The organism is Planomonospora corallina (assembly GCF_042650625.1).
GTDB classification, from domain to species: domain Bacteria; phylum Actinomycetota; class Actinomycetes; order Streptosporangiales; family Streptosporangiaceae; genus Planomonospora_B; species Planomonospora_B corallina.
The window spans coordinates 2,498-45,312 of record NZ_JBHSBM010000054.1 but is presented as its reverse complement, the minus strand read 5'-3'; the positions used below and the strand labels follow the sequence as shown (position 1 = coordinate 45,312).

Below are 42,815 nucleotides of genomic sequence, written 5' to 3'. Positions count from 1 at the left end.
GCCGCAGGCGGCGGCGCCCAGACCGCACAGGACGAGGACCGCCGCGAGTGCTCTGCTGGTCACGATCTTCCCTTCGCGTGAACCGTCGGCCACCCAACTTACGCGGCCCGGCACCGTGATCGGTGCCGCTGTCACCCGATGGGCCGCCGGAGCGTCACCGGCGTGTGCCCGGGCGTGCGCCCGGGCGGTGTCACCAGACGGGGTCGCCGCTCCGGTGCCGCTGCAGGAGCGCGGCGAGCTCCTGCGCCTCCTCGGCGTCGACGCCCAGCACCACGCGCGGACGTCCCCAGGGATGGTCGATCGAATGGGCGACATAGCTGGCCACGGAGCCCGTGCCGGTCTCGGCCCTGGCGACGTCCGCGCCATGGCCATGGCCACGGCCGCGGGCGGTCCGCCACTGCGTCCAGGCCCGCTCCAGCTCGGAGGCGGCGCGCTGGGCGCATGACACCAGTTCTGGATCACGCATAGTTACCCCCCTTGTCACCGCCGAGTCAACACAGTGACTCTCCGTGACATCCGGGGCTTTGCCCAGCCTTGGCGCCCGCCTGGATGTGGAGTGACCTCCAGGCGGGCGGCTCACCCCTGCGCGGGGCCGGTGCTGCGCCGTACGACGAGTTCGGGTGTGACCTGGCGCAGGCGGGACGCCTTGCGGGGGTTGCCGATCCGGTCGCTGAGCAGCGCCGCGGCGGAGCGGCCCATGGCCCGGCGGGGCTGGTCGACGGTGGTCAGCGAGATGGCGGGCACGCCCGCCAGGTGGGTGTTGTCGTAGCCGACCACGGACAGGTCCTCGGGGACCCGGAGGCCGAGTTCGGCCGCGGCGGCGAGCACGCCCATGGCGACCATGTCGTTGGAGGCGAAGATCGCGGTGGGCCGGGGGTCGCGGGTCAGCAGACTCCGCGCCGCCTGCGCGCCGCCCTCCTCGGTCGGCTCGCCCTGCTCCACCATGATGTACGGCGCCAGCGCGTGCCTGCGCATCGCCACCAGGTAGCCCTCGCACCGGAAACGGCCGGAGGAGCGGTTGCCCTCGATGTGGGCGATGCGGCGGTGGCCGAGCTCCACCAGGTGGTCGACGGCCAGGCGGGCGCCGAGCTGGTCGTCGTCCACGACGGCGTCCACGCCGTCGAGTTCGATGTCGCGCTCGCCCACGACGACCATGGGCGTGTAGCCGGTGGCCTCGATGAGCGTCTCGCTGGTGGGCGGGATGCCGAGGAGGACGAGGCCGTCCACCCTCAGCTCCAGGAAGGCCTCGACGGCCTCGCCCTCGAAGGCGGGGTCCCACTGGCTGTTGCCGATGAGCAGCCGGAGCCCGTCGCCGTGCAGGCTCTCCTGTAGGCCGTCGAGGAACTCGGCGTAGAAGGGGTTGTGCAGGTCGGCGACGAGCGCCCCGACCAGGTGGGTGCGGCCCTCGACCAGACTGCGGGCGACCGCGTTGGGCCGGTAGCCGAGCTCCCTGGCGGCCTGCAGAACGGCCTGCCGCCGGTGCTCGCTGACGTGCGGTGATCCACGCAGCACGAGCGAGACCAGCGATTTGGAGACACCGGCTCGTTCGGCCACGTTGCGGATCGTGGGTCGTGGGCGCGGTCCGTCGCCGTCGGGCGTGACGGCCGCGGCGGGTTCGCGGGTGCGGGTGACGGTGGTGTTGACCGGTGGTCCTGACATGGCTCTCCCCCGGAATGGTGGATGGGCACCTGATGGAGGGTGTCCGGATGCCCTCTCCCACCCAAACGATCGAGTTCCGGATGGGGTACGGCTTCTCGGGCGGCAGAACTCCGAACTTGACGCGCGGCCTCGGCCCGCACCGACTCCGATAGTGTGCGCATGTGGGTGCGAGATCCGGAGCCGCCAGGCAGGAGAAGACCGGCGACGCGCCGCGACCGGCGCGGCGCAGGCTCAGCGTGGACCGGCGCCGCGAGGAACTCATGGCCGCGGCGCTGGAGCTGTTCAGCAGGCGTGACGCCGAGGACGTCTCCATCGACGACGTCGCCTCGGCCGCCGGCGCGTCCCGCGCGCTGGTCTACCACTACTTCGGCGGTAAGCAGGAGCTCTACGTCGCCGCGCTGAAGAGCGCCGCCGCGCAGCTGGAGGCGCGGCTGAAGCCCCAGGGGAACGGCCGTCCGCTGGACGAGCTGGCCTCGGGGCTGGAGCGGTACTTCGACTTCGTCGAGGAGCACGCGGCGGGGTTCGCCGCGCTGCTCAAGGGCGGCCCGGCCAATCGCAGCGGTGAGATCGGCGAGATCGTGGACAGCGTCCGGCACCGGCTGCTCCGCCTCATCATGAGGCAGATGCGGGTCGAGGAGCCGGGACCCGCCCTGCGCATCACGCTGCGCTCATGGATCGCGTCCGTCGAGACGGCCGGCCTCGACTGGCTGGAGCACCGGGACATCGAGCGGCCCACGCTGGAGCGCATGCTGGTCGACCACATGGTGGCGCTGCTCGGGGTGGCGGCGAACCACGACCCCCAGGTCGAGGAGCTCCTCGAGGAGCTCGTCCGCGACCAGCTGCTCTAACGGGACCGGGTCCCGCTTCCGGGCCGGGCGGCCCGCCGGAACCCGTCGTGGAGTGCTCCCAGGCTGGTGGGGAGGCGCCGGACGGGCGGCGCCGTTCCCCACAGAACCTGCACGGTCCACGCGCCCACACGCCCGGTGAGCGCGCGTCTTGTCCCCCCACGGGTCCGGATGACGGCCCCGTCTACTCGGAGCGCTGCTGTGGGATCCCCGCGAGCAGTGCGCGGACCTCGGTCTCCCGGTAGCGGCGGTGCCCTCCCAGGGTGCGGATGGACGTCAACTTGCCCGCCTTCGCCCACCGCGTAACGGTCTTGGGGTCGACGCGGAACATGGTTGCGACCTCCGCCGGGGTGAGCAGCGGCTCGGCCTCGGGTGTACGAGCTGACATTTGTGCGGCCTCTCCTCCGTGTGGACCGACGACAGCGATCCTGCGACTTGACGCTTGTCACGGATGTCCCCCTATGGCCCCTTGCGTGCGGCTCTTCGGGCCATATGCGGCATCACCCGATGTGACCATACAGCCACACAGAGCGATTGGCGAGTCTTTAGTGCGACTCATCTCTCTTGTGTATGCGGTGTTGTCACGCTCGGTGATTCTAGCGACACGGTTCGTGGTATCGCAGTGAAAACGGCAAATTACTCAGTTCGCAGATGCGTCCCCGGACGTTGACAGCCCCACTTATGCAGGTCAGAGGGGTGATATGCGACTCAGTTTGCTGATTCGAGGATGCGTATTGACCGCCAACGGGCAATCACCCGCTGGTACATGGCGTAGGCCAGCTCCTCCTGTCCGGTTTCCAGACCCGTCAGCGCGGTGGCGAGCTCGGCCACCGACTGGTCGGCGCGGAGCTCCTCGTCGTCCATGAGGTGGACGATCCCGCCGTAGTCCAGTTCCACCAGCGAGTGCGGGTGGAACTCCTCCAGCCAGCGGGCCACGTCCTCCACCTCCTCGGTGATGTCGACGCCGCCCACCTGCCTGCGGATGATCTGCAGCGCGCGGGCGACGCGCCGCCGGGCGTGCGCCATGGAGGTGACGTAGATCAGGTTGCGGGTGGTGGTCGTGCCGGAGGACCCGGAGGGCGCGGCCTCGCCGTCGAGGGCCAGCCAGCGCTCCCCGCCGTCGAAGGGCAGGAACCACGGGGCCGGGACGTGCCAGGTGGAGGTGCGGATGTGGGTCCGCAGGGCGGCCGAGCCGGCGCGCCGTTTGAACCGGTCGAAGTCGTCGGCGGTCTGCTCGGCGATCGACGGGGGCACGAACCGCTCCATCAGGACCGCCGGAGTCGTCCCCCGCAGGCGCGAGAAGGCCAGCCAGGAGCGGAGCCTGCTCTGCCAGGGGCAGACGTAGAGCACGCCGTCCACGCGCCTCAGGTAGGCGTTGGGGCTCTCGTGGACGGGAGCGGGGGCGGGCGGGACGCCCAGCAGCCGCGCGACGGCCTCGCCGTGCTCGGCGTGGAGGGCGCTCGCCCGGCGTGGCCGGTCGGGGGCCTCGGCGTAGGTCTGCCACGAGACCTGTTCGGAAGGGCTGAACGCGGTCAGAGGTTCATAGACGCGGAGGTACGCGGCATAGGGCAGCACGTTCGCATCGTGCCATGAAGGACCTGCTGTTGTCCGGTACCGGCCTGCGGCGACCTCGGAAACCGGCCGCCGTGGCCCCCTTCCGAGAGGCCCTCGGGACCGGAGTGAGGGAAGTGATGGAAGTGACCGCGGAGGCGGAGCCGCGGGATCAGGTGCGGGAACGGGAGGCGGAAGACGCCGCGGATGCCGCGCGGGAGGCGGCGGCGGATCGCACGGAGCCTCCGGCCGGGCCGTCCACGCAGGTGAGGCGGGCGGTCTCCGGCTCGTCACGCCCGGCGGTTGTGGTTACGCTGAGGGTGATCTCCGCCGCAACGGAGCGGCGGACCGGACGACGGGAGTCACCACCGTGACGGACGTCTTCGGGCTCTCCCACAAGGACAGCAGCCCAGCAAGCGGCCAGGCCAGGCACGAGCAGGTCGTCTTCTGCTCCGACGAGCGCAGCGGCCTCCACGCGATCATCGCGATCTACAACACCGCGCTGGGCCCGGCCCTGGGCGGGACCCGGTTCTACCCCTACGGCAGCGAGCAGGACGCCCTGGCGGACGTGCTCAACCTCTCGCGGGCGATGGCCTACAAGAACGCCCTGGCGGGTCTCGACCTCGGCGGTGGCAAGGCCGTCATCATCGGCGACCCGGACACCGACAAGAACGAGGCGATGCTGCGGGCCTACGGCAGGTTCGTCCACTCCCTGGGCGGGCGCTACCTCACCGCGTGCGACGTCGGCACCTACAGCGAGGACATGGACCTCATCGCGCGCGAGACCCCCTATGTCACGGGCCGCACCCTCGCCCACGGCGGCGCCGGCGACTCGTCCATCCTGACCGCCTTCGGCGTGTTCCAGGGCATGCGGGCCGCCGCCGAGCACGCCTTCGGCACGCCGTCGCTGCGCGGCCGGAGGGTCGGGGTCGAGGGCGTGGGCAAGGTGGGCCACCGGCTGGTGGACCATCTCGTCGAGGACGGCGCGGAGGTGGTGATCTGCGACGTCAGCGAGCGGGCGGTCGAACTCGTGCGCGGGAGGCACCCCCGGGTCGAGGTCGTCGCCGACCAGGCCGCCCTCACCGCGGCCGACATCGACGTCTACGCGCCGTGCGCGCTGGGCGGGGCTCTGGACGACGCGACGGTCGCCCGGCTGCGGGCCTCGATCGTCTGCGGCGGCGCCAACAACCAGCTCGCCCACCCGGGGGTGGAGAAGCAGCTCGCCGACCGCGGGATCCTGTACGCGCCCGACTACGTCGTCAACTCCGGCGGGGTCATCCAGGTCGCCGACGAGATCGGCGGGTTCGACATGGACCGGGCACGGGCAAAGGCGGAGAAGATCTATGCCACGACCCTCAAGATTTTCACCACGGCGGCGGAGGACGGCGTTCCACCGGCGGTCGCAGCAGATAGGCTGGCCGAGCGCAGAATGTCGGAAGTCGGGCGGATTAGGGGTATTTGGCTAGGTCGCTAGCCCCTCATGCCTCTGCGGCGTACCGAGCCGCGCGCAAAACAGGTACGGTTGTAGTCGAACGAGAACTGACGCCTCAGTCAGGTGGTGTCAGTGCGTGGTGCGTTAGCGACGAGGGGTCGGGCACGACCCCACACGAGGGGGTCGAGCCAATGGGGCGCGGCCGAGCAAAGGCCAAGCAGGTCAAGGTTGCTCGCCAGCTGAAGTACAACAGCGGTGGCACCGATCTTGAGCGTCTTCGCAACGAGCTCGGAGTCAACGACTCCGTCCACAAGAACGACGCTGACGACTCCTACGATGATCTCGCGGATCGGTACGCCGATTACGCCGATGACTTCGATTCCGGAGACGACCGGGACAGCGGCACGTCCGGCCCCCGGTAGGCGGGACTCACACTGAACGAGGGCAGAACGCCCGGCGGTCGCGAGCCGCCGGGCGTTCTGGCCGCGGTGCCCCGTCTCCCGGGTCTCCCGGCCGTCCTCCGACGCCGTCATCACGAGGCGCTCCGGAACCCGGAGCGCCTTCAGGCATGCGCCGAGGCCGGACCCCGGGGCGTTCCGCGGACGCGTGCGCGCTCTTTCCGGACCCGTGTCCGGACCCGCGGCGACCTTTTCCCGGATCCGCGACCCGTGACCTGTGACCCGCGACGTGGGAACGGTCGCACCCGTCCTGGACCGGCCGGGCCCGGAAACGGCCGGCCCGCCCCGCCTCGGCCGGGTGAACGGGCGAGGCGGGGCGGGCCGGCACGCGGAGCCGCCGGGGACCGCCGGTGGAGATCCGCTCCGGGCCGCCGGACCTACGCGAAGGTCCGGGACCCGGGCTTACGTGGAGGCCTGGGACCCGGGCTTACGCGAAGGCCCGGGACCGCCGGGCCTAAGCGGAGGCCTGGCGGTAGCGGGCCCGGCCGGTGCCGGGCACGACCTCGCCGAGCACCCAGGCGGGGAGGTCCCGCTCCTTGAGCAGGGCCAGCGCCGCGTCGACCGCGTCGGCGGGGACGATCGCCGCCATGCCGACCCCCAGGTTGAAGGTGCGGTCCATGTCGGCCTGCGCGACCCCGCCGTGCCGGGCGAGCACCTCGAAGACGGCGGGAGGGGTCCACGACGACCGGTCCAGCAGCGCGTCCAGCCCCGGCGGGAGCGAGCGGGACAGGTTGCCCTCCAGGCCGCCGCCGGTGATGTGGGCGTAGGCGTGGACCTCGGCCGAGCGCGCCAGCGCCAGGCAGTCGAGCGCGTAGATCCGGGTCGGCTCCAACAGCTCCTCGCCCAGCGTCCGGCCGAACTCGGGGACCTCCTGCTCCAGGGAGAGCCCGGCGGTCTTGATGATGTGCCGGACCAGGGAGTAGCCGTTGGAGTGCACGCCGGACGAGGCCAGCGCCAGCACCACGTCGCCCTCACGGACCCGGTGCGCCCCCAGCATGTCGTCGGCCTCGACCACGCCGGTGGCCGCGCCCGCCAGGTCGTACTCGTCGGCGCCCATGGCCCCGGGGTGCTCGGCGGTCTCGCCGCCGACGAGCGCGGTGCCCGCCAGGCGGCAGCCCTCGGCGACCCCGCCGACGATCTCGGCGATCCGCTCCGGGACGACCTTGCCGCAGGCGATGTAGTCGGTCATGAACAGCGGCTCGGCGCCGCAGACCACCAGGTCGTCCACGACCATGCCGACCAGGTCGACGCCGATCGTGTCGTGCTTGCCCAGCGCCTGGGCGAGCATGACCTTCGTGCCGACCCCGTCGGTGGAGGTGGTCAGCAGCGGCCGCTTGTAACCCAGCAGCGCCGAGGCGTCGAACAGCCCGGCGAAGCCGCTGGCGTCGTCGACGACCTCCGGCCGCCGCGCCCGCGCGACCTTCGCCTTCATCAGCTCGACGGCGCGCTCGCCCGCGTCGATGTCCACCCCGGCGGCGGCGTAACTCGTCATGCCTTGGCCTCCAGGACGTACTTGCCGACGTTGTCGTGGTCGACGGCGATGGGGTACTCGCCGGTGAAGCAGGCGCGGCAGAGCCGCCCGGCGGGGATCGTGGTCGCCTCGGTCAGGCCCTCCAGCGAGATGTAGCCGAGGGAGTCGGCGCCGAGGGAGTCGCGGATCTCCTCCACGCTGAGCGAGCCGGCGATCAGCTCGGCCCTCGTCGCGAAGTCGATGCCGTAGAAGCACGGCCAGGCGACCGGGGGCGAGGAGATCCGGACGTGGACCTCGCGGGCGCCCGCCTCCCGCAGCATCTTGACGATGGCCCGCTGGGTATTGCCGCGCACGATCGAGTCGTCCACGACGACCAGGCGCTTGCCGGCGACGACCTCCTTCAGCGGGTTCAGCTTGAGCCGGATGCCGAGCTGGCGGATCGTCTGGGACGGCTGGATGAAGGTCCGGCCGACGTAGGAGTTCTTCACCAGGCCCTGGCCGTACGGGATCCCGCTCTCCTCGGCGTAGCCGACGGCGGCGGGGGTGCCGGACTCGGGCGTGGGGATGACCAGGTCCGCCTCGACCGGGTGCTCGCGGGCCAGCACGCGGCCGACCTCGACCCGGGTGCTCTGCACGCTGCGCCCGGCGATGGTGGTGTCGGGACGGGCCAGGTAGACGTACTCGAACAGGCAGCCCTTCGGCTCGGCCAGGGCGAACCTGCGCGAGCGCACGCCGCGCTCGTCGATGGTGATGAGCTCGCCCGGCTCGATCTCGCGGACGAAGGTGGCGCCCACGATGTCGAGGGCGGCGGTCTCGGAGGCGACCGCCCAGCCGCGCTCCAGGCGGCCGAGGACCAGCGGGCGGATGCCCTGCGGGTCCCGGGCGGCGTACAGCGTGCGCTCGTTCATGAAGACGAGGGAGTAGGCGCCCTTGACCTGCGGGAGGAGGTCGGCGGCGGCGTCCTCGACGTCCTGGCCGCGGTCCTGGGCCAGCAGCGCGGCCAGGACCTCGGTGTCGGTGGTCGCCCGGGTCGTGCCCGGAGCGAGCCGCTGGGCGAGCTCGCGGGTGTTGATCAGGTTGCCGTTGTGGGCGAGCGCGAGCCCGCCGCCGTCGGTCGAGCTCAGCGTCGGCTGGGCGTTCTCCCAGACGCTCGACCCGGTGGTCGAGTAGCGGCAGTGGCCGATCGCCAGGTGGCCGCGGAGGGTGCCCAGCACCGACTCGTCGAAGACCTGGGCCACCAGGCCCATGTCCTTGTAGACGAGGATGCGGCTGCCCTCGCTGACCGCGATGCCCGCGGACTCCTGGCCGCGGTGCTGCAACGCGTACAGCCCGTAGTAGGTGAGTTTGGAGACTTCCTCCCCGGGGGCCCATACGCCGAAGACGCCGCAGGCGTCCTTCGGGGGTCGGTCATGGGGGTCAAGGTCATGGCTCAGCTGGCCGTCGCCCTTCAGCACATGCCTCAGTGTAGGTCGGCCCCTCCGTTGCTCGTACCCCGGGTCCGGCTCTCCGCCTTGCCGCACCCTGACCGAACGATCGCTCCCGGTTTGCCGCGCCTGTCCGTGATATCGGCGACGACCGGGGGAAAGTGGGATCTCCGGCATGTCTACACGCCGGGAGAGCGTCGGGAGAGCGGACGTGGCAACACCTGTGGACCCAGACCAGCCTGAGCGGCGGCGGACCGAGCGGCGGGAGCCTGGCGTACCGGAAAGGCCGGAAGGCCCGGAGATCCGGCAGACGCCCGAGTCACCGGAGCCGCCGGAGTCGTCGACCGCGCCGATGCCGGGCGTTCCGGGTGATCCCGAGGAGCCCGGGACGCCGGGGGAGCGGAGGCGGAGCCACCCGGACGTGCCGGGCGCCCCCGAGGTGCCCGGGACGCCGGGGGAGCGGAGGCGGAGCCACCCGGACGTGCCGGGCGCCCCCGAGGTGCCCGGGACGCCGGTGGAACCCGTGCCGCCCGAGGAGCCCAGACCGCCGCGGGAGCCGATGCCGCCGCACCCGGACGTGCCGGGCGCGCCCGAGGTGCCCGAGCCGTTCCAGGCCGACCCGGAAGGAACCCGCGCCCCCTCCGCTCCGCCGTCCGGCGGATTCGCATATCAGGCACCGCCTCCGGGCGGCGCCCACTCCGCGCCGCCTCCGGGCGGCGCCCACCCCGCCCCGCAGGGCCCGCCGCAGGCGGCGCCGTGGCAGGGCGGTCCCACCTACCCCGGAGGCCCGGTGCCGTATCCGGGGCCTCCGGGCGCTCCCCCGGCGGCAGGGCGGCCCGGCGGTCTCGGCACCACCGCGCTCGTGCTCGGCGTCGTCAGTCTCTTCCTGCTCCTGGCCTGCGGGCTGGGAGTGCTGACGGCGATCGCGGGTCTGGTCGTCGGCTTCATCGCGGTGGCCAAGGACTCCAACCGCGGCCGCGCCTGGGTGGGCATCGCGCTGAGCGCCCTCGCGCTGCTCGTCGCCGCGGCGGCCGTCGTCTGGTTCTTCAACCGGGCGGCCGCCTGCATGGACCTGCCGCCGGGGGCCCAGGAGCGCTGCCTGGAGGAGAGGTTCGGCGTCAGGATCGACGTGCCCTGACGGGACCGGGGCGTCCTGTGCGGGGCCGACGTGCCTGACCGGCCGATAAGCCTGGCCCGCCGATGCCTCCCGGCCGGGTCGGGGCGTCCCGTGCGGGGCCGGAGGGCCGGTCGTCAGGTGACCGGCAGGTGCTCCGACAGGTCCGCGCGGGCCCCGCTCGCCGCCACCCGCCCGTCCGCCACGGCCTCGGCCCAGTCCAGCCGCCCGGTGGCCAGCTCCAGCCACGTCCGCGCGTCCGTCTCCACCACGTTCGGCGGCGTGCCCCGCGTGTGCCGGGGGCCCGCCACGCACTGCACCGCCGCGTACGGAGGCACCCGCACCTCCACGGTCCGCCCGGGGGCCGCCGTGGCCAGCCGGTCCAGCAGGTGCCGTACGGCCAGCCGCGCGGTGTCCCGCTCCGGCCGGAGCCCTCGCCCGTAGGCCCGCAGGACCACCGCGACGCACGCCCCCAGCAGGGCGTCGAGGTGGCCGGGCCCGTCGTAGGGCGGCTCGTCCAGGGCGGTCAGCTGCTCATCCAGCGCGGCGCGGACCTTGTCGGGGTCGGGTTTGTGAGGTGGCACGCCCCCCATCATGCCCGCCGGGGACGTTTCCGGCGGCGGCGCGGACCGGACCCGGCGCGGACCGGGCCCGGCGCGGACCGGACGCGGGGCGATCCGGCCCCGGCCGGGGGCACCGGCTCCCGGGCAGGTGCGGGACAGAACCCCTCATCGATGACGAACGGTTCATCACCCGGGCAAACGTCGTTCACCTCCGGTTCGGCCGGCCCCCCTAGCGTCCCGGCTCGGAAACATCTGTGCACCCTTTGGAGGCCACTGTGGCGAACCCCTCGCCGCGCCGAACGCTCCCGCTGCTCACGAGCCCGCACAAGAGCGGCCGTAGCGCGCTGACCTGCGAGTTCCGCTGCGGCAACGCGTGCGCGCACGACGTCCCCAACACCAGCGACAACGCGTACTTCGGCGACGTGGTCACCTCGGTCCTGTCCCGCCGGGGCATGCTCCGGGCGGGGGCGCTCGGCGCCGTCGCCGTCGGTGCGGGAATGGCCGGGGTGGCGGGCGCCGCGCCCGCCGCCGCCGACCCCGGCGTGGAGGCCTTCGGCCGCGGCAAGGGCGACCGCGGGAAGGGCGGGCTGCGCTTCGCGGCCGTCGCGCCGAACAGGGAGGACCGCCTCGTCGTCCCCGACGGCTACGAGTCGGCCGTCGTGGTGCGCTGGGGCGACCCGGTCCTGCCCGGCGCCCCGGAGTTCGACTACGAGAACCAGACCGCCGAGGCGCAGGCCGAGCAGTTCGGCTACAACTGCGACTACGTGCAGTTCTTCCCGCTGGGCGCCAACCGGGGCCTGCTCTGGGTGAACCACGAGTACAGCGACGAGGCGCTGATGTTCCGCGGCTACACCGACGGGAACGCCGCCACCGAGGAGCAGATCAGGATCGCGCTGGCCGCGCACGGCGGCTCGGTGGTCGAGATCGAGCGGGTGGACCGCACCGGGCGGTGGAAGCTGGTCACCCGGGGCCGCCGCCGCTACAACCGGCGCATCACCGCGCAGACCCCGATGCGGTTCACCGGCCCGGCCGCCGGCAGCGACCTGCTGAAGACCGCAGCCGACCCCAGGGGCGTCACCGTCCTCGGCATGCTGAACAACTGCGCGGGCGGCACCACCCCGTGGGGCACCGTGCTGACCGCCGAGGAGAACTTCAACCAGTACTTCGTCCTGGGCAGCGGTGCGCCGGAGGACCAGAAGGCCGCCCTCAAGCGGTACGGCATCGACACCGCCTCGACGACGCCGGGCGGGCGCCGCTTCGACCGGGTCGAGGAGCGCTTCGACCTGTCCAAGCACCCGCACGAGGCCAACCGCTTCGGCTGGATCGTGGAGATCGACCCGTTCGACCCCGACTCCATCCCGGTCAAGCGCACCGCCCTGGGCCGTTTCGCCCACGAGGCCGCCACCACCGCCGTGGCCAGGGACGGCCGGGTCGTGGCCTACATGGGCGACGACTCCCGCTTCGAGTACATCTACAAGTTCGTCTCGAAGAAGCACTACATCCCCGGCAACGACTGGCACAACCGCACCCTGCTGGACGAGGGCACGCTGTACGTGGCCAAGCTCACCGGCGACAGCCCGGCCGCGGAGGTCGACGGCTCCGGGAAGCTCCCGGCCGACGGCGCCTTCGACGGCTCCGGTGAGTGGATCCCGCTGGTCAGCGGGAACGTCTCCCACGTGCCGGGCATGACCGCCGCCGAGGTCCTGGTCTTCACCCGGCTGGCCGCCGACAAGGTCGGCGCGACCAAGATGGACCGGCCCGAGGACGTCGAGCGCAACCCCGTCACCGGCGCCGTCTACGTGGCGCTGACCAACAACTCCAACCGGGCCCCCGCCCAGGCGGACGAGGCCAACCCGCGCGCCTACAACAAGCACGGCCACGTGCTGGAGATCGTCGAGCACCGCAACGACGCCGCGGCCAAGACCTTCACCTGGTCGCTCCCGCTGGTCTGCGGCGACCCGGCCGACGCCTCGACCTACTTCGCCGGGTTCGACAAGACCAGGGTCTCGCCGATCTCCTGCCCGGACAACCTCGCCTTCGACCGCGACGGCAACCTGTGGATCTCCACGGACGGCAACGCGCTCGGCTCCAACGACGGCCTGTTCGTCATGCCGGTCACCGGTTCCGAGCGCGGCCACCTGCGCCAGTTCCTCACCGTGCCGCTCGGCGCGGAGGCCTGCGGTCCGATGATCACCGATGACCAGCGCAGCGTCTTCGTCGCGGTGCAGCACCCCGGTGAGATCGACGGCGCCTCGCCCGAGACGCCGAAGAGCCACTGGCCCGACGGGGGCACCAGCCAGCCCCGCCCGTCGGTCGCGGTGGCCTGGCACAGCCGGGGCCAGAAGATCGGCTCCTGACCCCGGTGCGCCCCGCCGTACCCGGACGCGCGGGTCCGGGTACGGCGGGGCGACGGGGCGACGGGCCCACCGTGCCCGGGGGTTCCCCCGGCCCGCGTCCGCGGCCCGGTTTCAGCCGGCGGTCCGCTCCACGGGGATCCAGAGCTCGGCCTCCGCCTCCGCGCCGTCCGGGGAGATCACCGTGCGGGAGATCTCCGGGCCCGGCCGGCTCCGGTACGGGTTGGAGGGGAACCACTGGGTGAACACGTCCCGCCACAGGTACTGCACCGCCTGCGGGAACGCGCCGGAGGCCTCGAAGACCGCCCAGGCGCCCGCCGGGACCTCCAGGACGTCCATGCCCTCGGGCACCGGCGCGCCGGCGCCCGTCACCGCGGCGCAGTAGTAGTCGAGCTCGCTGCCCTCCTCCCGCCGGCCGGCGAGGTCGTCGGCCGCGTTGACGAGACCCGCCGGCTCCTGGTCCGACAGGGCCGCGACGCGCCCCAGCTCCTCCTTGCCGAGGCTCTGGGTGAACTCGACGATCGCCGGGTTCATGCCCTCGTGGACGAGGGGGACGCGGGCCTTCCTGCCCACGAGCCGGAAGGCGTCCTTCTCCACGATCCTGTACCGCATGCCGCTGCTCCCTTCGACGACGAGGCGGAAGGACATCCGGGGCTGGGAGTACAGCGCGGCGCCGGTCCGCCTGGCCTCGCCGGGGCCGACACCGTGCAGGGCCCGGAAGGCGCGGGCGAACGCCTCGCCCGAGCCGTAGCCGTACCGCACCGCGATGTCGAGCAGCGTCTCCGTCCCCGCGAGCACCTCGGCGCCCGCCAGGGTGAGCCGCCTGCGGCGGACGTACTCCCCCAGCGGCAGGCCCGCCAGCGCGGAGAACATCCGCCGGAAGTGGTACTCCGACGTGGCGGCGATCCGCGCCGGCTCGGTCATGTCGATCTCGGTGTCGAGGTGGTCCTCGATGTACTCCATGGCCTGGTTCAGCCGCTCCAGCACCCCGGCCTCCTTCCCTTACGAGCACTCACGCTAGGCGGGACGGACCAGGCCGCACCCGACATCTCCGGGCCCGGTCCGGTCGGGTACGGCCCGCTCAGGAGGACGCGCCGGAGGAGGGCCCGTTTCCGGAGCCCTTCCCGGAACGGGCCAGGGCGGCCAGCACGACGCCGGCCAGGGCGACGGCGAACAGCACGCCGTACGTCGTGCGGAAACCGTCCATGAGCTGCCCCACCGCGACCGGGGACACCTGCGAGAGCGTGCCCGCGTAGACCTGGCCGCGCAGGTGCGGGTCTACCGCGCCGGTGAGCACGCTCAGCGTGACGGCGACGCTGAGCACGATCCCGACATTCATGATCATGAGGCGGAAGCCGTTCACCACGCCGAGGCCGCCGGGCGGCAGGGCCTGCATGACCTGGGTGGTGTTCCCGGTGAGGAAGGTCCCGCTCCCGCACCCGCACAGGAACAGCCCGATCCCGATGACCCAGTACGGCGTGGCGGGATCGGTGGTGAGCACCAGCACGCCCAGCCCGCAGGCGCTGAGCAGGCAGCCGCCGACGGAGAGCGCGTAGGAGGAGACCCGCCGGCCCAGGGCGCCGGCGACCGGGGAGGCCAGCGCCATGCCGACCGGGACCGGGAGCACGCCCAGCGCGGCGGTGACGGCGTCGACGCCCCGGGCCGCCTGGAAGTAGAGGGCGACCAGCAGGATCAGCGCCGAGCGGGCCAGCGCGTTGCAGAACGAGGCCAGGTTGGCGAAGGCCAGCACCCGCCGGCCGAACAGGCGCACGTCGAGCACCGGGTGGGAGGCGCGGCGCTCGACGAGGACGAGCACCGGGACCAGGAGCGCGGCGACCACCGCGCCGGTGAGCACGACAGGGCTGCCCGGGCCGCGCGAGCCCGCCTCGGAGAGCGCGATCAGCGCGGCCGACAGCAGCGCGAAGACGACCAGGTTGCCCGGCGCGTCCACCGGCTCGCGGGGGCCCCGCCCGACCCTGCGCAGGGTGAGCGCCCCCCAGGCGAGGGCGACCAGGCCGGCGGGCACGTTCACCCAGAAGATCCACTGCCAGCCGGCCGTCTCGGCGATCAGCCCGCCCACGGTGGGCCCGGCGAGCTGGGCGACCGAGAGCGTGCCGATGTAGACGCCCATGCCCTGGCTGAGCCGGTCGGGCGGGAAGGCGTCGGTGATGATCACTGTCCCGTTCGCGAGGATCATCGCGGCGCCGACCGCCTGGACCACCCGCATCGCGATCAGGAACCAGACGTCCGGGGAGAGCCCGGCCAGCAGTGAGGCCGCGGTGAACAGAGCGAAGCCGGTCAGGTAGACCTCGCGGCGGCCGAGCAGGTCGGCCACCCTGCCGAAGAACACCAGCGTCGCGGTGTTGACCAGCATGAAGGAGAGCAGGATCCAGCCGGAGGCGAAGGCGTCGGCGCGGAAGTGCCGGACCACCTCGGGCAGGGCGACGTTCAGGGTGCTGCCGGAGACGCCGATCAGCACCAGCCCGAGGCTGGTGACCGAGCAGACGCGCCAGGCGTAGCGGAGCTTGGAGGCGTACTCGGGGGAACCGGGCAGGTCCTGGGGGAGTGCGACCATGCCCCTCAGTCTGCCCGATACGGAGGTTTGTTCTGTTGCGGGACCGGTGACCGCCCGTCCGGGCGGTGCGCGGCCGCCGGTTCCGGCGGGACGCCGGGAGAATGTGATCGCCCGCCGGAAATGAGAAGGTGGACGGGCGAGGGAGATGTGGAAAAGAGCTGAGAGAAAGGGAGGTGAACCGTAAAGTGGCCACCGATTCGGAGGGGGACGAGATGACCGCTGAAGTGCTGCCTTCCTGGTTCTACCCGCCGCCCGAGGGCTGGGTCGCCGAGGACCTCGACAGGCTCCCCCCCGAAGCGCCGCGCCGCCTCGAACTCGTCGATGGAGCCCTCATCGTGATGTCCCCGCAGACCAAGTTCCATATGAGGGTCATCGACAATCTCGGCCGGGCGCTGAGAACCGCCGCTCCCGAGGGATTCGACGTCGTGCGCGAGATGACGGTCACGCTGGGGAGGCGGCAGCGGCCTGAGCCGGACATCATGGTCGTCCGGGAGCTTCCCGGGTCGGGGCTGGACCGTACGACCTACCTGCCGGAAGAGGTCGTCCTCGCGATCGAGGTGGTGTCGCCCGATTCGGAGGAACGGGATCGGAAGGTCAAGCCGGAGCGGTATGCGCAGGCGGGCATCCGCCACTTCTGGCGGATCGAGAACGAGGACGGTCGCCCGGTCGTGCACCTGTACGAGTTGGACGACACCACAGGCGCCTACGTGCCGACCAGCATCGAGCGGGAGAAGCTCCGGCTCACGGTGCCGTTCCCGATCACGATCACGATGGGAGAACTGCTCGCCTGAGGCGTCCAGGGTGTTCGGTGTCCTCCGGCCACGAGGCGGGGCACGCGTCCGGCACCACGGCGTGAGAGAGGGCGCGGCCCGTGCGGGTCGCGCCCTGCCGGTCTCCGGCGGTCCGGCCCGCGCGGCTCCGTGTCCGGATCGTGATGTCCGACGGTAATCGTTTGGAACGATCTAAACGTGCAACATGCGTCCCTCAGATCACACCGGGAACCCTGGTGTCGGAGAAAGGAAGCCCTGTGGCTTTCAGGTTGCCGGGCGGGCGCACGCTCAGTGTCGTCGCCCTCGGAGTGCTGGCCGGAACGATGCTCACCGCGGGCGGCAGCGCGGTCGCCTCGACGGCGGGCGAGGACGTCCACGCGTGTGTGAACAAGAAGACGCGGTACGCCCGGATCGTCAACGCCACGGCCAGGTGCCGGACCACGGAGATCCGCGTGACCTGGAGCGCGAAAGCCGGGCAGGCCCGCGTCTCGTCCGGTCCGCAGGGCCCGGCCGGTCCGCAGGGCCCGCAGGGGCCGAAGGGGGAGACCGGCCCGGCCGGTCCGCAGGGCCCGCGCGGTCAGAAGGGCCTGACCGGCGCGCAGGGGCCGAAGGGCGACACCGGCGCGCAGGGCCCCAAGGGCGAGACGGGCCCGGCCGGTCCGCAGGGCCCCAAGGGCGCGGACGGCAAGGACGGGCAGGACGGCAAGCCGGGTCCGCAGGGCCCGAAGGGCGACACCGGCCCCCGCGGTCCCAAGGGCGAGCCGGGCGCCGGCGCCCCGCTGAACATCTACACCAGGACCCAGGGCTTCTCCAACAACGGCAACGGCAGCGCCACGGCCCACTGCGGCTCCGGAGACGTGGCGACCGGCGGCGGCTACTCGCTCAGCAGCCACAAGTACGTCGAGGTCGTCGCGAGCTACCCGCAGAGCGCCGGCAGCTGGACGGTGGCCTTCGACGTGGACTACGGCGTCGTCGACCTCAAGGCCGCGGGCGGCGAGGACACCGGGAAGAGGGCCGGCGAGGGCGGCCCCTCGGCCCAGGGCCTCGGCCCCTCCGCCAGGGGCACCGTCTATGTGATCTGCGCCAAGAAGTGACGTCCCGGCGGGATCCGTGACGGGCGAGGCCCCGCGGCGCGATGCCGGGGGCCTCGCCCACCCGGGCAGGACGGCCCGGGAGCGGGCTCCTGCGGGCCGCCGCCGGATCCGCACGCCCGGCACACGACGAGGGGGTACGGCCCGTGCGGGCCGTACCCCCTCGTGTGCCCGCGGACCGGATCAGCCGAAGACGGCCGGGAGGGTCGCGCTGTGGGTCTCGTGGAGCTCGGCGACCGGGACCTCCAGGACGCCCTCGACGACCAGCGAGGAGCCCCCGGTGGAGCCCAGGCCGTAGCAGGGCACCTCGCGGGAGGCGCACAGCTCGGCGAAGGCGCCGAAGGACTCCGGCCGCACGGTCACCAGCGCCCGGGAGGGCGACTCGCTGAACAGGTCGGTGAACGCGTCGTCCCCGGTCAGGGAGACCGAGCAGCCGATCCCGCGGGCCAGGCAGGCCTCGGCCAGGGCGATGGCCAGCCCGCCGTCGGACAGGTCGTGGGAGCCGGTCAGCAGGCCGCGGGAGGCGGCCTCGGCGAGCACCTCCGCCAGGGCCTTCTCCGCCGCCAGGTCGAGCTCCGGCGGGAGGCCGCCCAGGTGCCCGTGGGCCACGTGGGCCCACTCCGAGCCGCCGAAGTGCTCACCGGTCTCGCCGAGCAGCACGACCTTGTCGCCCTCGCCGGTGAAGCCGCTGGGCACCCGCCGGGCCACGTCCTCGATCACGCCGAGCACGCCCACGACCGGGGTCGGGTGGATCGCGTCCGAGCCCGTCTGGTTGTAGAAGGAGACGTTCCCGCCGGTCACCGGGACGCCGAGGGCCTGGCAGGCGTCGGCCAGGCCGCGCACGGCCTCGGCGAACTGCCACATGACCTCCGGGTCCTCCGGGGAGCCGAAGTTGAGGCAGTTGGTGACGGCCAGCGGCACGGCGCCGGTCACGGCGACGTTCCGGTAGGCCTCGGCCAGGGCGAGCTGGGCCCCGGCGTACGGGTCGAGGCGGGCGTAGCGGCCGTTGCCGTCGGTGGCCAGCGCGATGCCCCGGGTGGTCTCCTGGGCGCCCGGCATGACCTCGCTGACCCGCAGCATGCCCGCGTCGGCGGGCTGGGCCAGCACGGTGTTGCCGCGGACGTACCGGTCGTACTGGGAGGTCACCCACTCCCTGGACGCCAGGTTCGGCGAGCCGAGGAGCGTCAGCAGCGTGGCGCGCAGGTCGTCCGGGCGGGGCAGCTCCGCGGGGGAGGCGGCGTTGAGCGCGGCCTGGCCGGCCGGCTCGTGGTACGGCCGCTCGTAGACCGGGCCCTCGTCGGCCGCGGTGCCCGGCGGGATGTCCACGATGGTCTCGCCGTGCCAGGTCATGACCAGGCGGCCGGAGTCGGTCACCTCGCCGATCACGGTCGCGGGGATGTCCCACTTGGCGCAGATCGCCATGAAGGCGTCGATGTCGTCGGGGGCGACGACCGCCATCATGCGCTCCTGCGACTCGCTCATCAGGATCTCCTCGGGCCGCAGCGAGGGGTCGCGCAGCGGGACGAGGTCGAGCTTGACGTCCATGCCGCCAGTGCCCTTGGCGGCCAGCTCGGTGGTCGCGCAGGAGACGCCCGCCGCGCCGAGGTCCTGGATGCCGACGACCACGTCCGCCTGGTACAGCTCCAGGCAGCACTCGATCAGCAGCTTCTCCATGAACGGGTCGCCGACCTGGACGCTGGGGCGCTTGGCCTGCGACTCGTCCTCGAAGGTCGCGCTCGCCAGCACCGAGGCGCCGCCGATGCCGTCGGGACCGGTCAGCGCGCCGAACAGCACGACCTTGTTGCCGGGGCCGGGGGCGGTGGCCAGCTTGATCTGGTCGGCGCGGAGCAGGCCGACGCAGAGCGCGTTGACCAGTGGGTTGCCGATGTAGCAGGGGTCGAAGACGACCTCGCCGCCGATGTTGGGCAGTCCCAGGCAGTTGCCGTAGTGGCTGATGCCTTCCACCACGCCGGGCAGCACCCGGCGGGTGTCGCTCTGGTCGGCGCCGCCGAAGCGCAGGGAGTCCATGACCGCGACCGGCCGGGCGCCCATCGACATGATGTCGCGGACGATGCCGCCGACACCGGTGGCCGCGCCCTGGTGCGGCTCGACGTAGGACGGGTGGTTGTGCGACTCGATCTTGAAGGTGGCGGCCCAGCCGTCGCCGATGTCCACGACGCCGGCGTTCTCGCCCATGCCGACCAGGAGCGCCTCGGACTTCGGCGCCTTGGTGCCGAACTGGCGCAGGTGCACCTTGGACGACTTGTAGGAGCAGTGCTCGCTCCACATGACGCTGTAGATGGCCAGTTCGGAGCTGGTCGGGCGGCGGCCGAGGATCTGCGCGACCCGCTCGTACTCGTCGGCCTTCATGCCCAGCTCGGCGTAGGGCATGCGCTCGCCGGGGGTCTGCGCGGCCCGCTCGACGGTGTCCAGGGCCGGCCGGTCGGTCTGACTCACGCGTTCACCAGCTTCTTCAGGATCGAGGTGAAGAACCCGCGGCCGTCCGTGCTCGGGGCGCCGGTCAGCTCTTCGACGGCGTGCTCGGGGTGGGGCATCAGGCCGACGACGTTCCCGGCCTCGTTGCGGATGCCCGCGATGTCGTTGAGGGAGCCGTTGGGGTTGCCACCGACGTAGCGGAAGACCACCTGGCCGCCCGCCTCCAGCGCCGCGAGCGTCTCCGCGTCGGCGACGTACCGGCCCTCGCCGTGCTTGATCGGGAGCAGGATCTCCTGGCCCTCGGTGAAGTCGCCGGTCCAGGGGGTGCCGGTGTTCTCCACCCGGATGCCCTGGTCGCGGCAGACATAGTGAAGCCCGGCGTTGCGCATCAGCGCGCCGGGCAGCAGGTGGGCCTCGCAGAGGATCTGGAAGCCGTTGCAGGTCCCCAGGACGGGGAGACCGGCCCGGGCGGCGGGGATCAGCTCCTCCATCAGCGGCGCGAACCGGGAGATCGCTCCGCACCGGAGGTAGTCCCCGTAGGAGAACCCACCGGGCAGGAAGACGGCGTCCACCCCCTTGAGGTCGGGGTCGGCGTGCCACAGCGGGACGGCCTCGCCGCCCGCATGGCGTACGGCACGGGCCGCGTCCTGATCGTCAAGAGTTCCGGGAAAAGTGACGACGCCCACGCGGGCAGCACTCATGACAGAGTTCCCCTCCACAAACGAGCGCCGCGCCGGCGTCTCACACATCGGACGGCGGTCTGCGGCGGTGCGCCCAGGCTATCCGCTCGGCGCGGGGAGCTCACAACGCGGTGCGCGCCCGGGCCGTGTGAGCCGGGCGCGCGGGCCGGGGACGCCCGGCGGGACGGGGAGGCGGCGGACCCCTCAGACGGGGGCGAGCTCGCGGGCGCGGGACGGGGCGGCGCCGGGGCGCGGGGCGTCCGGCCGCAGCGAGAGCCGCTTGCGCAGGTGCACGGTGGTGCCCTGGCCGGGGGCCATGTCGAAGGAGATCTCGTCCACCACGGACCTCATGATCAGGATGCCGCGGCCGTTCTCGACGTCGGTCGGCGGGTAGCGCTCGGGCATCCGCACGACGCCGTGGCCGCTGTCGATGACGCGCACGTCGCAGCGGTCACGGCCGATCGCGGCCTTGACGTGGTAGCGGTTGTCCGGGCCGCCGTGCCGTACGGCGTTGGCGCACGCCTCGGTGACGGCGAGCAGGATGTCGGAGACGCAGCCGGCGGTGACACCGCGGGAGGCCAGGGACTCGCCGAGGACCCTGCGGACCATCGGAATGCCGATCGCCTCTCTCGGCAGAGCCAATGAGAACTCGAAATCCACCGGATCCCTCCCGGGCAAGACATCACCGTGTGAAGGTTTCCCCGGTCGCTCCGGCCTAACCGTGAAAAGGCCGGGATGTTATCCACCGTTGGTCAAGGCGTGGCGGAGTGCACCGTCAGAAGTGGATTTAACCGACATTCAGCAATTGTGAAGCCGGTACCCGGTCATTCAGGATTCGACGGTGACCCGGTAGTCCTCGATGACCGTATTGGCCAGGAGGGTTTCCGCCATTTTCCGGACGTCCGAAAGCGCCGCCTCGTCGGCAGGGCCGTCGATCTCCACCTCGAACCGCTTGCCCTGCCGCACCGCGGTGACCCCGCTGAAGCCCAGCCGGGGCAGGGCGCGGGCGATGGCCTGGCCCTGGGCGTCGAGAATCTCGGGCTTCAGCATGACGTCCACGATGACGCGCGCCACGGTGTTCCTCCAGGATGCGGCGGTGATGGTCGGGCGGCACAAGCGTAACGGTCCCGGGCCGGCGCGCCGCCGCCGGGACCCGGCCCGGGCGCGGGAGCGGGGACGCGGGGCGGGCCGGGGGACTCCACGACGCTCTGCGGCACTCCACGACGCTCTCTGCGGCACTCCGCGGGACCCGCAGGGCTCCGCGGGACTCCACGGCACTCCGCGGGGAAGGTGACGCCCCGGCACGGGTGCGGAGGCGGCGGGCGGGGAACGGGATCGGTATGGACGCCGGGGCAGGGGTTGCGCAGGGGTGTGTGATTTCTGCCACGATGTCTGCAAACGCGGACGGACCACCATCAACCGGCTCCGTCGCGGAGCTGACCGGCCGGACGCGAGTGGCGACCCCACCCGTGGCGGCCCCGAGCACACAGGAGCGGCACGTGACAGCCGACGCCTCTCGTGGTGCGGAAGCACCCCCCGAGCTCGTCCAGTTGCTGACCCCCGAAGGCGAGCGGGTCGAGCATCCCGACTACGACATCGACCTGACGCCCGAGGAGGTCCGCGGGCTCTACCGCGACCTGGTCCTGGTGCGCCGCGTCGACCTGGAGGCCGTCGCCCTGCAGCGCCAGGGCGAGCTGGGCCTGTGGGCCTCGCTGCTCGGCCAGGAGGCCGCGCAGATCGGCTCCGGCCGGGCCCTCACCGACGCCGACATGGCCTTCCCGACCTACCGCGAGCACGGCGTGGCCTGGTGCCGCGGCGTCGATCCGGTGAACCTCCTCGGCCTGTTCCGCGGGGTCAACCACGGCGGCTGGGACCCCGCCGAGCACAACTTCCACCTCTACACGATCGTCATCGGCAGCCAGACCCTGCACGCGGTCGGCTACGCCATGGGCATCCAGCGCGACGGGGCCGTCGGCGAGGACGGTGCCGCCTCGATCGTCTACTTCGGCGACGGCGCCACCTCCCAGGGCGACGTGAACGAGTCGTTCATCTGGGCCTCGGTGTTCAACGCCCCGGTCGTGTTCTTCTGCCAGAACAACCAGTGGGCGATCTCCGAGCCGCTGGAGAAGCAGTCGCGCATCCCGCTCTACCGGCGGGCCAGCGGGTTCGGCTTCCCCGGCATCCGGGTGGACGGCAACGACGTCTTCGCCTGCCTCGCGGTCACCCGCAAGGCGCTGGCCGACGCCCGCTCCGGGCAGGGCCCGGTGCTGATCGAGGCCTACACCTACCGAATGGGCGCGCACACCACCTCCGACGACCCCACCCGCTACCGGCTGGCCGACGAGCTGGAGGCATGGAAGCTCAAGGACCCGATCGAGCGGGTCAAGGCGTACCTGGTCCGCAACGACCTCGCCGACCAGGCGTTCTTCGACGAGATCGACGCCGAGGCCGCCGCGCTCGGCAAGGACATGCGCCGGCGCTGCCTGGAGATGCCGGATCCGCAGCCGCTGGAGATCTTCGACCACGTGTACGCGGAGCCGCACCGGCTCGTGGAGGCCGAGCGCGCCGAGTTCGCCGCCTACCTCGCCGGATTCGAGAACGAGGGGGTCGAAGGATGACGACGCTCACCCTGGCCAAGGCGCTCAACGAGGGCATGCGCAAGGCGATGGAGGACGACCCCAAGGTCCTCGTCATGGGCGAGGACGTGGGCAAGCTCGGCGGCGTCTTCCGCGTCACCGACGGGCTGCAGAAGGACTTCGGCGAGCAGCGGGTCATCGACACCCCGCTGGCCGAGTCGGGCATCATCGGCACCGCCATCGGCCTGGCGCTCCGCGGCTACCGGCCGGTCTGCGAGATCCAGTTCGACGGCTTCGTCTTCCCCGCCGCCGACCAGATCATCACCCAGCTCGCCAAGATGCCGATGCGCTCGCTCGGCAAGCTCCGCCTCCCGGTCGTCGTGCGCATCCCGTGCGGCGGCGGCATCGGGGCGGTCGAGCACCACAGCGAGTCCCCCGAGGTCTACTTCACGCACACCGCGGGCCTGCGGGTGGTGGCCTGCTCCAACCCGGCGGACGCCTACACGATGATCCAGCAGGCGATCCGCTGCGACGACCCGGTCATCTTCTTCGAGCCCAAGCGCCGCTACTGGGACAAGGCCGAGGTCGACACCTCCGCCGCCGCCGACGGCTGGCACCCGCTCGACGCGGCCCGCGTCGCCCGGCCCGGCGCCGACGCCACCCTGCTGGCCTACGGGCCGATGGTGCGCACCTGCCTGGAGGCCGCGCACGCCGCCCAGGAGGACGGCCGGTCCCTGGAGGTCATCGACCTGCGCTCGCTCAACCCGCTGGACCTGCCCGTGGTGGTGGAGTCCGTACGGCGCACCGGGCGGTGCGTCGTGGTGCACGAGGCCCCCGTCTTCAACGGCTACGGGGCCGAGCTGGCCGCCCGGATCACCGAGGAGTGCTTCTACCACCTGGAGGCGCCGGTGCTGCGGGTGGGCGGGCCGTCCACGCCGTACCCGCCGTCCCGGCTGGAGGACCACTACCTGCCGGACCTGGACCGGGTGCTGGACGCCGTCGACCGCGCGTTCGCGTTCTGAGAGGGGGGACGGTGAAGGAGTTCAAGCTCCCCGACGTGGGCGAGGGCCTGACCGAGGCCGAGATCGTCCGCTGGCACGTCAAGCCCGGCGACCCGGTCGAGGTCAACCAGACCATCGTGGAGATCGAGACGGCCAAGGCGGTCGTCGAGCTGCCCTGCCCGTTCGAAGGGGTGGTGGCCGCGCTGCTCGCCGAGGAGGGCGAGACCGTCGACGTCGGCCGCCCCATCATCGCGGTCGACGACGGCTCGGGCCCGGCGGCGCAGGCGCCGGCCCGGCCGCCGGCCGAACGGCAGGCCCTGGCCGAGGACATGGTCCCGGCGATCCCGGCGGACTCCGCGGGCGGCCCGGGAGGTACGGCGGGAGCCGGCGACCCCGCCGGCAAGCGCCAGCCCGTGCTGGTCGGCTACGGGGTCAAGCCGGGCGCGTCCCGGCGCCGCCCCCGCAAGCAGTCGCACGCCCCGCAGGGCTCCGCGGCGTCTCCGGCAGCTCCGGCACGTCCGGCCGCCGCGCCCGCGGCCGGGAGCACCGGGGCGTCCCGCAACGGCGTCCCGGCGGCTCCCGGCGGAGCCGCGCAGGCTCCCGCGCCGGTGCGCCCCGCACAGTCCTCCGCACAGGTCCCCTCGCCGGGTGCCGCGCCCGCCCCCGGGACGGCGCCGGGCGAGGGCCGGGTCGCGGTGCTGGCCAAGCCCCCCGTGCGCAAGCTCGCCAAGGACCTCGGGATCGACCTCGCCACGATCACCGGGACCGGGCCGCAGGGCTCGATCACCCGGGACGACGTGCACGCCGCCCTGGAGGCCGCGCGGGAGCCCGCCCGGCAGGCCGCGCCCGCCGCGGCGGGAGGCGAGGAGCGCGTCCCGATCAGGGGCGTGCGGAAGGCGACCGCCCAGGCCATGGTGGCCTCGGCGTTCACCGCGCCGCACGTCACCGAGTTCCTCCAGATCGACATGACCGCCACCATGGAGGCGGTCGTGCGGCTGCGCGCCATGGAGGAGTTCGCCGGGGTCAAGGTCTCGCCGCTGCTCCTGGTCGCGAAGGCCCTGCTGGTGGCCGTCCGGCGTCACCCGATGGTCAATTCGGCCTGGGACGAGGCGGCGCAGGGGATCGTGGTCAAGCACTACGTGAACCTCGGCATCGCCGCCGCCACCCCGCGCGGCCTGCTCGTGCCCAACGTCAAGGACGCTCACGCGCTCTCCCTGCCGGAGCTGGCCGCGGCGCTGACCTCGCTCGCCGAGACCGCCCGGGCCGGCCGTACCCAGCCGGCCGACATGGCGGGCGGCACGATCACGATCACCAACGTGGGCGTGTTCGGGGTGGACGCGGGCACGCCGATCCTCAACCCGGGCGAGTCGGCGATCCTCGCCCTCGGCCAGGTCAGGGACCTGCCCTGGGTGGTGGACGGGCAGATCGTGCCGCGCAAGGTGTGCACGCTCGCGCTCTCCTTCGACCACCGGGTGGTGGACGGCGAGCTCGGCTCGCTGTTCCTGCGCGACATCGGGGCCATGCTCGAGGACCCGCTGCGCATGCTCGCCTGGGGCTGAGCCCCGGCCGCCGGGTCGGTCCCCGCACACCCGGGGACCGCCGGGCTGGTCCCTCCGCACCTGGGGATCCGCGGCTCGGTCCCCGCACACCCGGGGACCGCTCCCGCGCCGGACGGTTCCTCCGGGGAGGGCCGCCCCGCCGGGCCGTCCCTTCCCGGGCGGTCCAGCGGGGCGGAGGGCGGCGGCCGGGCGGCCCGCCGTACGCTGGCGGCCATGCGAACCGAGAGGGAGACCATGTTCCGCCACGTCGTGCTGCTCGCCTGGACCCCCGACGCCACCGACGAGCAGAAGGCCGCCGTCCTGACCGCGCTGGGCACGCTGCCGGGGGCCATCCCGCAGATCCGCTCCTACGCCTTCGGCGCCGACGCGGGCGTCTCCCCCGGCAACCACGACCTGGCGATCGTCGCCGACTTCGACGACGCCGAGGACTACGCCGTCTACCGGGACCACCCGGTGCACCAGGCCGTCATCGCCGAGCGCATCAAGCCGATCCTGGCCTCCCGCGCCGCCGTGCAGTTCGAGGTCTGAGCGGGACCCGGCGCGGCTCCCGGCCCGGGGCGGCCCGCTGGATCCTTCCGGGCGACCTGCCGGAGCCGCCCGGTCACGCCCAGCGCAGGGTGGGCGGCCGGGACGGGGACGCGGCCGTGGAGCGGGCCGTGCGGCGGGAGCGGGCGCTCGCCAGCAGGCGCAGGTCGCCGCCGCGCGGCTCGCCCGGCGTGATCAGCGTCTTGTCCAGGGCGGTCGGGCCGGACGAGCCGAGCCAGACGCGCACGCCCAGCGCCTCGGCGACCGCCTCCGGCCAGTCACCGATCCCATCGCCGTAGCGGGGGCGGGCCCGGCCCAGCAGCGCGGTGAGCCGGGCCTGCCCGGCCAGGTCGCCCCTGCGCCCCACCGGGATCTCACCGACGTCGTAGGAGTGGCACATCCGCCGGACCGGCGCGTCCAGGTGGGTCAGGGCCAGGGCGTCCGCGCCGCCCGCCACCGCCAGCGCGTAGCGGTGCGCGACGGCGTCGAAGTGCCCGCTCCGGAACGGGCCCTGCCAGCGGCCGTCCCGGTTGTGCGGCTCCGGCAGGCGCAGGCCGGGGTCCTCGGTGACCAGCGGGCCCGGCCCGTGCCGCGTCGTGTAGGTGCGCAGCACGCCGAGCCGTACGGCCGCCGCCCCGTCGAGCATTTCCAGTGCGTTGGCGAAGGTCGTGGTGCTCCACGTCGTGTGGGGGTGGAAGCCGTGCCACTCGTCGAGCAGCACCCCCTGCGCGCCCTCGAAGACGACGGGCCGCCTGCGCAGCAGGGCCGCGGTGTAGGAGGAGTCGACGAGGATCGCCCGCTCGGCGAAGGCCCGGTAGGCCGCCACGCAGTCGGCCACCGGCGGCCCGGCCTCCCCGAGCCGCTCACGCAGCGCCGCCAGCTTGCGGGCCAGCGCCCACGGCCGCTCGCAGTCGCCGGCCTTCGGGGCCATGAAGGGGTTCTCCAGCGCGTAGGCCATCACCTCGCCGACGCCCATCCCGCAGGACCCGTGCCGGTTCTCGCCGCGGGCCAGCTCCCGGGCCCGCCCGGCCGCCACGTGGTACGGCGTGGCGAGCAGGGCCTCCCGGTCGATGGTGAGCATGCCGTACGGGTGGGGGACGCCGATCCGGCGCAGGTGGTCGACCTCGGCGGTCATCGCGAACGGGTCCACCACCGTGAACCGGGACAGGTGGGTCGGCACGCCGCGCAGGGTCCCCGACCCGAACTGCGAGAACGTGTGGTGCCGGCCGTCGGGCAGGACGACGTTGTGCCCGGCCTGGGCGCCTCCGTTGAACCTGACCACCGCCGAGACCCCGCCCTGCGCGCAGAGCCAGTCGACGACGGTGCCCTTGCCGGCGTCGCCGTACCCGAGGTCGACGACGATCACGTGGTCCTTCACAGCCTGATCACCCCGCTCCCGCCCTCTCCGGGACCGTCGCCGGGGCCGAGCAGGCCGCCGGGGCCGCCGCCGGTCGCGAGCGGAGCGCGGCCCAGGGGGGCCAGCGCCCGGGAGACCGAGGCGCCGGCGGTGGAGCCGATCTCCGCCAGGTGGTCCAGGCCCTCCTCGAGGCCGACGGCGTCCTCGCCCAGGCCGACGGTGAGCGCGATGGTCTCGCAGAGCGCGTCCAGGTCGTCGAGCTCCAGCACGTTCTGCCCGAGGAGCCCGCGCCAGGTCTCCCTCACCGTGCGGTTGCGGGAGTGGCTCGTCCCGGCGGGCAGGATGAAATAGACGTCGTACATCCGGGTCAGCTCGGCGACGATCTCCCGGGTCGGGATGTCCCGCTCCAGCCGGTCGCCGATCACCGCGGCGACCTCGCGCCGCTTCACCTCCGGGTACGGCAGCTCGTCGCCGATGATGAACAGATAGCCCCGGCGGCCCCGTTTCTCGTGGCAGTCGATCGAGGTGTGCCGGGCCATGAAGTACATCGCCAGCTCGTAGGACTCGGTCAGCTGGCCGCCGCCCCCGCCCTCCAGCAGGATCCTGCCGAGGTGCTCGTCCATCCGGTTGTCGGACTCGTACTGCGCGACCTGGAGCGGGGCCCGGTCGCAGGTGGCGTCGCCGATCGCGCCGAACAGGATCTGCGGGTCGGTGGCGTAGCCCTTGCGCAGCAGCAGGCCGAGCAGGTCGGGCAGGCGGGTCTGCAGGACGCGGGGCACGCGTCCCATCGAGCCGGTCACGTCGAAGAGCACGGCCACGGCCAGGGAGGAGGGGTGCTCGGCGGAGTCGCGGCTCTCCCGGACCGCCACGCCGTAGGGGTTCAGCTCGTCGTGCACGGTGCGGGCGCCGCCGTCGGTGTGGGCGAAGGCGCTGGCGCCGGTGGCCGCCCGGAGGCGGGAGGTGGCGGAGTAGACGTCGGTGGACCAGATGCCGCTTCCCATGGGGATCTTCTTTCGCAGAGGAGGTCGTCGGGGGCGTGCTGTCCGGGGTTCTCACAGCCGGAGCGGGCGGTATCTCCGCGGCCCGTAGAGGTCTTCCAGGAGCTCGTCGAGCTCGGCGAGGAGCCGCCAGGCGTCGCGGGGCGGGGCCAGCAGGCTGCCGCGGAGGAAGGCGCGCATGCGTGCTGGAACGTTCCGGCAGTCCGGGCCGGTCTGGTCGGGGCGTACGCCCATCAGGGCGGCGACGCAGCGGGTGGCGAGCCGGATGTCCAGGATTTCGGTGGCGGGCCGGCGGGCCAGGACGTCCGGCGGGTAGTCCTCGCGGCACCGGGCGACCAGGGCGGTCAGCGGGGCGCCGGTCGGGACCGACTGGCTCCAGTCGACGAGCACCAGGCCGTGCTCGATCGGGTGGACGAGGACGTGGTGGCCGAAGACGGCTCCGTGCACGATCCCGGCCCGGTGCGCCGTGCCGACCGCCACCAGCAGCCGCCGCCAGATCCACGCGGTGTCCCGGGGGTCGAGCACGGGCCGGCGGCGCCGTACCTCGTCGAGGGTGAGGAAGCCGTCCGGGACCCGGCTGACCACGTTGACCTGGCGTTCCACTCCGCCTGCGCGGTGCCGGAAGGAGTCGGCCAGGCGGGGCACGTACGGCAGGAGCCGGGGGTCGGCCTCGCGCTCCAGGGTGCGCAGCGCCTCGGCCTCGCGCCGGAGCAGGTCGTTGTCGGCCGGGCGGAGCGGCACCTTGACCAGCAGGTCGCCCTCGCAGGCGCGGAGCACGGCCGTGGCGCCCCGGTGGAGGGTCCGGCCGATCCGGTGGGTCCCCCGGCGGGTGGTGACGACCGTCTCCTCCGGACCGGTGCGGTCCTCCCCGGTCTCCCCGGTCTCCCCGGTCCTGCCGGTTTCCCTGGTTTCCCCGGTCTCGCCGGGCGCACCGGTCCCGCCGGTCCCGTCGCGCAGGGCGGCGTCCCAGAGCGCGGCCAGGCGGGCGAAGGCCTCCGGGGCGCCGGGAGCGGCGGTCAGGTCGGGGTGGAGGAGCCGGGCCAGCCGCCGGTAGGTCCGGCGCGGCGCGTCGCCGCCGAACAGGTCCCGGGGGGTCCTGGCGGCGCAGACCAGGGCGATCGCCTCGGCGGTCGTGGCCGCCGGGTGTCCTCGCGCGCGTTCCGGGGCGGGGCCGGGCGGCCGGGCGGTGGCCGCCGGGTCTCCTCCCCGGCGGGCCGGGGCGGGATCGGGCGGCCGGGGGGCGGTCACCGGATCTCCTCCTCCCGCTCGGGCCGCAGCAGGGCCGGGTGGAGGAGCCTGGCGTCGCCGGCCCGGTAGAGCTTGGCCCGGGGGCCGCCGCGGGGGCCGCCGCTCTCGGTGGTCTGCCCGGTGCTCTCCACGAACCCCGGGACCGAAAGGACCTTGCGGTGGAAGTTGCCGGCGTGCAGCGGGACGCCCCAGACCGCCTCGTAGACCCCGCGCAGCTCGGAGATGGTGAAGGTCTCGCCGGCGAAGGCGGTGGCCAGCGGGGTGTACTCCAGCTTGGCGCGGGCCCGCTCCAGGGCGTGGTCCAGGATGCGCTCGTGGTCGAAGGCCAGCTCCGGCAGGTGGTCGATGCTGATCCAGGCGGCGTCGGAGGCGTCCGATCCGGCCCGCGGGTCGGGCAGTCTGGGAGCGAACGCCAGGTAGGAGACCGAGACGACCCGCATCCGGGGGTCGCGCCCGGGCGCCCCGTAACTGGCGAGCTGCTCGATGTGGACCCGGCCCGCCACGGCCGTCCCCTCGGTCGGCTCCCCGGACGCGGAGGCGGTCACGGCGGTCTCCTCGGCCGGTCCCTCGGCCGCGGCCGGCTCCCCGGCGACGGAGGCGGTCATGCCCGTCTCCTCGGCCAGTTCCCTGATCGCGGCCTGGTCCAGGTCCTCGCCCGGCCGGATGAAGCCCCCCGGCAGTGCCCAGCGCCCCGCGAAGGGAGGCTCGCCCCGCTCGACCAGGAGCACGTGCAGCAGGCCCTCGATGATCGTGAGAGCCACCACGTCGACCGTCACGGCGACCGGCGGATAGGCCCGCGGGTCGTAGTCGGCCAGGTCTTCGCGTTCATCCATCGCCAGTCCTTCTCAGATTGAGACAATCTCAGTATGAGAAAAATTTGGAGCCGGGTCAACCCCCGTGGATACGCCGGGCCGACGGGCGTGGTGGGCACAGGTGGTGGACACGCGGAGGGGGCGGCCCCGTGTGACACGGGACCGCCCCCTCGGTGCCCGCCCGCGGCAGGAGCGGGCGAGCGTGGGACCTCGAGGCCACGAGGGGCCTCGGGAGACCTCTGGAGGTCTCGGAAGGTCTTAGAACGCGTCCTCCGGCAGCTCCATCAGCTCCAGGCCGGTCTCGGCCAGGACGCGGCGCTCGGCGGCGATGCGCGGCAGGACGGTCTTGGTGAAGAAGGAGGCGGCGGCGACCTTGCCGGTGTAGAAGGCCTTGTCCTCATCCGCCGAGCCCAGCGCGTTCAGCGCGATCTCGGCCTGGCGGAGCAGCAGCCAGCCGATCACCAGGTCGCCCAGGGCGAGCAGGAACCGGGTGGTGTTGAGGCCGACCTTGTAGACCTCCTTCGGGGCCTCCATCGAGCCCAGGGCCCAGCCGGCCAGGGTGTCGGCCATGGCCTTGACCTCGTCGGCGGCCTCGGCGAGGAGCGCGCGCTCCTCCTTCAGGCGGCCGTTGCCGGCCTCGGAGGCGGCGAAGGCCTTGATGTCGTTGTAGAGCGAGCCGAGGGCGACGCCCTGGTTGCGCAGGACCTTGCGGAAGAACAGGTCCTGGCCCTGGATCGCGGTGGTGCCCTCGTAGAGCGAGTCGATCTTGGCGTCCCGGATGTACTGCTCGATCGGGTACTCCTGCAGGTAGCCGGAGCCGCCGAGGGTCTGCAGCGAGCGGGAGAGCATCTCGTAGGAGCGCTCGGAGCCGACGCCCTTGACCAGCGGGAGGAGCAGGTCGTTCATCGCCTCGGCGTGCTCGTCCCGGCGGCCCTCGGACTCGGCGATCTGCACCGCGTCCTGGTAGGTGGCGGTGAGCAGGACCAGCGCCCGCATGCCCTCGGCGTAGGCCTTCTGGAGCATGAGCTCGCGGCGGACGTCCGGGTGGTGCGTGATGGTGACGCGCGGGGCGGTCTTGTCGGCCATCTGGGTCAGGTCGGCGCCCTGGACGCGGGACTTGGCGTAGTCCAGCGCGTTGAGGTAGCCGGTGGAGAGCGTGGCGATGGCCTTGGTGCCGACCATCATGCGGGCCTGCTCGATGACCATGAACATCTGCTTGATGCCCGCGTGCACGTCGCCGACCAGCGTGCCGACGGCCGGGTGCTTCTCGCCGAAGGTGAGCTCGCAGGTCGTGGAGACCTTCAGGCCCATCTTCTTCTCGACGTTGGTGACGTAGACGCCGTTGCGCTCGCCGAGCTCGCCGGTCTCCAGGTCCACGTGGTACTTGGGAACCAGGAAGAGCGACAGGCCCTTGGTGCCGGGGCCGTGGCCCTCGGGACGGGCCAGCACCAGGTGGAAGATGTTCTCCGCCATGTCGTGCTCGGCGCTGGTGATGAAGCGCTTGACGCCCTCGATGTGCCAGGTGCCGTCAGGCTGCTGCACGGCCTTGGTGCGGCCGGCGCCGACGTCGGAGCCCGCGTCCGGCTCGGTCAGCACCATGGTGGAGCCCCACTGGCGCTCGATCGCCATCTCGGCGAAGCGCTTCTGCTCGTCGTTGCCGATGGTGTGCAGGATGTGGGCGAAGCCGGGGCCGCTGGCGTACATCCACAGGGCGGGGTTCGAGCCGAGGACGAGCTCGACGAGGGCCCAGGCGATGCTGCGGGGCAGGCCGGGGCCGCCCAGCTCGGTGGGGAGGTCGAGGTTGGTCCAGCCCGCGTCGCGCAGGGCGTAGAAGGACTTCTTGATGCCCTCGGGCATCTTCACGGTGCTGGTCGCCGGGTCGAACACCGGGGGAGTGCGGTCGCCCTCCTCGAAGGAGTCGGCGAGCACCGTGGTGGCGAGGCGGTTGAGCTCGTCCAGCATGGTGCGTACGACGTCCTCGTCCAGCTCCGCGAAGCGCCCGGTGCCCAGGATCTCCCGGCGGCCGAACACCTCGAAGAGGTTGAACTCCAGGTCACGGATGTTGCTCTTGTAGTGGCCCATGAGGTCTGCTCCTTGAAACCGGGGGTCCGGGGATAGGCACGTACTGGTCGGTAACCTTACCCAGAATGCTACCCGCCGGTAACCCGCAGAAACAGCCATGTCCGGGAGGTTCGTCACATGTCTGTGGATAGACCGTGACCTGCCCGAACCGTACAGCCGACCGGAGAGTGGTCGAGTCTGCGCGGACGGTGATCGACCGGCGGGGCGGGCTCTTCTAGGCTCGTCGCATGAGGGAACGGCAGATCCTGGCCGAGCTGGCCGAACGCTGGCGGGCGGACCTTTCGGAGTGGGGCATCCCGCAGGAGATCGCGGCGCGGGCCCCGGCCGACCCGTGGAGTCACTCGCCGGCCCGGTTCGCCGGACGCACCGACCACGCGCTGCGGGACCCGGGCGGCCCGACGCGGGACCGGCTCGCCGAGGCGCTCCCGCCCGGCGGGACCGTCCTGGACGTGGGCGCCGGCACGGGGGCGGCGTCTCTGCCGCTGTTCGGGCCGCGCGCCGCCGGTCCCGGCGTGCCACCGGGTGTGCCGCCGGGCGGGGCACGGGGTGCGGGCGCGGCGGGTGAGGCCGGCGGCGGCCGGGCCGGTCGGGGCGGTCGGGGCGGTGCGGTCGCGGGCGGTCCGGGAGGGCTGGTCGCGGTCGACACCTCCGCCGCGATGCTGGCCGAGCTGGACTCCCGGGCCGAGGAGCTGGGTGTGCCGGCCCGGACGGTCCTGGGCCGCTGGCCCGACGTGGCGGAGCGGGTGCCGGTGGCCGACGTCGCGGTGGCCGCCCACGTCGTCTACAACGTGCCGGACCTGGCCGGCTTCCTGACCGAGCTGACCCGGCACGCCCGGCGCAGGGTCGTCCTGGAGCTCACCCACCACCACCCGATGAGCTGGCTCAACCCGCTCTGGGCGCGTTTCCACGGTCTCGTCCGCCCCGAGCGGCCCACGGCCGGCGACGTGGAGGCGCTGGTCCGGGAGCTGGGGTACGGCGTGCGCCGCGAGGAGCACCCGGATCCGCAGCCGCGGTTCGCGAGCCTGGAGGAGCTGGCCGAGAGCGCCTGCCGCCGGCTCTGCCTGGACCCCGGGCGGGCGGAGGAGGTGGTGGCGGCCGCCGTCGAGCTGGACATGTGGCCGGTGCTCCGGGGCCGGCTGGTCACGCTCTGGTGGGACACGACCCCGGCGGGGACCGGGTGACCGGCACGGCGCGGGCAACGTAACCGGCTTAGTTCTTTAAGGGGTTACAACACCAGCTTGACGGTTTAGACGGTGTCGCGGTTGGGTGGACGCATGATTGACGTTCACTTCGTGACCTTCGACTGCGCCGCGCCGTACGAGCTGGCGACCTTCTGGCGGGACGCCACGGGCGCCGAGATCCACCCCGCGACGGACAAGGACGACGACGAGGTCCTCCTCCTCGGCACGCCGAACCTGCTCTTCATCAAGGTCCCCGAGGGCAAGACCGCCAAGAACCGCGTCCACCTGGACGTCACCGGCTCCGCCGGCAGCACCCGCGACCAGGAGGTCGAGCGCCTGCTCGGCCTCGGCGCCACCATCCAGGCGGACCGGCGCAACCCCGACGGCTCCGGCTGGGTGACCATGCTCGACCCGGAGGGCAACGAGTTCTGCGTCTGCCGGAGCGAGGCGGAGCGGGAGCAGGCCGGGTCCGCCCAGGCCTGACCCCGGCGGGGGCCGGAGCGGCGCGGCGGCGCAGCCGGTGACTCCGGCGGGAGCTCCGGCGATGGAGCCGCCGGTGACTCCGGTGGGAGTTCCGCCGAGGGCTCCGGTGGGACTTCCGCCGGCGGCTCCGGCGGGACTCCGGCGGAGGCGGGACCGGTCGCCTGCCGCCGCCCGCCCGGGCCCGCTCAGTGGCCGTGCGGCAGGGACGTCTGCCCCCGCCCGCGCAGGACCAGCGTCAGCACCGCGGTGACCAGGTAGACCGCGACCCCGCCCTGGAGCGAGTCGAGGGCCGCGCTGAACGGGCCCTGCTGGTCGACGATCAGCTGCACCGGGTACATCAGCGCGGCCGAGCCGAGCGCGGGATAGAGGGAGAAGCGCCACGGGCGGCGCAGGGCCCAGAGCCGGGCCTGCCGGGTCGCCCGGTCCCCGCTGCCGGGCCGGGCGGTGGAGCCGACCGTCGCGACCAGCGAGAAGAGGGCGATGCCCAGGCAGAGCGCCCAGGTGAGGTCGGCGTCCCCGGGAAGGACGACGCCCATGCCGAAGCTGGCGGCCGCGGCCGCGCCACCGGTCACCGCGGCGGCCTTCCAGGGCGCGCCGCGCAGGGCCGCGCCGGCGAGGGACATCTCGTCGCGCCGGGTCAGTTCGTTCTTCGTGTCGTTTCCCATGCCCTCAGGCTGCCTCTCCGGCCCCGCCGGCCGCATCGGGGTGCGACCCTGATTCCCCCCCTAGCCGCCGGCCCCACCGGCCTCGGGATTTCCACCGATCCGGCCCGCGTGACGGCGTCCGCGCCGTTGGCACGTTTTCGAAAGAATGTGCGAGTGCAGCGTGCGCGGCGTGCGGCGGCGCGGTAGCGTTGGGCCCGTCGGGAGTCAGGTGCCCCCCATGTCGGCCTACCAGGGGGGATCCATGTTCGCCCTCGCTCGGTGGCAGCGCGTCGCGGTGGTCGCGCTGCTCATCCTGCCGATCCTCGTGATCGTCGTCCTCTCCCTGCCGGTCTGGATGTCCTGGCCGTGGCTCCGCGCCGAGCGCCGGGCGGACGTGCTCGCCCTGGTGGAGAAGCTCACGGGCTGCCTGCAGGCGTTCGTGCGGGCGGACCGGGGCACGGGCAGGGGCACGGACCGGAACACCGCCCGGGGCGGCGCGCGAATCGACGGCCGGGCCGGTGAGCGGGACGGCGGCCGGACCGGTGACCGGGGTGGTGACCGGGGTGCGCCGGGCGGGCCGCGCCGGCGCCGCCGGTAGGTTGGCCGCATGCCCGTGACCTTCCGCACCGCCGGCCTCGGCGACCTCCCGCACGTCGTCGCCATGATCGCCGACGACGCCATCGCCGCCGCCCGCACGGGCTCCTACGGAGAGGAGCACCGCGCCGCCTTCGCCGCCATCGAGGCCGACCCGAACAACGAGCTGATCGTCGCCGAGCTGGACGGCGAGCTCGTGGGCACCATGCAGCTGACCTACATCCCCGGCATCGCCCGCCGCGGTGCCTGGCGGCTGCAGATCGAGGCCGTACGGATCACCTCCGCCCTGCGCGGGCAGGGGCTCGGCCGGAAGATGATCGAGTGGGCGCTCGACCGGGGGCGCGAGCGCGGCTGCCTCATGGCCCAGCTCACCACCGACAAGTCGCGCCGGGACGCCCACCGCTTCTACGAGTCCCTCGGCTTCACCGCCTCCCACGAGGGTTACAAGCTCGACCTGGCCTGAGCGGCCGGGCCCACGCCCGAGCCGGGTCCTCCCCCCGGGCCCGCACCTGCGCCGGGGTCGCCCCTCGAACCGGGCCCCCTCGAACCGGGCCCGCACCCGGACTCCGGGGACGGGGATCCGGGGACGGGGATCCGGGGTCAGAGCGGGGCGATCTCCACGAGGTTGTCGTGGTAGACGGCGCCCCGGCCCAGGTCGGCGTCGCGCTCGCCCACCACGGCGTTGACCGCCGCGCCGCCCGGGCTCAGCTTGCGCCAGTGCCCCTTCGTGGAGGCCGCCACGCCGGGCCGTACCCGCTCGCTGATCTCCACCTCGGCCTCGAACGCGCCGTGCTCGTTGAACACGCGCACCCGCTGCCCGGCGGCCAGGCCCCGCGCCGCCGCGTCCTGCGGGTTCACCGTGACCCGGGGCCCGCCGGAGCGGCGCAGCAGCTCGGGGTTGTTGCCGAAGGTCGTGTTGAGGAACGTGTGCGGGGCCGGGGTGACCAGCGCCAGCGGGTACCGCTCCCGCGAGGCGGTGGCCGTGTGCGGCGGCACGTAGGCCGGGCCCTGCGGGAAGCGCAGCCGGCCCGAGGGCGTCGGGAAGCCCTCGGCGAAGGGCAGGAACGGCCGCGGCACGTTCAGCCGGACCCAGCCCTCCTTGCGGAGCCGGTCCAGCGTGATCCCCTCCAGGGACGGGTGGCCGGAGGACAGCAGCTGCTCGGCCAGCTCCAAGTCGGAGTCGTACAGCGACGGCTCCGTCAGCCCCATGTGCCGGGCCAGGCGGCGGAACGTCTCGGTGGTGGACAGGCACTCGCCCGCCGGCGCCGTGGCCGGCTCGTTCCACAGCAGGTACATGTGCCCGTAGCCGGCGTGCAGGTCCATGTGCTCGGTCTGCATGGTCGCCGGGAGCACGATGTCGGCGTAGTCGGCTGTGTCGGTCGGGAACTGCTCCATCACGACCGTGAACAGGTCCTCGCGGAGCAGCTTCTCCCGGATGCGGTTCTGGTCGGGGGAGGAGGCCATCGGGTTGGCGGCGTAGACCCACAGGCACTTCACCGACTCGTCCAGCTCCGAGGCCAGCCTGGTCATGGTGAGCGTGCGGACCGGCCGGGCCAGCAGGTCGTCGCGGGTGTCGATGTCCAGGTGGATGTGGCCGCTGGTGGAGTAGGCGAGCCCGCCGCCCGGGTGGCGCCAGTCGCCGGTCACCGCGGGGATGGCCGCCAGCGCGCGCAGCGTCGCGCCGCCGCCCGCGTGCCGCTGGATGCCCATCGTGGCGCGGATGCCGGTGGGGCGGGTGCGCGCCAGGCGCAGGCCCAGCGCCCGCACGTCCTCCTCCGGCAGGCCGGTGATCTCCGCGACGCGCGCCGGGGGGTGGCGCAGGATCTCCTCGCGGAAGGACTCCCAGCCCTCGGTGTGCCGGGCCAGGTAGTCGTCGTCCTGCGCGCCCTCGGCCAGCACCACGTGGAGCAGCCCGAGCGCCAGGGCCGTGTCGGTGCCCGGCCGGATCGGCAGGTGCTCGTCGGCCTGCTCCGCGGTGCGGGTCCGGACCGGGTCGATCGCCACCACGTGCGCCCCGGCCGCGCGGGCCTCCTGGACGAACTTCCACAGGTGGTGCCCGCTGGTGAGGGTGTTGGTGCCCCAGAGCAGGATCAGCTTCGAGTGCGCGAAGTCCTCGGGGTCCATGCCGCCGGGCGTGCCGTTGACCTGGCGCAGGCCCTCGTTGCCCGCCGCCGCGCAGATGTTCAGGCGGTGCCGGGAGGCGCCGAGCACGTTCCAGAACCGCCGGCCCGCGATCCCCTCGCAGCCCTGCAGGTAGCCCAGGCTCCCGGTGCCGACGTAGGGCCAGATCGCCTCGCCGCCGTGCTCGTCGACGATCGCGCGCAGCCGTATGGAGATCTCCTGCAGAGCCTCGTCCCAGGAGATGCGCTCGAACTCGCCCGAGCCCTTGGGGCCGACCCGCCGCAGCGGGTGCAGGACGCGCTCCGGCGAGCGCGTCTGCTCCAGGTAGCGGTTGACCTTCACGCACAGCGCGCCGCGGGTGTAGGGCTGGTCGGGGTTGCCGCGCATCTTGACGGCCTCGCCGTCCCTCACGGTCACGACCCACGAGCACGTGTCCGGGCAGTCCAGCGGACACGCCCCCAGAATCTGCAGTTCGCGCGGCATACCCCCGACTTTATCGGCGAGAACGGAGGAGGGGGTACGGCCTGCCGCGGCCGTACCCCCTCGTGCGGGCGCCGGCTAGCTCAGCGCGCCGGTGTGGTCGTGGTCGTGGCCGTGGCCGAGACCGCCGCCGCCGGTCCCCGGCGTGTTGGTGCCGGGGGTGCCGCCGCCGGGCAGGGCCGGGCTGTAGGCGTAGGTGAGCGCGGCGAAGGCGATCGCCCCGCTGTTCACGGCCAGGGCCTTGTCGTTGATGTTGGCGATGGTGTCGCACGCCTGGTGGTAGCACTTGTCGTACGCCACCCCGGCCTCACCGCCGAACTTCGCGGCCTCGGCCTCGGTCTTGATGCCCTCGGCGCCGGTGAACAGGCCGCCGGCGGGGATGCCGGCCTCGATGAAGGGGCCGTAGTCCGAGCGGCCGGTGAAGTCCGCGCCGGTGTACGGCTGGCGCACCAGCTGGAAGTACTTCTCGAAGGTCTTCTCGATCTTGTCGGAGCCCGCGGGGCCGGCCGGGGAGCCGACGCCGTCGGAGTCGTCGCCGTCGTAGATGCCGAAGGTGTAGTTCGGCGAGCCGATCATGTCGAAGTTCAGGTAGAGCTTGATCTTGGCCTTCTCCTCGGCGGAGAGGTTGGCCACGTAGTGCTCGGAGCCGAGCAGGCCCAGCTCCTCGGCGCCCCAGAAGGCGAAGCGCAGCTTGTTCTTGGAGGGCAGGTGCCCGAGCCGGATCGCGGTCTCCAGGACGCCCGCGCTTCCCGACCCGTTGTCGTTGATGCCGGGGCCCTCGGTGACGCTGTCGAGGTGGGCGCCGAGCATGACGACCTTGTCCGCGTCGCCCCGGCGGCTCTCGGCGAGCACGTTGTGCGTCTTGCGCTGCGGGTCGCCCTCGGTCTGGGCGCTCAGGGTGACCGTCGTGCCGGCGGCGGCCAGCTCCGCGCCGACCGCGTAGGTGGTGCCGACGACCGGGATGTTCGTGGTCGGCGCGTTGAGGTTGCCGTTGAGCAGGACCCGGCGGTCGTTCGCGCCCTCACCGGGCTGGCCCTCGTTGAAGATGATCACACCCTTGGCCCCGGCGGCCTGGGCGTTCTCCGCCTTGACCTGGAAGTTGCAGGTGCCGCGCTGCATGAGCGCGATGTTGCCGGGGGTGAAGCCGGCGAAGTCGCTCGCCTCGCAGCCGGAGGAGGAGCTGTTGGGCGTCTCGCTCGGGGGGATCGTCACGTCCACGGCCTGGACCGGCGCGGTGACGGTGCCCGAGCCGGAGTAGGTCATGATCCGGAAGTCGGTCATCCGGGTGTAGGTCTTCGGCTCGGGCGCGACCCGGCTCATCGTGGTCTTGGTGATCTCGCGGAAGAAGGGGAACTCGAACTCCTGCAGGGTCACCCGGTAGCCGGCTCTGCGCAGCCGGTTCGCCACGTAGGCGACCGACGCGTCGTAGCCCGGGGTGCCCGAGGCGCGGGTGCCGCCGTTGGCGTCGGCGATCGCCTGGAACCTCTCCAGGTGCCGCTTGACCGTGGGGGCATTGATGGTCTGGCTGAACGCCTTGGGGTCCGGGACGGCGACGGCGCCGGCGGGGGTGGCGGAGGCCAGGGCCGCGGTGGAGGCCGCGGTGACGGCGGCCAGTAAGCCCTTGTACGCGCGTGCGCGCATGCGGAACTCCTCTAACAGCAGTGAAGCGGGCAATCCCCCGTGATCGCGATCAAGCGGAACATAGCGGGGATTAACGGACGTAGTAAGCCCCGATCGACATTTGTTATCGAGTGGAGTCAGATCGGTGTGCCGGGCGTTTCCGGGGCCGCGCGCCGGACCGTGTGCCGAACCGGGGACTCCGGGACTCTGCGGCGGGCCTCATGACGGCCGCTGGGCGACGGGAGCGCGCCCGGGGGACGCCCGGGAGGCGGCCGGTGCGGTCCCCTGCGACGGAGGCGGCGCGCCGAGGACGGACGGGCGACTACACATAGTGACGATCTTTCCAGTCCGCCGCCGCCCCGGTCCGCCGATCCCGCGAACCGGCGGGTCAATTCTCCGTCTCGGAGCCGGGCCCGGACCCGGACGCGCCCGTGCGGGAGACGGCCGCCGGGAAGACGGGATCGGGCCTGTGCGCCGCTGCGGGCCGTACCCGGTGCCCTTTCCCGGCGAGAATCCCGGGAAAGGGCCTCCGGGAGGGCCTGGGAAAGCCACCGGAAAGCCGCGGGGAAAAGGGCGGCGGCACATCTCGCGGCAGGGCGGTGTGACACGTCCCGCTTCTGCCGGGGAGACTGGAAAGAAGATCAGTGACGCGGACGTGACACGGAACGGGCAGAATCGCAGGCGGTGAGGATTATCAAGGAACGCGGCGACACGGCTCCCGCCGCCGGCACACCGTCCGGCGGCGACCCCGCCGTGCTCGTCGTCGAGCCGCTGCTGCCCCAGCGCATCCGGCGCCCCTCCGACGCCCTGCGCTTCCTGGCGACCCTGTTCGTCCTGGCGGCCGTCATCCTCCTCGCGCTGGTGGCCAAGAAGACGCTCAACGGCCTGGAGGCCGACGTCACCGAGGGAACCAGGCGGGTGCCGTTCCTGCTGAGCGGACTGGTCGGCGTGCTCGGCGGCGGCGCCATGCTCGCCATCCCCGCCGCCTACGCGATCGAACGGGTGATCCACCGCGACGGCCTGCGGGTCGCCGAGGGCCTGTTCGCGGCCATCTCCGCGATGGTGCTCTCCTTCGTCCTCGGCGAGTGGATCATCGCCGCGGGCGCCGAGGACCTGCGGCTGCTGCTCACCGGCGGGCGGAGCGGGGTCGAGCCGCTCAACACGCTGCTCACCTCGATCATCGCCTACGCCACCGCGGTGCGGATCTCCAACCGCCCCACCTGGCGCACCGCCCTGTGGACGGCGGTCGCGGTGAACGCGGTCGCGCTCTTCGCCGGACTGGCCGCCACCGTCCTCGGCATCGTCGTCTCCGTCCTGGTCGGCCTCGCCGTCGGCTACGCCACCCTGTACGGCGTGGGCAGCCCCAACACCCGCCCGCCCGGCAGCGCGATCGTCGCCTCCGTCCGCAAGATGGGCTACCAGCCGGTCAAGGCCCGCAGGCTAGACGACGACCAGCAGAGCAGCCGCCGCTACGCCATCGGGCTGCGGGACGGCACCCGCCTCGACGTCACCGTCCTCGACCGCGACCGCCAGGTGGCCGGCCTGCTCTACCGCCTCTGGCGGCGCATGCTCCTCAGCTCCGAGACCCGCCGCAAGGCCATCCGCTCGCTCCGCGCCGAGCTGGAGCGCGAGGCCCTGATGGCCTACGCCGTGCACGCGTCCGGAGCCAGCACCCCCCACCTCGTCGGCACCAGCGAGATCGGCTCGGACGCCGCGCTGCTCGTCTACGAGCACCTCCCGACCCGCGCGCTGGAGGACATCCCCGACGAGGAGCTCGACGACGACCTGCTCGCCCGGATCTGGGAGCAGGTCCTCCTCCTGCAGGTCCAGCGGCTGGCCCACCGGAGGCTGAACGGCCACAGCATCCACGTCGGCGAGGACGGCCAGGTCGTCCTGACCGACGTGCGCAGCGGTGAGATCGCCGCCGGCGACCTGCTGCTCAGCCTCGACGTCGCCCAGCTGCTGACCTACCTCGGCCTGCGGGTCGGGGCCGAGCGCGCGGTCCGTGCCGCGGCGAGCGTGGCGGGCCCGCACATGCTGGCCACGGCGCTCCCGCTGCTGCAGCGGATCGCGCTCACCCGCGAGACCCGGGCCGCGCTGAGCAGGAACAAGGAGCTGCTGCCCGCGCTCCGCGAGCACATCGCCGAGCTGGAGCCCCGGGCCGAGGCCGAGACGGTCCGCCTGGAGCGGTTCCGCCCGCGGACCCTCGTCACGATCATCGCCAGCGCCTTCGCCGCGTACCTCCTGATCACCTACCTGACGACGAGCCAGAGCAACCTGAGCATGATCACCTCGGCGGATCTGGGCTGGACCGGGGTGGCGTTCGCCGCCGCGATGCTGAGCTACGTCGCCGCCGCGCTGATGCTCATGGGCTTCGTGCCGGAGAAGCTCCCGCTCGGCCGTACCGTGCTCGTGCAGTTCGCCGGCTCGTTCGTGAAACTCGTCGCCCCGGCCGCGGTGAGCGGCGTCGCCATCAACACCCGCTACCTGCAGAAGCGCGGCATCCCACCGGGCCAGGCGGTGGCGAGCGTGGGCGCCTCCCAGTTCGTCGGGCTCGCCTTCCACATCGCGCTGCTGCTGCTGTTCGCCTACATCACCGGCTCCGCCACGGCCGCGTCCTTCACCCCGTCGCGCACCCTGGTCTTCGTGCTGCTCGCCGTGGCCGTGCTGCTGCTGTTCCTGATGGGCGTGCCGCGCCTGCGCCGCATGGTGACCTCACGCGTGCGCTCGCTCTTCTCCGGCGTCGTCCCGCGCCTGCTGGACGTGCTCCAGTCCCCCCGGAAGATCGCCGAGGGCTTCACCGGCACCCTGCTGCTGACGATCTTCTTCGTCGTCTGCCTGGACGCCTGCGTGCGCGCCTTCGGTGAATCCCTCAGCTTCGCCGCCGTCGCCGTGGTCTTCCTCGCCGGCAACGCCATCGGCTCGGCCGCCCCCACCCCCGGCGGTCTCGGCGCGGTGGAGCTCTCCCTCGCGACCGGCCTCACCCTCGCCGGCCTCACCCCGGGGACCGCCGCCTCCGCCGTGCTGCTGTACCGGGTGCTCACCTTCTGGTTCCCGGTCCTGCCCGGCTGGGCCTCCTTCGCCTACCTGCAGCGCAACGAGGCCCTCTGA

37 protein-coding genes are annotated in these 42,815 nt (G+C 73.0%); 16 read left to right on the top strand and 21 right to left on the bottom strand.

Features of this window, described 5'->3' with window-relative positions; genetic code table 11:
• Positions 1 to 190: 190 nt before the first annotated feature.
• The gene (locus ACFOWE_RS30750) at positions 191 to 466 is read right to left on the bottom strand and encodes a hypothetical protein (RefSeq protein ID WP_377294045.1); all 276 of its coding nucleotides are present in this window, start codon (positions 464 to 466) and stop codon (positions 191 to 193) included.
• A gap of 110 nt (positions 467 to 576) precedes the next feature.
• The gene (locus tag ACFOWE_RS30745) at positions 577 to 1,659 is read right to left on the bottom strand and encodes a LacI family DNA-binding transcriptional regulator (protein WP_377294043.1); all 1,083 of its coding nucleotides are present in this window, start codon (positions 1,657 to 1,659) and stop codon (positions 577 to 579) included.
• Positions 1,660 to 1,820: 161 nt separating this feature from the next.
• Here ACFOWE_RS30745 and ACFOWE_RS30740 point away from each other — a divergent pair, with 161 nt between their 5' ends.
• Positions 1,821 to 2,507, top strand: a complete 687-nt coding sequence (locus tag ACFOWE_RS30740) for a TetR/AcrR family transcriptional regulator (protein ID WP_377294041.1) — start codon at positions 1,821 to 1,823, stop codon at positions 2,505 to 2,507.
• 181 nt (positions 2,508 to 2,688) lie between these two features.
• On the opposite strand, the gene bldC is transcribed toward ACFOWE_RS30740, so the two are convergent.
• Complete coding sequence (gene bldC / locus ACFOWE_RS30735; protein ID WP_013133571.1) at positions 2,689 to 2,892, bottom strand: developmental transcriptional regulator BldC; 204 nt, start codon at positions 2,890 to 2,892, stop codon at positions 2,689 to 2,691.
• A 320-nt stretch (positions 2,893 to 3,212) separates the two neighbouring features.
• Positions 3,213 to 4,079: a hypothetical protein gene (locus ACFOWE_RS30730; protein WP_377294039.1), complete on the bottom strand. Its 867-nt coding sequence runs from the start codon at positions 4,077 to 4,079 to the stop codon at positions 3,213 to 3,215.
• A 346-nt stretch (positions 4,080 to 4,425) separates the two neighbouring features.
• On the opposite strand from ACFOWE_RS30730, the gene ACFOWE_RS30725 reads away from it, so the two are divergent.
• Both ACFOWE_RS30725 and ACFOWE_RS30720 read left to right on the top strand, forming a co-directional pair.
• Positions 4,426 to 5,529 carry a Leu/Phe/Val dehydrogenase gene (locus ACFOWE_RS30725; protein ID WP_377294037.1) on the top strand — a complete coding sequence of 368 codons (1,104 nt, stop codon included), beginning with the start codon at positions 4,426 to 4,428 and terminating at the stop codon, positions 5,527 to 5,529.
• Positions 5,530 to 5,678: 149 nt separating this feature from the next.
• Positions 5,679 to 5,909 carry a DUF3073 domain-containing protein gene (locus ACFOWE_RS30720; protein ID WP_377294035.1) on the top strand — a complete coding sequence of 77 codons (231 nt, stop codon included), beginning with the start codon at positions 5,679 to 5,681 and terminating at the stop codon, positions 5,907 to 5,909.
• 490 nt (positions 5,910 to 6,399) lie between these two features.
• Here the strand turns inward: ACFOWE_RS30720 and purM are convergent, their stop codons facing one another.
• Both purM and purF read right to left on the bottom strand, forming a co-directional pair.
• Complete coding sequence (purM, locus tag ACFOWE_RS30715) at positions 6,400 to 7,437, bottom strand: phosphoribosylformylglycinamidine cyclo-ligase (RefSeq protein ID WP_377294033.1); 1,038 nt, start codon at positions 7,435 to 7,437, stop codon at positions 6,400 to 6,402.
• Positions 7,434 to 8,870: an amidophosphoribosyltransferase gene (purF, locus tag ACFOWE_RS30710; protein ID WP_377294031.1), complete on the bottom strand. Its 1,437-nt coding sequence runs from the start codon at positions 8,868 to 8,870 to the stop codon at positions 7,434 to 7,436. Before purF ends, purM begins: the two co-directional genes overlap by 4 nt.
• A gap of 322 nt (positions 8,871 to 9,192) precedes the next feature.
• Here purF and ACFOWE_RS30705 point away from each other — a divergent pair, with 322 nt between their 5' ends.
• On the top strand, positions 9,193 to 9,978 hold the full coding sequence (locus tag ACFOWE_RS30705) for a DUF4190 domain-containing protein (RefSeq protein WP_377294029.1): 786 nt from the start codon (positions 9,193 to 9,195) through the stop codon (positions 9,976 to 9,978).
• 113 nt (positions 9,979 to 10,091) lie between these two features.
• Here ACFOWE_RS30705 and ACFOWE_RS30700 read toward each other — a convergent pair whose 3' ends face one another.
• Complete coding sequence (locus ACFOWE_RS30700) at positions 10,092 to 10,547, bottom strand: sterol carrier family protein (RefSeq protein WP_377294120.1); 456 nt, start codon at positions 10,545 to 10,547, stop codon at positions 10,092 to 10,094.
• 245 nt (positions 10,548 to 10,792) lie between these two features.
• On the opposite strand from ACFOWE_RS30700, the gene ACFOWE_RS30695 reads away from it, so the two are divergent.
• On the top strand, positions 10,793 to 12,874 hold the full coding sequence (locus ACFOWE_RS30695; protein ID WP_377294027.1) for a PhoX family protein: 2,082 nt from the start codon (positions 10,793 to 10,795) through the stop codon (positions 12,872 to 12,874).
• Positions 12,875 to 12,985: 111 nt separating this feature from the next.
• Here the strand turns inward: ACFOWE_RS30695 and ACFOWE_RS30690 are convergent, their stop codons facing one another.
• Both ACFOWE_RS30690 and ACFOWE_RS30685 read right to left on the bottom strand, forming a co-directional pair.
• Positions 12,986 to 13,858, bottom strand: coding sequence for an AraC family transcriptional regulator (locus ACFOWE_RS30690; protein ID WP_377294025.1), 873 nt, complete (start codon positions 13,856 to 13,858; stop codon positions 12,986 to 12,988).
• Between the two features lie 94 nt (positions 13,859 to 13,952).
• Positions 13,953 to 15,446 (bottom strand): MFS transporter, encoded by a 1,494-nt coding sequence (locus tag ACFOWE_RS30685; RefSeq protein WP_377294023.1) that lies wholly within the window; start codon positions 15,444 to 15,446, stop codon positions 13,953 to 13,955.
• 212 nt (positions 15,447 to 15,658) lie between these two features.
• Between ACFOWE_RS30685 and ACFOWE_RS30680 the strand changes: the two genes are divergently transcribed.
• Together ACFOWE_RS30680 and ACFOWE_RS30675 are read left to right on the top strand one after the other, a co-directional pair.
• Positions 15,659 to 16,237, top strand: coding sequence for a Uma2 family endonuclease (locus ACFOWE_RS30680; protein WP_377294021.1), 579 nt, complete (start codon positions 15,659 to 15,661; stop codon positions 16,235 to 16,237).
• A gap of 236 nt (positions 16,238 to 16,473) precedes the next feature.
• Positions 16,474 to 17,310 (top strand): hypothetical protein, encoded by an 837-nt coding sequence (locus ACFOWE_RS30675; protein WP_377294019.1) that lies wholly within the window; start codon positions 16,474 to 16,476, stop codon positions 17,308 to 17,310.
• 180 nt (positions 17,311 to 17,490) lie between these two features.
• Here ACFOWE_RS30675 and purL read toward each other — a convergent pair whose 3' ends face one another.
• The 4 genes from purL to purS all read right to left on the bottom strand — a co-directional run bounded on the left by purL (position 17,491) and on the right by purS (position 21,497).
• Positions 17,491 to 19,698 (bottom strand): phosphoribosylformylglycinamidine synthase subunit PurL, encoded by a 2,208-nt coding sequence (gene purL / locus ACFOWE_RS30670; RefSeq protein ID WP_377294118.1) that lies wholly within the window; start codon positions 19,696 to 19,698, stop codon positions 17,491 to 17,493.
• 62 nt (positions 19,699 to 19,760) lie between these two features.
• Positions 19,761 to 20,444, bottom strand: a complete 684-nt coding sequence (gene purQ / locus ACFOWE_RS30665) for a phosphoribosylformylglycinamidine synthase subunit PurQ (RefSeq protein WP_377294017.1) — start codon at positions 20,442 to 20,444, stop codon at positions 19,761 to 19,763.
• Positions 20,445 to 20,627: 183 nt separating this feature from the next.
• Positions 20,628 to 21,083 carry an ATP-binding protein gene (locus ACFOWE_RS30660; protein ID WP_377294015.1) on the bottom strand — a complete coding sequence of 152 codons (456 nt, stop codon included), beginning with the start codon at positions 21,081 to 21,083 and terminating at the stop codon, positions 20,628 to 20,630.
• 168 nt (positions 21,084 to 21,251) lie between these two features.
• Complete coding sequence (purS, locus tag ACFOWE_RS30655) at positions 21,252 to 21,497, bottom strand: phosphoribosylformylglycinamidine synthase subunit PurS (RefSeq protein ID WP_377294013.1); 246 nt, start codon at positions 21,495 to 21,497, stop codon at positions 21,252 to 21,254.
• A 425-nt stretch (positions 21,498 to 21,922) separates the two neighbouring features.
• On the opposite strand from purS, the gene pdhA reads away from it, so the two are divergent.
• From pdhA to ACFOWE_RS30635, 4 genes are all read left to right on the top strand, one after another.
• Entirely contained in the window at positions 21,923 to 23,041 is a 1,119-nt protein-coding gene (gene pdhA / locus ACFOWE_RS30650) for a pyruvate dehydrogenase (acetyl-transferring) E1 component subunit alpha (protein WP_377294011.1), read from the top strand.
• Complete coding sequence (locus ACFOWE_RS30645; protein ID WP_377294009.1) at positions 23,038 to 24,021, top strand: alpha-ketoacid dehydrogenase subunit beta; 984 nt, start codon at positions 23,038 to 23,040, stop codon at positions 24,019 to 24,021. The genes pdhA and ACFOWE_RS30645 overlap by 4 nt, the downstream gene beginning before the upstream one ends.
• A gap of 11 nt (positions 24,022 to 24,032) precedes the next feature.
• Positions 24,033 to 25,559: a dihydrolipoamide acetyltransferase family protein gene (locus ACFOWE_RS30640; RefSeq protein ID WP_377294007.1), complete on the top strand. Its 1,527-nt coding sequence runs from the start codon at positions 24,033 to 24,035 to the stop codon at positions 25,557 to 25,559.
• Between the two features lie 213 nt (positions 25,560 to 25,772).
• Positions 25,773 to 26,087 carry a Dabb family protein gene (locus ACFOWE_RS30635; protein WP_377294005.1) on the top strand — a complete coding sequence of 105 codons (315 nt, stop codon included), beginning with the start codon at positions 25,773 to 25,775 and terminating at the stop codon, positions 26,085 to 26,087.
• A 73-nt stretch (positions 26,088 to 26,160) separates the two neighbouring features.
• On the opposite strand, the gene ACFOWE_RS30630 is transcribed toward ACFOWE_RS30635, so the two are convergent.
• The 5 genes from ACFOWE_RS30630 to ACFOWE_RS30610 all read right to left on the bottom strand — a co-directional run bounded on the left by ACFOWE_RS30630 (position 26,161) and on the right by ACFOWE_RS30610 (position 32,581).
• Positions 26,161 to 27,462: an adenylosuccinate synthetase gene (locus tag ACFOWE_RS30630; RefSeq protein ID WP_377294003.1), complete on the bottom strand. Its 1,302-nt coding sequence runs from the start codon at positions 27,460 to 27,462 to the stop codon at positions 26,161 to 26,163.
• The gene (locus ACFOWE_RS30625; RefSeq protein ID WP_377294001.1) at positions 27,459 to 28,442 is read right to left on the bottom strand and encodes a hypothetical protein; all 984 of its coding nucleotides are present in this window, start codon (positions 28,440 to 28,442) and stop codon (positions 27,459 to 27,461) included. The genes ACFOWE_RS30630 and ACFOWE_RS30625 overlap by 4 nt, the downstream gene beginning before the upstream one ends.
• 51 nt (positions 28,443 to 28,493) lie before the next feature.
• Positions 28,494 to 29,687, bottom strand: a complete 1,194-nt coding sequence (locus ACFOWE_RS30620; RefSeq protein ID WP_377293999.1) for a molecular chaperone DnaJ — start codon at positions 29,685 to 29,687, stop codon at positions 28,494 to 28,496.
• Complete coding sequence (locus tag ACFOWE_RS30615) at positions 29,684 to 30,520, bottom strand: NUDIX hydrolase (RefSeq protein WP_377293997.1); 837 nt, start codon at positions 30,518 to 30,520, stop codon at positions 29,684 to 29,686. The genes ACFOWE_RS30620 and ACFOWE_RS30615 overlap by 4 nt, the downstream gene beginning before the upstream one ends.
• Before the next feature lie 237 nt (positions 30,521 to 30,757).
• A complete protein-coding gene (locus ACFOWE_RS30610; protein WP_377293995.1) occupies positions 30,758 to 32,581 on the bottom strand; it encodes an acyl-CoA dehydrogenase in 1,824 nt (607 codons plus the stop codon).
• Positions 32,582 to 32,808: 227 nt separating this feature from the next.
• Between ACFOWE_RS30610 and ACFOWE_RS30605 the strand changes: the two genes are divergently transcribed.
• A complete protein-coding gene (locus tag ACFOWE_RS30605; protein WP_377293993.1) occupies positions 32,809 to 33,762 on the top strand; it encodes a methyltransferase domain-containing protein in 954 nt (317 codons plus the stop codon).
• Positions 33,763 to 33,855: 93 nt separating this feature from the next.
• Positions 33,856 to 34,245 carry a VOC family protein gene (locus tag ACFOWE_RS30600; RefSeq protein WP_377293991.1) on the top strand — a complete coding sequence of 130 codons (390 nt, stop codon included), beginning with the start codon at positions 33,856 to 33,858 and terminating at the stop codon, positions 34,243 to 34,245.
• 185 nt (positions 34,246 to 34,430) lie between these two features.
• Here ACFOWE_RS30600 and ACFOWE_RS30595 read toward each other — a convergent pair whose 3' ends face one another.
• Positions 34,431 to 34,910 carry a hypothetical protein gene (locus ACFOWE_RS30595; RefSeq protein ID WP_377293989.1) on the bottom strand — a complete coding sequence of 160 codons (480 nt, stop codon included), beginning with the start codon at positions 34,908 to 34,910 and terminating at the stop codon, positions 34,431 to 34,433.
• Positions 34,911 to 35,127: 217 nt separating this feature from the next.
• Between ACFOWE_RS30595 and ACFOWE_RS30590 the strand changes: the two genes are divergently transcribed.
• Together ACFOWE_RS30590 and ACFOWE_RS30585 are read left to right on the top strand one after the other, a co-directional pair.
• Entirely contained in the window at positions 35,128 to 35,487 is a 360-nt protein-coding gene (locus ACFOWE_RS30590; protein WP_377293987.1) for a hypothetical protein, read from the top strand.
• A 9-nt stretch (positions 35,488 to 35,496) separates the two neighbouring features.
• Positions 35,497 to 35,946 carry a GNAT family N-acetyltransferase gene (locus ACFOWE_RS30585; RefSeq protein ID WP_377293985.1) on the top strand — a complete coding sequence of 150 codons (450 nt, stop codon included), beginning with the start codon at positions 35,497 to 35,499 and terminating at the stop codon, positions 35,944 to 35,946.
• A 137-nt stretch (positions 35,947 to 36,083) separates the two neighbouring features.
• Here ACFOWE_RS30585 and ACFOWE_RS30580 read toward each other — a convergent pair whose 3' ends face one another.
• Positions 36,084 to 38,087, bottom strand: coding sequence for a molybdopterin-containing oxidoreductase family protein (locus tag ACFOWE_RS30580; protein WP_377293983.1), 2,004 nt, complete (start codon positions 38,085 to 38,087; stop codon positions 36,084 to 36,086).
• A 75-nt stretch (positions 38,088 to 38,162) separates the two neighbouring features.
• Positions 38,163 to 39,725, bottom strand: coding sequence for a M28 family metallopeptidase (locus tag ACFOWE_RS30575; RefSeq protein WP_377293981.1), 1,563 nt, complete (start codon positions 39,723 to 39,725; stop codon positions 38,163 to 38,165).
• A 663-nt stretch (positions 39,726 to 40,388) separates the two neighbouring features.
• On the opposite strand from ACFOWE_RS30575, the gene ACFOWE_RS30570 reads away from it, so the two are divergent.
• Positions 40,389 to 42,815 carry a lysylphosphatidylglycerol synthase transmembrane domain-containing protein gene (locus tag ACFOWE_RS30570; protein ID WP_377293979.1) on the top strand — a complete coding sequence of 809 codons (2,427 nt, stop codon included), beginning with the start codon at positions 40,389 to 40,391 and terminating at the stop codon, positions 42,813 to 42,815.

Bases quoted from the DNA above. Each gene is read 5' to 3' on its own strand.
- ACFOWE_RS30705 (WP_377294029.1), top strand. From the start codon at position 9,193: ATGCCGGGCGTTCCGGGTGATCCCGAGGAGCCCGGGACGCCGGGGGAG.
- ACFOWE_RS30600 (WP_377293991.1), top strand. From the start codon at position 33,856: ATGATTGACGTTCACTTCGTGACCTTCGACTGCGCCGCGCCGTACGAG.
- ACFOWE_RS30700 (WP_377294120.1), bottom strand. From the start codon at position 10,547: ATGGGGGGCGTGCCACCTCACAAACCCGACCCCGACAAGGTCCGCGCC.
- ACFOWE_RS30585 (WP_377293985.1), top strand. From the start codon at position 35,497: ATGCCCGTGACCTTCCGCACCGCCGGCCTCGGCGACCTCCCGCACGTC.
- purM (WP_377294033.1), bottom strand. From the start codon at position 7,437: ATGACGAGTTACGCCGCCGCCGGGGTGGACATCGACGCGGGCGAGCGC.
- purL (WP_377294118.1), bottom strand. From the start codon at position 19,698: ATGCCCTACGCCGAGCTGGGCATGAAGGCCGACGAGTACGAGCGGGTC.
- ACFOWE_RS30645 (WP_377294009.1), top strand. From the start codon at position 23,038: ATGACGACGCTCACCCTGGCCAAGGCGCTCAACGAGGGCATGCGCAAG.
- ACFOWE_RS30750 (WP_377294045.1), bottom strand. From the start codon at position 466: ATGCGTGATCCAGAACTGGTGTCATGCGCCCAGCGCGCCGCCTCCGAG.
- ACFOWE_RS30580 (WP_377293983.1), bottom strand. From the start codon at position 38,087: ATGCCGCGCGAACTGCAGATTCTGGGGGCGTGTCCGCTGGACTGCCCG.
- ACFOWE_RS30635 (WP_377294005.1), top strand. From the start codon at position 25,773: ATGCGAACCGAGAGGGAGACCATGTTCCGCCACGTCGTGCTGCTCGCC.
- ACFOWE_RS30745 (WP_377294043.1), bottom strand. From the start codon at position 1,659: ATGTCAGGACCACCGGTCAACACCACCGTCACCCGCACCCGCGAACCC.
- ACFOWE_RS30685 (WP_377294023.1), bottom strand. From the start codon at position 15,446: ATGGTCGCACTCCCCCAGGACCTGCCCGGTTCCCCCGAGTACGCCTCC.
- ACFOWE_RS30590 (WP_377293987.1), top strand. From the start codon at position 35,128: ATGTCGGCCTACCAGGGGGGATCCATGTTCGCCCTCGCTCGGTGGCAG.
- ACFOWE_RS30680 (WP_377294021.1), top strand. From the start codon at position 15,659: ATGACCGCTGAAGTGCTGCCTTCCTGGTTCTACCCGCCGCCCGAGGGC.
- ACFOWE_RS30625 (WP_377294001.1), bottom strand. From the start codon at position 28,442: ATGGGAAGCGGCATCTGGTCCACCGACGTCTACTCCGCCACCTCCCGC.
- ACFOWE_RS30575 (WP_377293981.1), bottom strand. From the start codon at position 39,725: ATGCGCGCACGCGCGTACAAGGGCTTACTGGCCGCCGTCACCGCGGCC.
- purQ (WP_377294017.1), bottom strand. From the start codon at position 20,444: ATGAGTGCTGCCCGCGTGGGCGTCGTCACTTTTCCCGGAACTCTTGAC.
- ACFOWE_RS30720 (WP_377294035.1), top strand. From the start codon at position 5,679: ATGGGGCGCGGCCGAGCAAAGGCCAAGCAGGTCAAGGTTGCTCGCCAG.
- ACFOWE_RS30610 (WP_377293995.1), bottom strand. From the start codon at position 32,581: ATGGGCCACTACAAGAGCAACATCCGTGACCTGGAGTTCAACCTCTTC.
- bldC (WP_013133571.1), bottom strand. From the start codon at position 2,892: ATGTCAGCTCGTACACCCGAGGCCGAGCCGCTGCTCACCCCGGCGGAG.
- ACFOWE_RS30605 (WP_377293993.1), top strand. From the start codon at position 32,809: ATGAGGGAACGGCAGATCCTGGCCGAGCTGGCCGAACGCTGGCGGGCG.
- ACFOWE_RS30595 (WP_377293989.1), bottom strand. From the start codon at position 34,910: ATGGGAAACGACACGAAGAACGAACTGACCCGGCGCGACGAGATGTCC.
- ACFOWE_RS30615 (WP_377293997.1), bottom strand. From the start codon at position 30,520: ATGGATGAACGCGAAGACCTGGCCGACTACGACCCGCGGGCCTATCCG.